The sequence below is a fragment of the Streptomyces sp. NPDC048275 genome, assembly GCF_040652275.1.
Lineage (GTDB): Bacteria > Actinomycetota > Actinomycetes > Streptomycetales > Streptomycetaceae > Streptomyces.
The window spans coordinates 1-50,250 of record NZ_JBEZLR010000072.1 but is presented as its reverse complement, the minus strand read 5'-3'; the positions used below and the strand labels follow the sequence as shown (position 1 = coordinate 50,250).

Annotated in this window: 38 protein-coding genes, 1 tRNA gene and 2 pseudogenes; 17 read left to right on the top strand and 24 right to left on the bottom strand. The window is 70.1% G+C overall.

The window, feature by feature from the left end; all coding sequences use genetic code 11:
- Positions 1 to 91: 91 nt before the first annotated feature.
- Together AB0D57_RS32985 and AB0D57_RS32980 are read right to left on the bottom strand one after the other, a co-directional pair.
- Entirely contained in the window at positions 92 to 757 is a 666-nt protein-coding gene (locus tag AB0D57_RS32985; protein WP_362081466.1) for a YdcF family protein, read from the bottom strand.
- Positions 754 to 1,548 (bottom strand): GntR family transcriptional regulator, encoded by a 795-nt coding sequence (locus AB0D57_RS32980; protein ID WP_362081463.1) that lies wholly within the window; start codon positions 1,546 to 1,548, stop codon positions 754 to 756. The genes AB0D57_RS32985 and AB0D57_RS32980 overlap by 4 nt, the downstream gene beginning before the upstream one ends.
- Positions 1,549 to 2,019: 471 nt before the next feature.
- Between AB0D57_RS32980 and AB0D57_RS32975 the strand changes: the two genes are divergently transcribed.
- The 12 genes from AB0D57_RS32975 (at position 2,020) to AB0D57_RS32920 (ending at position 12,221) form a co-directional block, all read left to right on the top strand.
- Positions 2,020 to 2,289 (top strand): DUF6284 family protein, encoded by a 270-nt coding sequence (locus tag AB0D57_RS32975; protein WP_362081459.1) that lies wholly within the window; start codon positions 2,020 to 2,022, stop codon positions 2,287 to 2,289.
- Positions 2,286 to 2,732 carry a Pycsar system effector family protein gene (locus AB0D57_RS32970; RefSeq protein WP_362081456.1) on the top strand — a complete coding sequence of 149 codons (447 nt, stop codon included), beginning with the start codon at positions 2,286 to 2,288 and terminating at the stop codon, positions 2,730 to 2,732. The genes AB0D57_RS32975 and AB0D57_RS32970 overlap by 4 nt, the downstream gene beginning before the upstream one ends.
- Complete coding sequence (locus AB0D57_RS32965) at positions 2,729 to 3,649, top strand: DUF2637 domain-containing protein (protein ID WP_362081453.1); 921 nt, start codon at positions 2,729 to 2,731, stop codon at positions 3,647 to 3,649. The genes AB0D57_RS32970 and AB0D57_RS32965 overlap by 4 nt, the downstream gene beginning before the upstream one ends.
- Entirely contained in the window at positions 3,649 to 4,032 is a 384-nt protein-coding gene (locus tag AB0D57_RS32960; protein WP_362081449.1) for an RRQRL motif-containing zinc-binding protein, read from the top strand. The genes AB0D57_RS32965 and AB0D57_RS32960 overlap by 1 nt, the downstream gene beginning before the upstream one ends.
- Position 4,033: 1 nt before the next feature.
- Positions 4,034 to 4,369: a hypothetical protein gene (locus tag AB0D57_RS32955; protein WP_362081446.1), complete on the top strand. Its 336-nt coding sequence runs from the start codon at positions 4,034 to 4,036 to the stop codon at positions 4,367 to 4,369.
- The gene (locus AB0D57_RS32950) at positions 4,360 to 4,677 is read left to right on the top strand and encodes a hypothetical protein (protein WP_362081443.1); all 318 of its coding nucleotides are present in this window, start codon (positions 4,360 to 4,362) and stop codon (positions 4,675 to 4,677) included. Before AB0D57_RS32955 ends, AB0D57_RS32950 begins: the two co-directional genes overlap by 10 nt.
- Positions 4,678 to 4,749: 72 nt before the next feature.
- A complete protein-coding gene (locus AB0D57_RS32945; RefSeq protein ID WP_362081440.1) occupies positions 4,750 to 6,939 on the top strand; it encodes an FtsK/SpoIIIE domain-containing protein in 2,190 nt (729 codons plus the stop codon).
- 237 nt (positions 6,940 to 7,176) lie between these two features.
- A complete protein-coding gene (locus tag AB0D57_RS32940) occupies positions 7,177 to 7,653 on the top strand; it encodes a hypothetical protein (RefSeq protein ID WP_362081437.1) in 477 nt (158 codons plus the stop codon).
- A gap of 88 nt (positions 7,654 to 7,741) precedes the next feature.
- Entirely contained in the window at positions 7,742 to 8,605 is an 864-nt protein-coding gene (locus AB0D57_RS32935) for a DNA primase (protein ID WP_362081434.1), read from the top strand.
- 2 nt (positions 8,606 to 8,607) lie between these two features.
- Complete coding sequence (locus AB0D57_RS32930) at positions 8,608 to 10,083, top strand: ATP-binding protein (RefSeq protein WP_362081472.1); 1,476 nt, start codon at positions 8,608 to 8,610, stop codon at positions 10,081 to 10,083.
- 471 nt (positions 10,084 to 10,554) lie between these two features.
- Positions 10,555 to 10,758, top strand: a complete 204-nt coding sequence (locus AB0D57_RS32925; RefSeq protein WP_362081431.1) for a helix-turn-helix domain-containing protein — start codon at positions 10,555 to 10,557, stop codon at positions 10,756 to 10,758.
- Positions 10,759 to 10,823: 65 nt separating this feature from the next.
- Positions 10,824 to 12,221 (top strand): tyrosine-type recombinase/integrase, encoded by a 1,398-nt coding sequence (locus AB0D57_RS32920; protein WP_362081428.1) that lies wholly within the window; start codon positions 10,824 to 10,826, stop codon positions 12,219 to 12,221.
- A gap of 47 nt (positions 12,222 to 12,268) precedes the next feature.
- Here the strand turns inward: AB0D57_RS32920 and AB0D57_RS32915 are convergent.
- The 12 genes from AB0D57_RS32915 to bldG all read right to left on the bottom strand — a co-directional run bounded on the left by AB0D57_RS32915 (position 12,269) and on the right by bldG (position 31,185).
- A tRNA-Thr gene (locus AB0D57_RS32915) sits at positions 12,269 to 12,342 on the bottom strand.
- Positions 12,343 to 12,461: 119 nt separating this feature from the next.
- The gene (locus AB0D57_RS32910) at positions 12,462 to 14,093 is read right to left on the bottom strand and encodes an alpha/beta hydrolase (protein ID WP_362081425.1); all 1,632 of its coding nucleotides are present in this window, start codon (positions 14,091 to 14,093) and stop codon (positions 12,462 to 12,464) included.
- Between the two features lie 244 nt (positions 14,094 to 14,337).
- Positions 14,338 to 15,543, bottom strand: a complete 1,206-nt coding sequence (locus AB0D57_RS32905; protein WP_362081422.1) for a DNA polymerase III subunit delta' — start codon at positions 15,541 to 15,543, stop codon at positions 14,338 to 14,340.
- A 156-nt stretch (positions 15,544 to 15,699) separates the two neighbouring features.
- Positions 15,700 to 18,987 carry a dTMP kinase gene (gene tmk / locus AB0D57_RS32900; RefSeq protein WP_362081419.1) on the bottom strand — a complete coding sequence of 1,096 codons (3,288 nt, stop codon included), beginning with the start codon at positions 18,985 to 18,987 and terminating at the stop codon, positions 15,700 to 15,702.
- A gap of 226 nt (positions 18,988 to 19,213) precedes the next feature.
- Positions 19,214 to 22,030, bottom strand: coding sequence for a type I DNA topoisomerase (gene topA, locus AB0D57_RS32895; protein WP_362081417.1), 2,817 nt, complete (start codon positions 22,028 to 22,030; stop codon positions 19,214 to 19,216).
- 236 nt (positions 22,031 to 22,266) lie between these two features.
- Entirely contained in the window at positions 22,267 to 22,464 is a 198-nt protein-coding gene (locus tag AB0D57_RS32890) for a hypothetical protein (protein ID WP_362081414.1), read from the bottom strand.
- A 108-nt stretch (positions 22,465 to 22,572) separates the two neighbouring features.
- Positions 22,573 to 24,804: a protein kinase gene (locus AB0D57_RS32885; protein ID WP_362081411.1), complete on the bottom strand. Its 2,232-nt coding sequence runs from the start codon at positions 24,802 to 24,804 to the stop codon at positions 22,573 to 22,575.
- Between the two features lie 237 nt (positions 24,805 to 25,041).
- Positions 25,042 to 26,571: a class I SAM-dependent methyltransferase gene (locus AB0D57_RS32880; RefSeq protein WP_362081408.1), complete on the bottom strand. Its 1,530-nt coding sequence runs from the start codon at positions 26,569 to 26,571 to the stop codon at positions 25,042 to 25,044.
- Between the two features lie 180 nt (positions 26,572 to 26,751).
- Positions 26,752 to 27,345, bottom strand: coding sequence for a small secreted protein (locus tag AB0D57_RS32875; protein ID WP_362081405.1), 594 nt, complete (start codon positions 27,343 to 27,345; stop codon positions 26,752 to 26,754).
- A gap of 192 nt (positions 27,346 to 27,537) precedes the next feature.
- Positions 27,538 to 29,943, bottom strand: a complete 2,406-nt coding sequence (locus tag AB0D57_RS32870) for a sodium-translocating pyrophosphatase (RefSeq protein ID WP_362081402.1) — start codon at positions 29,941 to 29,943, stop codon at positions 27,538 to 27,540.
- 345 nt (positions 29,944 to 30,288) lie between these two features.
- A complete protein-coding gene (locus AB0D57_RS32865) occupies positions 30,289 to 30,726 on the bottom strand; it encodes an ATP-binding protein (protein WP_362081399.1) in 438 nt (145 codons plus the stop codon).
- A 117-nt stretch (positions 30,727 to 30,843) separates the two neighbouring features.
- Positions 30,844 to 31,185 carry an anti-sigma factor antagonist BldG gene (bldG, locus tag AB0D57_RS32860; protein WP_003975386.1) on the bottom strand — a complete coding sequence of 114 codons (342 nt, stop codon included), beginning with the start codon at positions 31,183 to 31,185 and terminating at the stop codon, positions 30,844 to 30,846.
- 80 nt (positions 31,186 to 31,265) lie between these two features.
- Between bldG and AB0D57_RS32855 the strand changes: the two genes are divergently transcribed.
- Entirely contained in the window at positions 31,266 to 33,719 is a 2,454-nt protein-coding gene (locus AB0D57_RS32855; RefSeq protein WP_362081395.1) for a DEAD/DEAH box helicase, read from the top strand.
- Positions 33,720 to 33,782: 63 nt separating this feature from the next.
- Here AB0D57_RS32855 and AB0D57_RS32850 read toward each other — a convergent pair.
- From AB0D57_RS32850 to ssd, 7 genes and pseudogenes are all read right to left on the bottom strand, one after another.
- Positions 33,783 to 34,184, bottom strand: a pseudogene (locus AB0D57_RS32850) (Rv3654c family TadE-like protein); the annotation flags it as partial.
- 116 nt (positions 34,185 to 34,300) lie between these two features.
- Entirely contained in the window at positions 34,301 to 34,672 is a 372-nt protein-coding gene (locus AB0D57_RS32845; protein ID WP_362081392.1) for a TadE family type IV pilus minor pilin, read from the bottom strand.
- A 76-nt stretch (positions 34,673 to 34,748) separates the two neighbouring features.
- Positions 34,749 to 34,955, bottom strand: coding sequence for a DUF4244 domain-containing protein (locus AB0D57_RS32840; protein WP_362081389.1), 207 nt, complete (start codon positions 34,953 to 34,955; stop codon positions 34,749 to 34,751).
- Between the two features lie 73 nt (positions 34,956 to 35,028).
- Entirely contained in the window at positions 35,029 to 35,811 is a 783-nt protein-coding gene (locus AB0D57_RS32835; protein WP_362081387.1) for a type II secretion system F family protein, read from the bottom strand.
- The gene (locus AB0D57_RS32830) at positions 35,808 to 36,641 is read right to left on the bottom strand and encodes a type II secretion system F family protein (RefSeq protein WP_362081469.1); all 834 of its coding nucleotides are present in this window, start codon (positions 36,639 to 36,641) and stop codon (positions 35,808 to 35,810) included. The genes AB0D57_RS32835 and AB0D57_RS32830 overlap by 4 nt, the downstream gene beginning before the upstream one ends.
- A 32-nt stretch (positions 36,642 to 36,673) precedes the next feature.
- Positions 36,674 to 37,996, bottom strand: a complete 1,323-nt coding sequence (locus tag AB0D57_RS32825; protein ID WP_362081384.1) for a TadA family conjugal transfer-associated ATPase — start codon at positions 37,994 to 37,996, stop codon at positions 36,674 to 36,676.
- Entirely contained in the window at positions 37,993 to 39,087 is a 1,095-nt protein-coding gene (ssd, locus tag AB0D57_RS32820) for a septum site-determining protein Ssd (RefSeq protein ID WP_362081381.1), read from the bottom strand. The genes AB0D57_RS32825 and ssd overlap by 4 nt, the downstream gene beginning before the upstream one ends.
- Before the next feature lie 588 nt (positions 39,088 to 39,675).
- Here ssd and AB0D57_RS32815 point away from each other — a divergent pair.
- Positions 39,676 to 40,509: an HAD-IB family hydrolase gene (locus AB0D57_RS32815; protein ID WP_362081378.1), complete on the top strand. Its 834-nt coding sequence runs from the start codon at positions 39,676 to 39,678 to the stop codon at positions 40,507 to 40,509.
- A gap of 358 nt (positions 40,510 to 40,867) precedes the next feature.
- On the opposite strand, the gene AB0D57_RS32810 is transcribed toward AB0D57_RS32815, so the two are convergent.
- Complete coding sequence (locus AB0D57_RS32810) at positions 40,868 to 41,692, bottom strand: oxidoreductase (RefSeq protein WP_362081375.1); 825 nt, start codon at positions 41,690 to 41,692, stop codon at positions 40,868 to 40,870.
- A 101-nt stretch (positions 41,693 to 41,793) separates the two neighbouring features.
- Between AB0D57_RS32810 and AB0D57_RS32805 the strand changes: the two genes are divergently transcribed.
- On the top strand, positions 41,794 to 42,774 hold the full coding sequence (locus AB0D57_RS32805; RefSeq protein WP_362081372.1) for an ATP-binding protein: 981 nt from the start codon (positions 41,794 to 41,796) through the stop codon (positions 42,772 to 42,774).
- 183 nt (positions 42,775 to 42,957) lie between these two features.
- On the opposite strand, the gene AB0D57_RS32800 is transcribed toward AB0D57_RS32805, so the two are convergent.
- Positions 42,958 to 44,229, bottom strand: a complete 1,272-nt coding sequence (locus AB0D57_RS32800) for a hypothetical protein (protein WP_362081369.1) — start codon at positions 44,227 to 44,229, stop codon at positions 42,958 to 42,960.
- Positions 44,230 to 44,563: 334 nt separating this feature from the next.
- Between AB0D57_RS32800 and AB0D57_RS32795 the strand changes: the two genes are divergently transcribed.
- Positions 44,564 to 47,035, top strand: coding sequence for a bifunctional SulP family inorganic anion transporter/carbonic anhydrase (locus AB0D57_RS32795; RefSeq protein WP_362081366.1), 2,472 nt, complete (start codon positions 44,564 to 44,566; stop codon positions 47,033 to 47,035).
- 526 nt (positions 47,036 to 47,561) lie between these two features.
- Here AB0D57_RS32795 and AB0D57_RS32790 read toward each other — a convergent pair.
- Positions 47,562 to 47,990 (bottom strand): annotated as a pseudogene (locus tag AB0D57_RS32790) (RNA polymerase sigma factor); the annotation flags it as partial.
- Positions 47,991 to 48,196: 206 nt separating this feature from the next.
- On the opposite strand from AB0D57_RS32790, the gene acs reads away from it, so the two are divergent.
- Entirely contained in the window at positions 48,197 to 50,197 is a 2,001-nt protein-coding gene (gene acs / locus AB0D57_RS32785) for an acetate--CoA ligase (RefSeq protein ID WP_362081363.1), read from the top strand.
- Positions 50,198 to 50,250: the final 53 nt, after the last annotated feature.

Genomic DNA, 50,250 nt, shown 5'->3' with positions numbered 1-50,250 from the left:
CCCGTGCCGGTCCCTGGATCTGGGGCAGAACCCCACCACCAACCCGTTCCCTACGACGCCGATATGTGTACCTCCTTTGAGGAATCCAGCACTAGGTACGTTGCGCCGCGTCCGGGATGAGTCGACTCGTGAATCCCTGGTCGCGTAGACGCTCGTACGCGGCCACGACGGTATCCGGCACGGCCTGCTCGATGGCCAGACCCCAGTTGGGAAAGACGAGCACTCGTTGCAGGGCTCCGACGATCATGTCGATCACCATGCGGACGTCCCCGATGGAGTCGGCGTACTCCTCCAAGCCCATCGGCGTGGACGCGGATACGACCTCAACCTCGGGCCAGAGCTTCCGCATCATGGCGTACGAGCGCCGTTCTTCATACGGCTTGCTCACGAGCAGGACAGACGAGACCGGGACGCCGGCCTCTGCCAGCACCGCTTTGCTGAACTCGATGTTCTCGCCGGTGTTCGTGGCGCGCGGTTCCAGGAGTACGGCGGACTCCGGCACCCCGAGTTGCAACGCCCGCTCTCGGTAGTGGACAGCCTCTCCGCGCGGCATGCGTGCTCGGGTCGTTGGGCTGGTAGCCCCTGTGAACACGATCACCGGCGCCATGCCCTGGTGATACAGCTCCGCAGTCACGTCAGCCACACCTAGGTCGTGACTGCCCAGACCGACAGCCACGGAGCAGGGCCGTGGGGTGTGATGCATGCGGTGGTAGTCCCACAGAAGTCGGGCATCCGCCCATGCCTGTGCAGGGATCACTTGCTCTCACCCTCTGTCTTCGCTGAGTCGGGCACTTTGAAGTCGTACGACCATGCGAACCGCGTCGCCGCATGCACGCCGATGGCGAACTCAACTACGGTCCCATCGGCCGTGTACGTGGTGCGGTGCAGTTCCACCACCCACTCACCCGGCGAGAGCTGGAGTAGCTGAGCCTCTTCCCCCGTGGGCACCCGCGCGAAGAGTTCCTCGGTCATGTGGTCGATCTCGTATCCGGCGTCGTACAGGACACGGAACCCGCCGCCTCGCCCGGCAGGGCCCGGGGTCGGGTCGACGATGCGGGTTCCTTCGACGTGTTCGGGCCGGTAGTAGCTGGTCAGGGTGTGAGTCGGCTGCGTGCCCTCTTTCACTACGCGCGCCCGCGCGTAGACGTCGGCCCCCTCGGGCAAACCGTGAGCTGCGGCCACGGCTGCCGGCGCTTTGACCCGGCTGACCGTCTGGGTCTGTTCGTTCCGGCGGTACGAGCGACCGGATGCCACGCGGTCGGCGATGAACGCGACTTCATCACCGTCGCGCCATTTCGCCTTGTCGTACCGCGCGATACCGAGCCGCTTGAGCGGCTGTTGCTGGCGCACCACGGTGCCGTGGCCCCGCGAAGAAGTCACCAGCCCCTGGGCTTCCAGTTCCTTGTACGCCTTGTGAACGGTGTCCTTTGACCCCTCGCCGGCCGCGACCAGGTCTCTGATCTGGGGCAACTGGGCGCCCGGCTTGATCTCGCCGCTCCTGATCTGCTCCGCGAACCTGTCCGCCAGTTCGCGCCACTTCGGTGCCACGCAGACCTCCTTTCGACGGGTCCCAGTGAAGCACAGTCCCAGGACTGCGGTGCATTCTCTTCTCAGGCCGCTCGCAGTCCTAGGACAGCGAACGGAAGAGCCCCAGCAGTTCGAAGCAGCCCAAAGAAAAACACTCTGTTGAGTTCTCAAAGAACAGATCCTCCCCAGCAAGCGCGGTAACCCCTGGTCAGAGGGGTTCTCGTCCTCACGAGACCCGCCGGGCGCTCTGCGGTAGACCCGCCCCACCTCCGCAAGCAAGCGGGCGGGCGCGCACGGGTTCTGTCCCGTGCGCGGTACAGCGCAACCCGACCTTTCCGCAGCTCATCCGCTGCGGCCGGTTGCCTCCGCTGCTCGTCTCGTACGAGCGGCGTTGAGGGGAGCCGGAAACCCGACTTCAACGGCGCGCGGCCCCGGGTGGCTAGACCCGGGGCCGCTGTTCGGACCGTTCCACGCTGAGAGGAACACGACCCAATGAACCACATCGTCACTGTTCAGGCGGCTGTTACCGCGTTCGCCGACTGGATCGAGCCCACGAACGCGGAACTGGATGCGATCGAGCGGGAGATGCCCGTCATCACGGCGGACATCGACCTGCTCGACGCGCAGATCATCACCCTGGACCGCACCCCCAGTGAGTTGGACTCCCAGCGCATCCGGCGGGCCCGGCGCCGCCTGCTCACCGCCTGCCGCGAGCACGCCAACCGCACCCCCGCCGGATCGCTGCCGGAGGTGGGCGCGTGAGCATCACCGGCCAGAATCTGATCGCTGCGCACGCTGAGGTGAAGGCGGAGATCGCGCGGACCGACAACAAGACCGCGCTGTTGCTGGCGTTCGTCGGCGCAGTACTCGCCGGCGCCTGGACCATCGGCAGTTCCCTCCCGCTCACCGCGCCCGCCGTGGTAGTCGGTGCTCTCGGTATGGGGCTGCTGGTCGGAGCGGCGGGGCTGCTGCTGCGCTCCACGCGTCCCAACCTGCGTGGCCGGCACGGCTTCCCGCTGTGGGCCACCCTCACCCCCGAGCAGATCACCGCCGCGGTGTCCGGTGACCTTGCTGCCGACATCGCGGTTCTGTCCCGCCTGGCGGTCGCCAAGTTCACCTGCCTGCGCCGCGCGGTCGACCTGACCCTCACCGGCGGCACCCTGCTCATCCTCGCGGTGCTGATCGCGGCGGGAGGTGCGCGGTGAGCCTCAACCGCAAGGGGCGCGCCGCCCTCGTCCTGGCGCTGGCCGGTGTGGTCGGCATGGCGTTCCGCGTGTCGTGGAACGCGCTCAGGGACATCGCCAACGCGATCGGCGCGGACCACACCGCCGCCACCCTCTACCCATTCGTGGTCGACGGCCTGATGGCCCTCGCCCTGGTCGCCACCCTCGTACTGGTCGGCGACGACCGGAAGTTCGCGCTGCGGGTGCTGGGCACCTACACCGCCGCCTCCCTGGTCCTCAACTACGTGCACGGCCTCGTTCCCGCGCTGCACGGCGCCACGGTCGACTGGGGACGGTTGGCCGACTGGGACCCCGCCAACTGGGCTCTGGTCCTGCTGGCCACGTCGCTTCCGGTCGGGTCGATCTACTTCGGTTCCGATCTCGTCGCGAAGGTGCTCCATCACCAGTCCGCCCCGATTCCGACTCCGGTCGCGAATGCGGAGGAATCGGCCGAGACCCCAATGAAACGGTCTATGGCTGACCTGCCGGAATCGACCCCGGAACCGATCATCCCGCCCATCGTGGTGAACCCGATCCGGCTGGCCGACCCGGTGCCGGTCGGGTTCCTGAAGTCGGCTCTCCCCCTGAAGCCCGTACCCGCGATCGGGTCGGCCCCGGTCACGCCGATCGAGTCGACTCCGAAGCGCACGGTGGCGGCCACGTCAACCCGCCCGCGCGGGGCGACCGGCCGGCTCCCGGACGCGGCACGCTCACCCCGGCCCAAGCGCACGCCGGCCGAACTGCTCGATGAGGCCCGTAACGCGATGGCCGGTCTGCCGGACGCAAAGGTGACCGCAGAGGGCATCCGCCGCGAGGTCCACACCTCGCCGGCCAACGCCCGCGTGCTGCGCGACACCCTGCTTGCCGAGCGCGCCGGTACGGCTGTTGGGACGCCGTGATGTCCGCCGCCTACGGCAAGTGCTTCGACCCGACCGGCGCCCGCTACGGCATCCCTACCTTCCCCTGGAAGTACGCCCCCAGTGACGAGGAGTTCGCCACGCGCCGCCAGTTGAGGGCGCGTGGCCTGCGTCCGGGGGGTCAGCCGATAGCGGCGCAGGTCATGCGCATCAACCGCCGCGCCGGCACGGTCCGGGTCGCCTACCTCTACCGCATCGACCGCGCCCTGCCGGTACGCCCGATGACCTCGCGGAAGTGGGGCGCGCTCGCTCTCGCGATGCTCGCCCGCCGCACCTGCCCGATCTGCCAGATCACCTACAGCTACTGCATGCCGCGTTCGCTCGGCTGCTGCGTGCTGTGCGCCTACCCGGAAGGAACTGCCTGACATGGGCAACAACGCAGAGATCCGCCGTGTGGACCGCGAGATCGTCACGGCCACCGCCAAGCTGGAAGCGGTCAAGCGCGGTGAGTGGTGGCCGCTGACCGGCTCGGAGAAGCGCAAGATGTTCGGCGCGCTCGCCGGCGGCTCCCGCAGTGTCGTGCGGGGCAACAGTCCCTCCCGCGCGGAGAGCAAGCTGGACCGGCTCTCGGAGCAGATCGAGAGTCGGCTTGAGACCGAGCTGAGCGCGCTGCGGACCGTGCGGGAGACCCTCGTTCGTGAGGACGCCAAGGCCAAGGCCAAGAACGTGGCGGCGGGCAAGAAGTCCTCGTCATGGTGGTGACCACGGACCGCCACCGCTGCCCGGCCGCGCACCCCGACGACCCGACCCCCTGTGTGGGGCCGCCCGTGGTGACCGTGCTGGACGCGGTCGACGCCGGCGCGGACGGGTGCGAGCACCACGGCGCCCGGCTGCTGGCCTCCCTGGACGGGGGCCGCGTCTACGCCTTGCCCGACGCCCCGCAGGGTGCCGCAATCCGGGTCTTCAAGGCCGCTGACGGCATCCGCCCGTTCTGCTGGTACGAGGACGCGCCGCGTACCGAGCCGTCCCAGCTCAGCCGTGCCGAGAACCGCGCCCGGCACCAGCACTGACCTCCCCGAACCTTCCGCCTTTTGCTGTGCCTCCGGACCGCTGGTCCGGGGGCAGTCAGGAGTACCTGCGTCATGTCCGAACCCGCCACCGAAACCCCTGAGAACACCGTGATGGGCACTGTCCACCGCCTCGACGACCACCGCACCGGCACCACGGCCCTGGTCGTCGACCTCGCCAAGCCCACCCCCGACACCGCCCCCGACGCTCCGGCCGTAGAACCGGCTCCGGTGGGGGAGGCGGTCGACCGGCCCGGCAACCCGCTCGCCGACTGGCTGACCGTCCCCGACGCGCCCGTGCTGCCCGCGTGGGCCCGCTCACGGGACTCCGTCATCGCCAACGTCCAGGCACTCGGACGCCTCACCTGGTGGCACACCCGCTACCACGGCTTCCGCACCCCGAAATACCTGGTCAAGACCATACTGTTGGCCGCGCGCGGGTTCTTCCGCGCGGTGGCCGGTCTGTGGCCGACGCTGTCCGCGCAGGACCACAGCGCCGCAGTGAAGGCACTGCGGGCGCAGGTCAAAGCCCGGCCCGAGGACGTCGACCTCGCCGCCCGCTTGCAGATGGCCCACTACGCCCGCACCCAAACCCGACGTTGGCGCTTCGGTGCCGCCGCCGCAGCGGTCGCCACCGCCGCGCTCGGCATCGCGCTCGCGCCCCCACTCTTCCAAGCCGGGATCGCCGCCGCCGTGGTCACGCCGCTCGCCTACCTGGGACGCGGCAAGGAAACCCACCTCCTGGACCAGGCAGCGCCGCCGCTGAAGGTGGACATGTCCGCGCAGCAGCTCAACGACGCTCTGCGCGCCGCCGGCCTCCTCAAAAGCGGCAGCGGCAAGGACGAAAAAGACCTTCCGAAGGTGTCGTGCACGATGGGCCCCGTCCGCGACGGCCGCGGCTGGGCCGTGATCTTCGACCTGCCGCGCGGCGGCGGCAAGACCGCCTCCGACGTGCTGGCCAAGCGGGAGGTCATCGCGCAGGAACTCGGGGTCGACGAGATCCAGGTCATCATGTCCCGGGTCCGCGCGGCCAAGGGCGGCAACGCCGGCCGCGTCTCCATGTGGGTGGCCGACGACGACCCCTACCTCGGACCGCTCAACCCCTCCCCGTTGGAGAAGGCGGAGAAGTTCTCCATCTGGGACGCGGTCCCCTTCGGGCAGGACGCCCGGGGCAACCGCATCGACGTGCCCGTCATGTGGCAGTCCATGTTCTTCGGTGGCCTGCCCCGCCGGGGCAAGACGTTCTCCCAGCGCCTGCTGACAGCGGCCGGTCTGCTGGACGCCTACGTGCGTCACTACGTCGCGGACGGGAAGGGCGGCGCCGACTGGATGCCCATGAAGGGTGTGGCGCACCGCCTCGTCATGGGGGCCGAAGACGATGCGATCGACGCCCTCAAGGCCATGCTGCGCGAGTTGTTGGCGGAGATGGAACGGCGGTTCGCGCTGCTGCGGGACCTGCCGACGTCGGTGTGCCCGGAGGGAAAGCTGACCCCGGACATCATGGTCAAGTACAACCTGCCGGTCATCTTCGTGACGATCGACGAGTTGCAGGAGTACTTCACCGCGATGGAGCGCGAGGACCGCGAGCAGGTCATCAATGACCTGTGCCGCGTCGCCCGGCGCGGTCCGGCCGCCGGGTTCATCTCCAACTTCGCCTCCCAGCGCCCCGACGCGGAATCGGTGCCGGCGAAGCTGCGGGAGATCATCACCATCCGCTACTCCACCCAGGTCGTCGACCGCACCAGCTCCGACATGGTGCTCGGCAAGGGCAAGGCCGCGCAGGGCGCCGACGCCTCGGTGCTGTCCGAGGACCACAAGGGTGTGGGTGTCCTGGTCACCGGCCCCGCCTCCTACGTCACCGTGCGGGCCGACTACCTCGACGGGACCGGGTTCGCCGCTCTGTGCCGCAAGGGCCGCACCCTGCGCGAAGCGGCCGGACAGCTCACCGGAGACGCTGCGGGTGACGTGACCGCCGCTGCCGACGCGGCGGGCCTGAGCGTGCCCGCGATCGTCTCGGATGCCCTGGAGGTCATGCGGCACTCGCCGCGCATGTTCACCACCGACCTGCTCGCCGGTCTCGTCAACCTCGACGAGGACGTCTACGGCGACTTCAACGCCGAACGACTCGCCTCCGAACTGGAGAGCGCGGGCGTCAAGCGCACCAGCAAGCAGGTCAAGATCAGCGGCGCGAACGGGGCTGGCTACCAGCGCCGCGACATCGAAGCGGCCGTGCCCGCCGAGGTACTGCTGAGCGTCGGCAGGTAAAGACCCCCCGCCCTACCCCAACCCCCTCCAGAGACCCCTTCACCCGGCGGCGCGCGCTCTTCCGTGACCGCCGCCGGGTAGAGGGGACTCCTTACCCCGGTAGAGGGCCAGGTAAAGGCCCCTGACCTGCAAGGTAAGGCCGGTAAAGGGGGCTACGCGGCCCCCTGATCAACCCCTCACAACCGCCCCGTGCAGGGGCGCCCCGCCTCCCCAAACCATGCCCGGAAGGGACCCCGCATGTACCCCGAGACCACCCCCGGCCAGACCCGTCCCGACGTCGGCATGACCGACGAGCAAGCCGCGAGCGAGGCTCGCAGGATCATCGCCGACGCCTACCAGCCCACCGCCTACCGCGACGACACCCCCGTGCCCGCCCGGGGCGACGCCCCGCCTGTCGCGCAGCCGGGGCGGCCCCCGATGAGTCAGGGCGCCACCGACGCGAGCGTGCTCATGCTCGCCGGCGCCACCGCCACCACCATGGTCGGCGGCACGGCGGCCGTGCTCATGTACGTCTCCCAGTTCGCCGACCCGCTCGTGTGCGGCCTCGTCTTCGGGGCGCCCACCGCCCTCGTGCTCGCGCTCGCCCGGCTCCTCAAGGGCGCCAAGCCCGCCCCCGACGTCCACCACCACTACGAGGGCCCCGTCTACCAGGACCTGCGCAACATCCACAGCCGGACCGCCGGCGTGTGGGCCAGGACCGACAACCAGCAGTGACGCCAAGAGCGGCCCCCCAATTCCGCCAAGAACCCGGGGCCGCTCTTGTCCAACCCGTCCTCAACAGACCTGTTGGAGGTCACCCAGCATGACCCAACCCACTGACATTCGGCGAGTAGCCCCGCTGCACACCGCGCTGACGCTCGCCGCGAACGGGGTCCCGCCCCTGCCACTGCGGGCGGGGAAGGTGCCGTTCGGCAACTGCCGCACCTGCGCGAAGAACGCGTGCGGTGGCCGGCCGAACATGAAGACCCCGGGCCCCTGCATGTGCCCCGGCGTCTGCCACGCGTGGGCCGCCGCCACCACCGACCCGCACGTCCTCAACTCCCCCCAGTGGGCGGCGGCATGGCGACAGGCGGCGGCAGTTGGCTACCACCCCGGCGGCGCCGGGCTGACCGTGATCGGCCTCGACAACGCGGCGGCGGTCGCGTGGGCCCGCGCGACGCTGCCCGCGACCCGGACCGTGCCGACGACCCGGGGTGAGCACTGGATCTATCAGGGCGTCATGCAGTCTGCGAACGCGGTACGGCCCGGCGTGGACATCAAGTCGCTTATGTCCTACACCCGTTGGCTGGGATCTGGCTCCGGCACCATGGCCGCTCTCCCGGACGCTGCGCGCGCCCTGGCAGTAAAGGAACCGTCCCCGGCCCGCAGGGCGCCACAGACCGTCTCGGCGCCCTTGGGAGGCCAGGACGGGGAGTGCCGCCATCGCGCGCCCGTCTTCCTGGATCGTGGGATCGCGATGGCGGAGCAGCAGATCACCGGCGCCCGTGAGGCGGTGCACGCGACCGTCTACCGGACGTTCCTGGCCGTGCTGTCCACGCACGGCCGGTGCGGCTGCCTCACCGACACGCACGTCGCCAAGCTGTTCACCGCCGCGCAGGCCAAGGGCGAATCACCCCGGCACTGCATGGACGCGTGGACCAACGCCCGCACCACGTTGGGACTGTGACCATGGCCGACGACGAGAAGAACCCCGCCCGCGAGATCATCACCGACTACGCGCAGGCCCACTTCCGGTACTTCCGTACGCCGGACGGGACCGTGTACGCGCAGAAGAACGGCCACCCCATCGCCCGCCCGATCCGCTCCCAGGGCACCACCGGCAGCCACCGCCAAGAACTAATGGTCGGCCTGTTCAAGGACGGGCGCGGCGTGTTCAACGGCACCGCCCTCAAAGAGGCGTTGGACCTGATCGAAGCGCTCGCGCTGTCCGAGGACGTACAGCCCGTGCACATCCGCGTCGCCCCCGGATTCGACGGGGCGACGTGGCTGGACTTGGGCCGCGACGACGGACAGTCCGTCCGTATTCACCCCACCGGCTGGGACATCCTCACCCCCGACCCGCAGGAAGTGTGCTGGCGGCGCACCCAGCTCACCGGTGAACTCCCCCTGCCCGCCAAGGACACGAACGGCAAGGGCATCGACCTGTTGATGCGGCTGTGCAACTTCGCCGGCGCGGAAACCGAGTGCCTGGCAATTGCGTGGCTGATCGGCTGCCTCGGTCCGTCCGTGCCCGTCCCCGCCCCTTTCCTCACCGGCCCCCAGGGCGCCGGGAAGTCCACCGGCGGACGCATGCTCGTACGGATCATCGAGGGCATGAGCGGTGACCTGCGCCGGGCCCCGAAGGACGAGGAGAACCTGATCGCGGCGGTCGCGGCCGGATGGGTTACCGCCCTGGACAACCTTTCGCACATGACGCCGGACCTGTCCGACGCGATGTGCTGCATCGTCACCGGAGCCGAGAGCGTCAAGCGCGCCCTGTTCACCGACGGGGACGTGTTCCGCGTCGGCTACCGCCGGCCACTGCTACTCACCGGTATCGACGTCGGCGTCATCCGGCCCGACCTCGCCGAACGCCTCCTCCCGCTCCGGCTGGAACGACCCCGCATCCGGCGTACCGAGGCCGAACTGTGGGCGGAGTACGCGGAAGTTCTGCCCATCGTGCTCGGGTCCCTGCTCGACCTCACGGTCAAGGTCCGCGCGGTGGAAGCGGAGACCCCCACCGACCTGCGGATGGCGGACTTCGCCCATCTGTGCGCGCAGCTCGACGCGGCAATCGGCCTCGGAGCGCTCTCCGCGTACCGGGCCAGGCTGGACGATCTGAACGACGACGTGATCGAGGGCGACCTGCTGGCACAGACCGTCCTCAGGCACGCCGACACCATCGAGCCGGGTATGGCGCAGCGCATGACGTCCACGGAGTGGCTGCATTGCCTCAGCCGCCTCTACAGCGGCGACGACTGCCGACCGCTGCCCAAGGGGTGGCCGACCACGGGCAAGGTGCTCTCCGACCGTCTCAAGCGTCTTCAACCGACCCTGGCCGCCCGGGGTGTCCTCATCGACTCGGGCCGTACCAGTGAGGGCCGCTACCTCGAAATGACCCGCCCCGCCCCGGCGCTCCCGCACGGGCAGCAGCGGATGCTCTGACCCGCGATCCACACGCTCACCCGAACAGCAAGAGGAGCACCACCCCGCCGGGGCGTGCTCCTCTTGCTGTTCGGCGCTCGCGCCGCCCTAAGGACGTGCCGCGCAGCGGCTCCTTCTTCACGCTCTGAGCGGCACCGCACTACACCAGACACCCCTCTCTTTTTCCTAAGAGGGAAGACGCTGCGTCATCTGCGTCATGCGAGCCGGAAAATGGCCCCTGACCTGCGGCTACCGCCATGACGCAGACGGCCGCGCCTGCGTCATCCTGCGTCATCTGCGTCATGGGCCGCGTCACGGATGACGCAGCCCATGACGCAGGCCTCGCCGCCTGCGTCACTCAAAACCGCAGGCCAGAAGCCTGAATGACGCTGATGACGCAATGACGCAGAAATCCGCACCTCGGACAGGCGCGAGCCGAGGCCCGAGCCCAACTCCCCGAAGGCGAAGACGAATTGCCCAGGAGGCACCCGGATGAGCACCGCGATCGCCGCCCCCGTCGACCGACTCCTGTACAAGCCCGAGGAAGCCGCCGAGGCACTCGCCCTTGGCCGGTCCACGGTCTACGAGCTGATGGCCGAGGGAGCCCTGAAGTACATCAAGTTGGGTCGCACGCGCCGGATTCGGCGCACTGATCTCGAAGCCTTCGTAGCCGCCCTCGCTCTGCTGCCCAACTGACCTGAGCACACCCTGAGGCGCCCCGAGCACTCCGCTCGGGGCGCCTCCCGCGTGGAGGAACACACATGAGCCCCCGGAAGTCGAATCTGGAATCGACCATCTACTTCGGTGACGATGGCTGGTGGCACGGTCGCGTGACCATGGGCGTGCTGGCCGATGGCAGCCCCGACCGCCGCCACCGCATGGCTCGCACCGAACCCGCAGTGCGCCGCAAGGTCCGCGAGCTGGAGAAGCTCCGGGACAAGGGACGCGCCCCGGTGGCTGGCCGCAAACCGACCGTAGAGCAGTGGATGACCACGTACCTGACCGATATCGCGCGCCTGAAGCTCAAGCCGCGTTCGCTCGATGACTACTGGTCCAAGACCCGCAACGACATCGTTCCTGGCGTCGGGAAGCACCGCATCGACAAGCTCGCCCCCGAGCACCTTGAGCAGATGTACCGGGCTATGCTCGACGCCGGTCACGCCCCGTCCCACATCGTCAAGGTGCATCGCATCCTGTCGCGGGCCCTGAAGATTGCCCACCGCCGCCGGATGATCGGCGAGAACGTCGCCACCCTGGTCGACCCGCCCTCGATCGACGAGACCGAGGCGAATCCGTTCACCCAGGAAGAGGCCAAGGCGTTCCTGGAAGCGGCGGCCAAGCGGCCCACGTTCATGCGGTGGATCGTCGGCGTGGGCATGGGGTTCCGGCAGGGTGAGACCTTGGGGCTGCGGTGGCCGTACGTCGACCTACAGGCCGAACTGTTCCACCCCAAGTGGCAGCTACAGCGCCTCACCTGGCGGCACGGCTGCGGCGACGCTCACGCCTGCGGGGCGCGTCTGCACCGCTTCGAGCTCTGCCCGCCGAACTGCGCCACGCACAAGAACTACAAGCGCGGCTGCCCGAAGCCGTGCACCGCGACGTGCGTCAAGCACGCGAGCATCTGCCCCGACCGGAAGGGCGGAGGACTCGCCTTCACCCGCCCCAAGACCAAGAAGAGCACGAACCCCGTACCGATCCCGCCCGCCTTCGTCCCCTACCTGATCGCGCACAAGGCGCAGCAGGACGAACTACGGGAGGCGGCCGGCGAACTCTGGCAGGAGCACCATGCCGTGTTCACCCGACCTGATGGCCGCCCAATCGACCCCCGCGCCGACTGGGAGGAATTCAAGGAACTGCTCGACGAGGCGGGCATCACAGACCGTCGCCTGTACGACGGGAGCCGCCACACCGCCGGCACGATCCTGAACGAACTCGGGGTCGACATGCCCACGATCATGGAGATCCTCCGGCACACCCAGATCAGCCAGACTCGCCGCTACGTCAAGGGCCGCTCGCATCTCTCGAAGGACGCCATGCGCCGCATGGGAGACACGTTCCTGCCCGCCCCGGAACCTGCCCCTGCGCCCGCAACTGAGACTAGAACTGAGACTGGAGACCGCCGCGCGGCCCGCTCCCGCGCCCGCCGCCGCGTCCGGTAAAAGCAAAAGCCCCAGGTCACGGCGAGTGAGTCCCAGGGCTTCTACAGAGCCGCCTTCGGGATTCGAACCCGAGACCTACGCATTACGAGTGCGTTGCTCTGGCCATCTGAGCTAAGGCGGCGCGCTGTCCGCACCATGGTGCGATCAGCAACGTCGGTAAGTCTACACAGTTTCCAGGGGTGCTCCGTACACACCCCCGGAGGGCCCGCAGAGGGCCCGTTCCGGGGTGGGCGGGAGGGGCTATGAGCAGCGCTTTCCCTTCGGTGGAGGGGGGCCCTGGAGGAGGTAGCGGTTGATCGCGGAGTCGATGCAGGTGCTGCCACGGCCGTAGGCGGTGTGGCCGTCGCCGACGTAGGTGAGGAGGGTGGCGGAGGAGAGCTGGGAGGCGAGGGACCGGGCCCAGGAGTACGGGGTGGCCGGGTCTCGGGTGGTGCCGACCACGAGGATCGGAGCCGCACCCTTCGCGTCGATACGGTGAGGTTCACCGGTGGGCCTCACCGGCCAGTACGCACAGTTCAGGGAGGCCCAGGCCAGGCCGGCGCCGAAGACGGGGGACGCCTTCTCAAAGGCGGCGAGGCCCTTGTCCACCTGCCCCGGAGTGGAGAACGCGGCCGGGAGGTCGAGGCAGTTCACGGCCGCGTTGGCGAACATCAGGTTCGCGTACTTGCCATCAGGATCACGCTCGTAGTAGCTGTCGGAGAGGGCGAGCAGGGCGGCGCCGTCCTTGTCCTTCATCATCGCCGACGCGAGGGCCTCACGCAGTTGGGGCCAGGCCCCCTCGTCGTACATCGCCGCGATCACGCCCATCGTCGCCAGTGACTCGCCGAGCTCGCGGCCGTCCGCGTCGCCGGCCGGGATCGGCGCCGCGTCGAGCCGCTTGAAGAAGGCGCTGAGGTTTTTGCCCACCTGGTCGGGGCTCGTTCCCGGACCGCCCAGCGGGCAGTCGCTCTGGCGTACGCAGTCCTTCGCGAAGGACTGGAAGGCCGTCTCGAAGCCGGCTGTCTGATCCTCGTTGAGTTTGCGGGCGGGCAGGGACGGGTCCAACGCGCCGTCCAGGACCATGCGGCCCACCCGCTCCGGGAACAGCCCGGCGTATGTCGCCCCGAGGAACGTCCCGTACGACGCCCCGACGTAGTTCAGCTTCTGGTCGCCCAGAACCGCGCGCAGGATGTCCATGTCACGGGCCGCCTCGACCGTGGAGACGTGCCGGAGCAGATCGGGCGAGCGTCGCCCGCAGCCCTCGGCGAACTTCTTGTAGGCGTCGACCAGTTCACCCGTCTCCCTCGTGTTGTCGGGGGTGATGTCCGTCTGCGTGTACGCGTCCATCTCGCGGCCGGTGAGACATTGGACCGGCTCGCTGCGGGCCACCCCGCGAGGATCGACCGCGACCATGTCGTAGCGGGCGCGCACCTGGGCCGGGTAACCGATCCCCGCGTACGACTGCAGGTAGTCGATCGCCGATCCGCCGGGGCCGCCCGGGTTGACCATCAGTGATCCGAGGCGTTTGCCAGGACCCGTGGCCTTCTTTCGGGCTACGGCCAGTCTGATGTTGCCCGAGGACGGCTTGGCGTAGTCGAGCGGCGCCTTCACCGTGGCGCACTCGAAGCCGGGGACACCGCAGCTGCGCCAGGTCAGCTTCTGCCCGTAGTACGACGACAGCGCCGACGGCGTGGAACTGGGAAGCGCGGCGAGCACCGCGTCCGCCGACGCCGATGCCCTCGCTGTTGTGGTCGAACTCCCCGAGGAGCAGGCGGAGACGAGCAGCGCGGTGGCGGCCAGCAGCACACCGCCCATACGGATCGACCGCACGGCGGGAAGGGACGGAATCGGCCGGCGGGACCCGGTCGGCCGAGGAGTGCGCCTGAAGTACATCTCGCGAGCGTAACCCTCCGCGACGCATTGATCACCATCAGTCGTGGGTGTGATTCGTACGAGTGATGCCGACAACCCGTGGCGCGGTCCTCACGCACCCCACCCGCGCTGCCGGTCCACCGGTCACGTCGGTCGCGTCAGCCATGCCCGGCGCGTCGGTCATGCCCGGCGCGTCAGGCATCCAGTCGCACCCGTCACGAGTCGTACCCGTCACGCCGCCCGCTCCCGGACACGGCGGGCGCGCTCAACCCGCCCGCAGCGCCATCGTCATCGCCTCTACCGCGAGCAGCGGGGAGACATTGCGGTCGAGGGCCTCACGGCACGCGGCGATCGCGTCGATACGGCGCAGGGTCGCTTCCGGAGAACTGCCGCGGGCCAGGCGCTCCAGCACGTCCTCGGCCTCCGTGTTGGCGAGGGCCACACGGGAACCGAGCTGGAGAGCGAGGACGTCGCGGTAGAAGCCGGTGAGGTCGATGAGGGCCAGGTCCAGGCTGTCGCGCTGCGTACGCGTTCTTCGGCGCTTCTGCCGGTCCTCCAGCTCCTTCATGACACCCGCGGTGCCGCGCGGCATACGGCCGCCCTGCGACGCGCCCATGGCCGCCTTCAGATCCTCGGTCTCCTTCACATCGACCTCCTCGGCGAGTTGCTTCGCGTCTTCGGAGGCCGTGTCGATCAGCTCCTGGGCCGCCCTGAGGCAGGCTCCGACGTCGTCGACCCGGAGCGGCAGCTTGAGTACGGCCGCCCGGCGCTCGCGGGCGCGCGGATCCGTGGCGAGGCGGCGGGCCCGCCCGATGTGTCCCTGCGTCGCGCGCGCTGCGGCGGCCGCGACGTCGGGCTCGATGCCGTCACGGCGTACGAGGATGTCGGCGACCGCGTCCACCGGCGGAGTGCGCAGGGTGAGCAGGCGGCAGCGGGAGCGGATGGTGGGCAGGACGTCCTCGATGGACGGGGCGCACAGGAGCCAGACCGTGCGGGGGGCCGGTTCCTCGACGGCCTTCAGAAGTACGTTGCCCGCGCCTTCCGTGAGGCGGTCCGCGTCCTCCAGGACGATGACCTGCCAGCGGCCGGTCGCCGGCGACATCTGGGCGCGGCGGACCAGCTCGCGGGTCTCCTTCACACCGATGGAGAGGAGGTCGGTGCGGACGATCTCCACATCGGCGTGCGTCCCGATCAGGCTGGTGTGACAGCCGTCGCAGAAACCGCAGCCGGGGACTCCGCCCAGCGCGCGGTCGGGACTCACGCACTGGAGCGCCGCCGCGAAGGCCCGCGCCGCGGTGGAACGCCCCGAACCGGGCGGGCCGGTGAACAGCCAGGCGTGCGTCATCTTGGACGCCTCGGGGAGCGGGGTGGCCGAGGCGACCGCCGTGACGAGGGCGTCGGCGTCACGCGCGGCGGCGGCGAGCTGCTCGCTCACCTTGTCCTGGCCCACCAGGTCGTCCCATACGGGCATGGGGGCACCGCCCTTTCGTCGCACTTTGCCTTGCCGCGTCCATTGTGCGGGTCGCCACTGACAACGAGGCCCAGGACCGGAAGGAGTGAGGGACGGCGACCGCCTCGAACGCAACAGCGGTGACCGCCCGAACCTCACCCGCAGCGACCGCCGGTCTCAGCGGCGGCGCCGACCGTCCCGCCCCTCGTCCGGGTCGTCGTCCTCACGCGGGCCCAGCAGCTCGTCCGCCAGGGTCGGGAGATGGTCCAGTGGGGTCTCCTCCGCCCAGTCGGAGCGGGGACGACGGCGCGGGGCTCCGTCGGCGTCGACCTGGGGCAGCTCGCGCGTACGGTCGCTGGTGCCGTCGGGCCCCGGTGCCGGCCGCTCGTCCCGGAAGAACCCCGCGGGCACCCGGTCCGCGGGATCACCCGCTGGAGCACCCGTGGGGGAGCCCGCGGAGGCGCCGGCGCCTCCTTCCCGTACGGGAGGAAGCACCGCCGTCTCATCGGCCGCGCCCGGCGCTACCGGTGGCAGCACGGCCGTCTCGTCCGCGGCCCTCGGGACCACCGGCGGCAGTACCGCCGTCTGATCGGCCGCCCCCTCGGGCGCGGGCGGCTTCGGCAGCGTGGCCGTCTTCTCCAAGTCGATCCGGGAACCCGACGAGTCGGACCCGGAACCAGCATCGGACACGGATCCAGAATCGGACCGGGAACCACCGCGGCCGTCGCCCGACCTCACCGGCCGCAACACCGTCGTCTCGTCCACCGCCCCGCCCGCCGCGGCCGGCGGCGCCACAACCGGCGTAGGCACCGTCGTCTCGTTGTCGGGGACGGCACCCGCAGCCGAAGCCGACGCGGAAGTCGAAGCCGCAGTCGCGGCGGCTGCCGCAGTCTCCGCAGCCGCCCGCCGCGCCTCCTCCGCCCGCAGCAAGGCCTCCTCGGCCTTCCGCTGCTTCTCCAGGCGGCGCTCCTCCGCCTCGGCCCGCAGCCGCGCTTCCTCCGCGGCCTGCTTGCGCAGCCGCTCCTGTTCGGCGGCCCGAGCCTGCTCCTCGGCCAGCAGACGGGCCCGCTCCTCCTCGGCGCGGCGGCGGGCCTCCTCGGCGCGCTGCCGGGCCTCCTCCGCCTGACGCTCGGCCTCGCGTCGCTGGGCCTCCTCCAGCTCGCGCTGCTTGCGCTCCTCCTCCTCCGCGCGCAACCGGGCGAGCTGTTCCTGGCGCTCACGCTCCAGGCGCTCCTCCTCGGCCTTGCGGGCGGCCTCTTCCTCGGCCTTGCGCCGGGCTTCCTCCTCGGCCGCCTTGCGAGCCTCTTCCTGGGCCTTCACCTCGGCCGCAGAGAGGGGCAGCATCACGTCGAGCCGGTGCCGGACGACGGTGGTGACCGCCTCGGGCTCCTGCGCGGCGTCGACGACCAGGTACCGGCCCGGGTCGGCGGCCGCCAGTGTCAGAAACCCGGACCGCACGCGCGTGTGGAACTCGACGGGCTCCGACTCCAGCCGGTCCGGCGCCTCCGTGAACCGCTCGCGCGCCGCCTCCGGGGACACGTCGAGCAGCACCGTCAGATGGGGCACCAGCCCGTCCGTCGCCCACCGGTTGATGCGGGCGATCTCCGTCGGGGACAGATCACGGCCCGCGCCCTGGTAGGCCACCGAGGAGTCGATGTACCGGTCCGAGATGACGACGGCGCCCCGCTCCAGAGCGGGCCGTACCACGGTGTCGACGTGCTCCGCGCGGTCGGCGGCGTACAGCAGTGCCTCCGCGCGGTGCGAAAGGCCCGCCGACGACACGTCCAGCAGGATCGACCGCAGCCGCTTGCCGACCGGCGTGGCGCCCGGCTCCCGGGTCACCACGACCTCGTGGCCCTTGGCGCGGATCCACTCCGCGAGCGCCTCCGCCTGGGTCGACTTACCCGCGCCGTCGCCGCCCTCCAGGGCGATGAAGAAACCGTTCGCGGTGGGTGCCTGCACCGGGTCGTCGCCGCCGCGCAGCGCGTCCATGAGGTCGTGCCGCAGCGGCACCCCGGAGCGGTCGTCGACCTTGGCGAGCACCAGGGCCGCGACGGGCAGCAGCAGCGCGCCGACCAGCATCAGCGTGAAGGCGGCGCCGCCGTGCGCGAAGACGAACTTGCCGTTCTCCAGCCGGTGCGGGCCGATCGCCGCGGCCACCAGGGGCGCCACCAGGGCGCCGAGTGCCACGCAGACCCGTACGACCGCGTGCAGATGTTCGGTCGTACGCGCCCGCCGGTACTCCTCGGTCTCCTGGTCGAGCAACGCGTGCCCGGTGTTTGCGGCGACGCCCGCGCAAACGCCCGCGAAGGCGAGGATCAGCAGCACGCTGGTGACGTCCGGGACCAGCCCGGCGGCCAGCAGCGCGATCCCGGTGAAGGCGATCGCCAGCGAGAGCAGCCTGCGCCGCGACAGCGACGGGAGCACCGAAGAGGCCGTACGGATGCCGACGACGACACCCCCGGTCAGCGCCAGCACCAGCAGCCCGTACGTCACCGGTCCGCCGCCCAGGTCCTTGGCCTGCAGCACGGAGACGGCGACCACGGCCGCGACCACCGCCGCTACAGCCGCGCAGGCGAACACCAGGAGCGGGATCGCGCCGGTACGGCCCTTGTCGACGCTCGTGCCCGTCTTGGGGCGGCGCAGGCCCTCCAGGGGGGAGCGCGCGCGGGGGGTGCGCGTGTCGGGCAGTTCGAGGAACGTGAGGACCGAGAGCGACGCGGCGAACAATCCGGCGGCGACGTACGACGCCAGCGCCCCCTGGTGCTGGTCGAACCAGACGATCCCGGCACCCAGCAGATTGTTGACGAGCGACACCGCTACGAGCGTCGCGGCCGCGATCGGCACCGCCACGAATCCCGTACGCAGTGACAGGCGCCGCAGTGCGTCCAGGTGGTCCGGCAGCGGGCGGACCGTGGCGCCCTCAAGCGGCGGCGCGGGCAGCAGCGCGGGCGCCGCACCCTCCCGGCACACCGTCCAGAAGCGCTCGGCGACGCCGGTCACGAAAGCGATGACGAGGAGGACGGCGAGGGCGTTGTCCGGGGTCCAGTCGATCCACAGGGGCGCGAGGATCAGGAGCACGGCGCGCAGACCGTCGGCGCCGACCATGGTCCAGCGCCGGTCGAGCGGCCCCTCTTGGGACGTCAGCGAGGTGAGCGGTCCGAGGAGTACGGCTCCGAAGAGCAGCGTGGCCAGCACGCGTGCCCCGAAGACGGCCGTCACGGCCAGCGCGACCCCGCGGTAGCCACCGCCGAAGGAGCCCTCGGCGACCGCCGCCTGGAAGGCGAGGACGACCAGGACGAGGAGGGTCAGGGCGTCGGCGACACCTCCCACGAGGTGGGCACTCCAGAGCCGCTTCAGCTGCGGTTGGCGCAGCAGCGCGCGGACGGCGCGCTCGCGGGAATCCGCGACCAGGGCGTCGTCGGGGGCCGGGGTGTGGGCCGTTGGCTGCTCGGCTCGCGTCATCCTGCAAGCCTATCCGGCCGTACTGACTCCCCGGAGGGGTGCCCGAACATGTGGACGCCCCCACACCAGAAGATGCGGGGGCGCACACAAGCCGGTCACAGCGGGCGCGGCTTCAGCCACTGCCCCCAGCCACCGGTATCAGCCTGCGGAAGCCGCTCTCAAGCCCCCGGAAGCCACCGGTATCAGCCTGCGGAAGCCGCTCTCAAGCCTCCGAGAGCCGCCGTCCTCAGCCCTCCGAAGCCGCCGGCTTCTTCGCGGCGGCCTTCTTGGCGGGCGCCTTCTTGGCAGCCGTCTTCGAAGTCGTCGTCTTCTTTGCGGCCGTCTTCTTGGCAGGGGCCTTCTTTGTCGCCGTCGTCTTCTTGGCGGGGGCCTTCTTCGCGGTCTTCTTGACCGGGCCCTTGGCGCGCTTCTCGGCGAGCAACTCGAAGCCGCGCTCCGGGCTGATCTCCTCGACGCTGTCACCGGACCGCAGGGTCGCGTTGGTCTCGCCGTCGGTCACGTACGGTCCGAAACGACCGTCCTTGACGACGACCGGCTTTCCGCTGACCGGGTCCGCGCCCAGCTCCTTCAGCGGCGGCTTGGCGGCCGCACGGCCACGCTGCTTGGGCTGGGAGTAGATCTCCAGCGCCTCTTCCAGCGTGATGGTGAAGAGCTGGTCCTCGGACTGCAGGGAGCGCGAGTCCGTGCCCTTCTTCAGGTACGGGCCGTAGCGCCCGTTCTGCGCGGTGATCTCCACACCCTCGGCGTCCTTGCCCACGACGCGCGGCAGGGACATCAGCTTGAGGGCGTCGTCGAGGGTCACCGTGTCGAGCGACATCGACTTGAAGAGCGAGGCGGTGCGCGGCTTGACGGCGTTCTTGCCCGTCTTCGGGGTGCCCTCGGGGAGCACCTCGGTGACGTACGGGCCGTAGCGGCCGTCCCTGGCGATGATCTGGTGGCCGGAGACCGGGTCGGTACCGAGCTCGAAGTCACCGCTCGGCTTGGCGAGCAGTTCCTCCGCGAGTTCGACCGTCAGTTCGTCCGGGGCCAGATCCTCGGGCACATCCGCGCGCTGGTGGTTCTCGGAGTCCTTCTCGCCGCGCTCGATGTACGGGCCGTAGCGCCCGACGCGCAGCACGATGTCGTTGCCGACGGGGAAGGACGACACCTCGCGGGCGTCGATGGCGCCGAGGTCGGTGACGAGCTCCTTGAGGCCGCCGAGGTGGTCCCCGTCGCCGTTCCCGGCCTCGGCCGCGCCCCTCGCTTCGCCCTCGCCGAAGTAGAACCGCTTCAGCCACGGCACGGCCTGCGCCTCACCCCGTGCGATGCGGTCGAGGTCGTCCTCCATCTTGGCCGTGAAGTCGTAGTCGACGAGCCGCCCGAAGTGCTTCTCCAGGAGGTTGACCACCGCGAAGCTCAAGAAGGAAGGCACAAGCGCCGTGCCCTTCTTGAACACGTAACCGCGGTCGAGGATCGTGCCGATGATCGACGCGTACGTGGACGGGCGGCCGATCTCGCGCTCTTCGAGCTCCTTGACCAGGCTGGCCTCGGTGTAGCGGGCCGGGGGCTTGGTGGCGTGGCCGTCGACCGTGATCTCGTCGGCGGACAGCGGGTCGCCCTCGCTGACCTGCGGGAGGCGGCGCTCGCGGTCGTCCAGCTCGGCGTTCGGGTCGTCCGCGCCCTCGACGTACGCCTTGAGGAAACCGTGGAAGGTGATCGTCTTGCCGGACGCGGTGAACTCGGCGTCGCGGCCGTCGGCGGCCGTGCCGGCGATCTTCACGGTGACGGAGTTTCCGACCGCGTCCTTCATCTGGGAGGCGACGGTCCGCTTCCAGATCAGTTCGTACAGCCTGAACTGATCGCCGGTCAGACCCGTCTCGGCCGGGGTACGGAAACGATCTCCCGAGGGGCGGATCGCCTCGTGCGCCTCCTGCGCGTTCTTGACCTTTCCGGCGTACGTACGCGGCTGCGCCGGCAGGTAGTCGGCGCCGTACAGCTGCGTGACCTGGGCGCGGGCGGCGGCGACCGCCGTGTCCGACAGGGTCGTGGAGTCCGTACGCATGTACGTGATGAAGCCGTTCTCGTACAGCTTCTGGGCGACCTGCATGGTCGCCTTCGCACCGAAGCCGAGCTTGCGCGAGGCCTCCTGCTGCAGCGTCGTCGTGCGGAACGGCGCGTACGGCGAGCGCCGGTAAGGCTTGGACTCGACCGAGCGGACCGAGAAGTTCGTGTTCTCCAGGGCGGCGGCCAGTGCGCGGGCGTTCGCCTCGTCCAGGTGCAGCGTGTTCGCGCTCTTGAGCTGACCCAGGGAGTCGAAGTCGCGGCCCTGGGCGACACGCTTGCCGTCCACCGTCGCCAGGCGGGCGACGAGGGAGGACGGGTCGCTCCGGTCGCCGGCGCGACCGGTGCCGAAGGTGCCCGTCAGGTCCCAGTACTCGGCGGAGCGGAAGGCGATGCGCTCGCGCTCCCGCTCGACGACGAGGCGGGTCGCCACGGACTGGACACGGCCCGCCGACAGGCGCGGCATGACCTTCTTCCACAGGACCGGCGAGACCTCGTAACCGTAGAGACGGTCGAGGATGCGGCGGGTCTCCTGTGCGTCGACCATGCGCTGGTTGAGCTCGCGCGGGTTGGCGACGGCCTCCCGGATCGCGTCCTTGGTGATCTCGTGGAAGACCATCCGCTTGACCGGGACCTTGGGCTTCAGGACCTCGAGGAGGTGCCACGCGATGGCCTCGCCCTCGCGGTCCTCATCGGTGGCGAGGAAGAGTTCGTCGGAGTCCTTCAGCAGGTCCTTGAGCTTCTTGACCTGGGCCTTCTTATCGGCGTTGACCACATAGATGGGCTGGAAGTCGTGTTCGACGTCCACCCCGAGGCGGCGCACCTCGCCGGTGTACTTCTCCGGCACCTCCGCGGCGCCGTTGGGGAGGTCGCGGATGTGCCCGACGCTCGCTTCGACGACATAACCGGGGCCGAGATAGCCCTTGATCGTCTTCGCCTTGGCAGGCGACTCGACGATGACGAGTCGGCGGCCGCCGTGTGCGGTGTCGCTGGTCGGGGACAACTTCGCTCTTCTCTCCGGTCGACGCAGGGGGTCTCCCCAGGCCTTGGTCCCGGGGGTCGGGTCATGCTGACGCTGCGGAGTGTGACGGTACATCCCGCCCCCGTGTCAAACGGGAAAAGCCCGCAACGGCCACTCGAACGGTAACCCGACTACCGCCATTCCTGCCGCCCGGAGTGCCCACCAGCCCTTTCGACCCTATCCGGAGCGTGATCTCTCAGTTACTCGGATCACCGCTCTCACGCGCGCATGAAACACCACATCCCGAGTGCCAGCGCACCCGCTCCGGCGCCACTCGCGAGCGTCGCCGATGCGACGCGGTTCACACCCTCGGCAATGGGCTCACTCTGACGCAGCCGCAGCGCGGTCCATGTCAGCAACCCGCCTCCGAACAGGGCGAACACCGTTCCCACGAAGATCGCAGGTCCGCTTTCCATTGGTATGTCCTTCCGCGTCGAGCCCCCGGGGTCGGGAGGTTTCCACGCGCCGGAAGCGGACAGGGGAACCTGCGGTGAACGCCGGGCAGACGGCACCCCATGGGCCGCTCAGACCGTGCCGGGCGCGGGTATCTTCCCGGTCGTCTTCTTGTTGTCGGAGTGGCCCACCGTGCACACGAGTGTGGTGAATCCGTCGTTCCAGTCCTCCTCGTCGCCCAGCCAGCCGTAGGTCTTGAGGTCCGAACCGGGCGCCCAAGTCGACTCGAACTTGTTGCTGCAGAGTTTTCCTCCGTTGTCGATCCCCTTCTCGTAGCCCATGGTCCTGGGCGCGGCGGCGAACCCGACGACCTGGTCGGTGTGCGGCTCGGCGCAGTCGGTCAGCAGGGACTGGAACCCGTCGTCCCCCTTGTCGACGTAGGTCCAGCAGTCACCCACGGCCATCTGAGCGGCGTACAGGTCCATGCCCGCGTCCCGGAAACGTGCCACCGCACCCCCGATGGCGACATGCCGCCCGAGTACGAGACATGCCGTACCGCCTTCGGCCGCCGTGAAGCCCTCCTTCGTCGGCACGAGGGCGTACGCGCCCGCGTCGGGGAGGGCGGTGGCCAACGACTCGGCCTGCCGCGCGCACCGCTGCCCGCCCTGGGCGCGGGCGTCGGCGTAGTCCGTCGCCGTGTCGACGGCCACGACCTGGCCGTCCGGCCAGTCGTCGACGCAGTCCACCACGCCGAGGTTCGGCGCCGACTTGAACGGCGTCCCCGACCAGACGGCCTTCACGCATTCACCCGCCTGCAACGGCTCGGTGAGTCCGACCGGTTCGCCGTACGGAAACACCGGGCCCGTCGGCTCCGGCGACGGCGTGCTCGCCGCGGGGGACTTCTTCGCCGCCGTGTCCTTCTTGTCGCCGTCGCCGCCGGCCAGCGAGACGGCGGCCCAGGTGCCACCGGCGACCACCAGGAGGACCCCCACCACAAGGGCGACGACGGCGGCCAGGGGCCTTTTGCGGCGCAAAGGCGGGAGGCGCGGGCCGACCACGGGCGGCACCGGGGCGCCGGTCCCCGCGTGCGGCGAGGGCCGGTCCCCCGTCGACCACGGCGGAGCGCTCTGCGACGCGGAGGGGCCGCCACCGTACGGCGGGGGCGCACCGGTCCCGGCGTAGGGATTCCACGAGTCGTAGGCACCGCTGGGAGTGGACGGACGCCAGGGGCCGTACGGCGACGGACTACTGGAGGCCGGTCCGGGCGAGCCGGCGGGCGCGACCGGGCCACCCACCCCCGGTGAGACCGGACCGCCCGGTGGAGTGTGCGGCGCCTGCGGGGTGTTGGGAGTCGGGGGCACACCCGGAATCTGCGGCGTGCCCGGAATCTGCGGGGTGCCCGGCGTCTGCGGCGCGCCCGGGGGCGAGCTCGCGACGTACCCGGCCGGCGCCCCCGCGACATACCCCGGCGGCGGCCCGAACACTCCGCCCGCCGCACCCTGCACCACTCGCTCCAGCCCTCGTGCGACCGCCTCCGGCGCAAACCGCCGCACGGGGTCCTTGACCAGCAAGCCGTGCAGCACAGGGGCGAGTTCACCGGCGCGGACGGGCGGGGCAGGCTCCTCGCCGAGCAGGGCCGTCAGGGTCGCGTACTCGCCCTGGCGGTCGAAGGGACCGCGGCCTTCAACAGCGGCGTACAGCGTGGCGCCGAGGGAGAAGAGGTCGGCGGCCGGGGTGGGCGGCTCACCGCGGGCACGCTCGGGCGCGAGATAGCCCGGCGTGCCGAGGATGCCGTCGGTGGCGGTGAGCCGGGGTTCGCGGGACTCCGGCTGGAGCGCGATCCCGTAGTCGGTGAGCAGCACGCGCGCGTAGGGGTCGCCCGAAGCGTCCGGCGCCAGAAGGATGTTGGCCGGTTTCACATCCCTGTGGAGGATTCCGATCCGGTGACCGGCGCAGAGCGCGTCCAGGACCGCGAGCCCGATCCGGGCGACCTGGACGGGGGACAGCGGCCCCGACTGCCGTACGACCGCCTGCAGATCGACCGCATCCGGCACGTACTCCATGACGATCCACGGCAGTCCCTCGTGCACCACCACGTCGTGCACGGTGGCCACATGCGGATGGCCGCGCAACCGCGCCGCGTGCCGAGCCTCGCTGCGGGCTCGCGCGACACGCTGCGTCGGCTCGTTCACGTCCATCGGCATGTCCGGCAGCGCGACCTCCTTCATGGAGACCTCGCAGGCCAGCTCCGCGTCGTAGGCGAGCCACACCCTTCCCATGCCGCCCGCGCCGAGCGTCCGCAGCAGCCGATACCGGCCGCTGATGATCCTGCCCTCGCCCTGATCCGGCGTCTCCCGCGCCATGGCGCCTCCCCCGAGACAGCGCGCCTCCCCCGAGGACGCATGGAGCTTGTCTCTTGAAGGTAGCTTCGCACGCACCACTGACAGGAGCCCTTTTACCGGCGAATCATCACCACTCCCGCCAGAAGGGACACATGCGACTCGGCGGTACGGATGCGCCTCAGACGCTTCGCAGCCAGGACGCCCGTGTCCCTCGCTCCGCGGAGCGGCATCCAGGGCACTCCGCGGTGCTCGCCCAGCTCACTCCGCGGGTTCGAGGAACCCCTGCTCCACCAGGAGACGAATCTGCGCGGGCGTCCGGTCGCGCAGCAACACCGGATCTTCGCCGACCAGTTGGGCGATGGCGTCCAGAATCCGTCCCGCGCTCAGCGTGCCGTCGCACACGCCCGCGAAGCCCGCGCCGACCGTGTCCACCTTGGTGGCCCGGCGCATCCCGCGGTGCTGGCGCAGCACCACGTGCTCCGGGTCCTCGGCGCCGGGCAGCCCGACCTGCTCCTGAACCACCTCGGCCACGAGCTTGAAGTGCCCGCCGAGCAGCGCCGCGTCGTCGCTCGCCCGCAGGTAGTCGACGCGGGCGAAGTGCGCGCGCACCGTCTCGCCGAGCGGCTGCTCGACCGGGTGCGGCCACTCCTCGACGGTGATCGAGGGCTCGGCTGCCGCCGTCCTGCGCAGCGTGATCCACCCGAAGCCGACGGCCTTCACCTTGCGCGCCTCGAACTCGTCCAGCCAGGCGTCGTACCGCGCCTGGTACTCGGCCGGGTCGCTGCGGTGGTCGCCCGCGTCGCGCAGCCACAACTCCGCGTACTGCGTGATGTCCTGGACCTCGCGCTGCACTACCCAGGCGTCACAGCCTCGCGGCACCCAGGAACGCAGCCGGTCCTGCCAGTCCTCGCCCTCCACGTGCTGCCAGTTGGCCAGGAACTGCGCATACCCCCCTTCATTCAGGCGATCGCCTGCCTGTTGAACGAGCGTGCGGCACAGATCGTCCCCGCCCATCCCGCCGTCGCGGTAGGTGAGCCGGGCACCGGGCGAGATCACGAAGGGCGGGTTCGAGACGATCAGGTCGTACGTCTCGTCCGCTTCGACCGGCTCGAAGAGGGAGCCCTCGCGCAGGTCGGCGGCCGGGGCTCCGGAGAGCGCGAGGGTGAGCGAGGTGATGTGCAGCGCGCGGGGGTTGAGGTCGGTCGCGGTCACGCGTGTGGCGTGCTGCGCGGCGTGCAGTGCCTGGATTCCGGAGCCGGTGCCGAGGTCGAGCGCGGCGGAGACGGGCGTACGCACGGTGATGCCGGCGAGGGTCGTGGACGCCCCACCCACGCCCAGGACGACGTCCTCCTCGCGGCTGCCGATGCCGCCCGCGCCGCCGACGGCGCATCCGAGGTCGGACACGATGAACCAGTCCTCGCCGCCGGGCCCGCCGTACGGCCGGATGTCCACCGTCGCGGCGATCTCGCCCCCGCCAACCCGGGCCAGCCAGCCGCTCTCCAGGCAGTCCTCGACCGGCAGCACGTCCACCACGCGCGCGTGCGGCACGGGCTGCTGCAGCAGGAAGAGCCGTACGAGCGTCTCCAGCGGCGTGTCGCCGCGGGTGGCCCTCAGCGCGGGCACGGTCTCGCTGCGCGCCAGCGCCGCGTACGCGGGGGCGCCGAGCAGCTCGAGCAGTCCGTCGGCGGTGAAGGCGGCGCCGAGCAGGGCGTCCCGCAGCCGAGCTGCGACATCGGCGCGGTCGGACGAGGGCAACGGTGACAGGCTGGTGTGACTCACGTCCCCCATTGTGTCCGCTCCCGCCGAAAGAGACGCACACCTGTGCACAGCGCGTGTGCCTGTGGACACGCGAGTGCGCCTGTGGACACAACGCGCATGCCTAGGGGCAGCGCGCGCCGAGGGCCCGGTACGCGCGCGTACCGGGCCCTCTTTGGCTTGACCGACGATCGCCTTCCCGGGACCCGGGTATCAGCCCTGGGTCGCCGAAGCCGAGGCCGACGTGGACTTGCAGCTCGCCTGCTCGGCCATCGCCTTGCCGACGTCTCCGGCTTCGAGCTCCTTCAGGGCGTCGGTACCGGTCTGGCTCAGCTTCCCGAGCTGCTCGGCGACACCGTCGAGGCCCTCAGCGAACTTCGCCTGGTCCTTCGTGTCGAGCGCGTCCGACTGCTTGCCCAGATCGGCGTAGGACGCGGAGAGGGCGTTGAGCTCCTTGACCGCGTTCGTCAGCTTCGTCTTGCCGTTCTCCACATCCGGGGGCCCGGCCTTCTCGATGGCGGTCGCCATCGCCTTGTAGGCATCCGAGATGTCCTGGAAGCCCTTGGAGTCGGCCTTCTGCACGTCCTCCGGCGCGCTTTCGTCCGTGGTCTCCTTCTGGATCTCGGCGTTGGCCGCCGCGATCTTCCGGACCTGGGGCTGCACCGCGTCACAGACCTGCTTGGCCCAGGGGCCCAGCTTGTCGCTGTTGTCGTCGCTACTGCTGCATCCCGACAGCGCCAGTACCAGTACCGCACCGCCGGACAGTGCGGCCGCGAGCTTCTTGTTCACCGGGTTGGTCCCTTCCATGGCCCTCGGCCCCGGAACTTACACGCCATGCGAGCGACATCCACACGCTCGACGTCCGCTTTAGCGGTTATTGCAGCCATTTGCCCCACGCGAGAGAAGGCTCACGACAAGGGCGTGAACGCACACAGGGCGGGCGGACGGCGCGTCGATACGCGCCGCCCGCCCGCCGGGACCAGGCAAAAGACCTGAGGTCTACGAAACCACCGCGGCGTCAGCCGACTTGGCCACCCCTTCTGCGTTGTCTTCGTCACCTACGGCGATCCCACGCCGCTTGGAGATGTACACCGAGCCCACGATCACGAGGATCGCGAGGACGGCGATGAGCACCCGTACACCCACGTTCTTGTCGTCGCCGTACGAGAACTTGACGACCGCGGGCGCGATGAGCAGCGCCACCAGGTTCATCACCTTCAGCAGCGGGTTGATCGCGGGACCGGCGGTGTCCTTGAACGGATCGCCGACGGTGTCGCCGATCACCGTGGCAGCGTGGGCCTCACTGCCCTTGCCGCCGTGGTGACCGTCCTCGACCAGTTTCTTCGCGTTGTCCCACGCGCCACCGGAGTTGGCGAGGAAGACCGCCATCAGCGTGCCGGTGCCGATCGCACCGGCGAGGAACGAGCCGAGCGCGCCGACCCCGAGCGTGAACCCGATCGCGATCGGGGTGAGCACGGCGAGCAGCCCGGGCGTGGCGAGTTCGCGCAGCGCATCCTTGGTGCAGATGTCGACGACGCGCCCGTACTCGGGCTTCTCGGTGTAGTTCATGATCCCGGGATGCTCGCGGAACTGCCGCCGCACCTCGTAGACCACGGCCCCGGCGGAGCGCGACACCGCGTTGATCGCCAGGCCCGAGAAGAGGAAGACGACCGCGGCGCCCGCGATGAGGCCCACCAGGTTGTTGGGCTGCGAGATGTCCATCATCAGGTTCATCGGCGCGCCCTCGCCGGAGACCTTCTCGCCCACTTCGTTCGCGGCCGTGAGGATCGCGTCCCGGTACGAGCCGAAGAGCGCCGAGGCCGCGAGGACGGCGGTGGCGATGGCGATGCCCTTGGTGATGGCCTTGGTGGTGTTGCCCACGGCGTCCAGGTCGGTGAGCACCTGGGCGCCCGCGCCCGTGACGTCGCCGGACATCTCGGCGATGCCCTGCGCGTTGTCGGAGACCGGACCGAAGGTGTCCATGGCGACGATGACACCGACCGTGGTGAGCAGTCCGGTACCGGCCAGGGCCACCGCGAACAGCGCCAGCATGATGGACGTACCGCCGAGCAGAAACGCCCCGTACACGCCGAGGCCGATCAGCAGGGCGGTGTAGACGGCTGATTCGAGACCGATGGAGATACCGGCGAGGACGACGGTGGCCGCGCCGGTGAGCGAACTCTTGCCGATGTCCCGCACGGGACGACGGGTGGTCTCGGTGAAGTAGCCGGTCAGCTGCTGGATCAGCGCGGCGAGCACGATGCCGATCGCGACGGCGACGAGCGCGAGAATCCGCGGGTCGCCGCCCTTGGTCTGGATCGCCGCGTCCGTGACTCCGTCGAGGTCGGCGTACTTCCCCGGCAGATAGACGAATACGGCGACGGCCACCAGCACCAGCGAGATCACCGCGGAGATGAAGAAACCGCGGTTGATCGCGGACATGCCACTGCGGTCGGAGCGCCGGGGCGCCACCGCGAAGATGCCGACCATGGCGGTGAGTACGCCGATCGCGGGCACGATCAGCGGGAACGCGAGCCCGGCGTCTCCGAACGCCGCCTTGCCGAGGATCAGCGCGGCGACGAGTGTCACGGCGTACGACTCGAAGAGGTCGGCCGCCATGCCCGCGCAGTCGCCGACGTTGTCGCCCACGTTGTCGGCAATGGTCGCGGCATTGCGCGGATCGTCCTCCGGAATGCCCTTCTCGACCTTGCCGACCAGGTCGGCGCCGACGTCGGCGGCCTTGGTGAAGATGCCGCCGCCGACACGCATGAACATCGCGATCAGCGCCGCGCCGAGACCGAAGCCCTCCAGGACCTTCGGCGCGTCGGCCGCGTACACCAGCACCACACAGGAGGCGCCCAGCAGACCGAGCCCCACCGTGAACATGCCGACAACGCCGCCCGTACGGAAAGCGATCTTCATGGCTTTGTGCGAGACGGCGGTGAGATCCTTTTCGGGTTCGCCCTGGGCCGGAGTCGCTTCCCTTGCCGCGGCGGCCACGCGGACATTGCTCCGTACGGCGAGCCACATACCGATATAGCCGGTGGTCGCCGAGAACACCGCGCCGATCAGGAAGAAGATCGACCGTCCGGCACGCTGATTCCAGTCGTCCGCGGGCAGCAGCATGAGCAGGAAGAACACCAGGACGGCGAATACCGCGAGGGTACGCATCTGTCGGCCCAGGTAGGCATTCGCGCCTTCTTGGACCGCCGCCGCGATCTTCTTCATGCTGTCGGTGCCCTCGCCGGCCGCGAGCACTTGTCGTACCAGAACCCCGGCGACCGCCAGGGCCGCCAGGGCGACGACGCCGATGACCATCACGATCATGCGGTTGTCGTCGGTCAGCACTGCGGCTGCGAAGGTTGTGGGATGGTCAAACTGATGAGGGGTAGAAAGCCCCGCCATTCGTCCTCCTTGACGCTTGGGCTGAGCTCAAGATGTGGACGGATTGTAGGTACCGGAACCTGATCAAAACAGTGCCCGGTAAACGGAATTAGCCTTCACATCGCCTTCAGCAAATGATCCACCGGCATCCATGGAACCCAAAAGAGGTAATGCCCCAAAAGCGTTGACGCTTGATCAAATAATCGCGTGATTGATCGTGAATCAATTCACGAAATGGCCGGACCCAAGGGCGGGAAGGCTGGACAGGAGGGGCGGGCAGGGCGGCGGGCAGAGGGCGGGCAGGGGGCGGCACAAGAAAAGGGCCCTGCGAGGCAGGGCCCTTCGGGTTTTGCTACGAGAGGGATGTCAGGGAACGAGCGCGGCCGGCGGCGTGGTCGGCCAGCTCATCCTGATCAGTCCACCGTTCTCCCCGGCGGTGACCTCGACGTCGTCGACGAGGCCGCTGATGACCGCGAGGCCCATCTCGTCCTCGTCGCTCTCCGTGTCCGGATCACCAAGGGAGGCACCGGGCACCGTCTCACCGGGCGCCGAACGCGGCGCCTCGTCGCCGACCTCGATGGAGAACTGCTTCTCCTCCTCGATCAGCGTCACCCGCACCGGCGCCGAGATGCCGCTGCTCTGGTGCAGCCCGACGGCCCGGGTACAGGCCTCGCCGACGGCGAGTCTGACCTCGTCGAGTACGGCCTCGTCCACTCCGGCCCTGCGCGCCACCGCTGCCGCCACCAGTCGGGCGGTCCTGACGTGCTCGGGCAGCGCGCTGAAGCGGAGTTCAACGGTGGCCATGCATCCCCCTCAAACTACGGGCGTGCTGTCGGGGGCCGGGCCGCCGAGGCCCGGTCCCCCTCCATTGCTTCAGCCGTCTCGGACGCCACGCCTCTCGTGCGGCGCCCTGGGACGGGGTCAGTCGGTGGCCGCTACCGCTTCCTCGACCGAGGTGTGGATCGGGAACACCTTGGTGAGACCGGTGATGCGGAAGATCTTCAGAATGCGCTCCTGGTTGCAGACCAGTCGCAGCGAGCCTTCGTGGGCGCGCACCCGCTTCAGGCCACCCACCAGCACGCCGAGCCCGGTGGAGTCGAGGAAGTCCACGCCCTCCATGTCGACGACAAGGTGAAAACTGCCGTCGTTCACCAGCTCGACCAGCTGCTCACGCAGCTTGGGCGCGGTATATACATCAATTTCGCCACCGACCTCGACGACCGTACGATCGCCGACGGTACGGGTCGACAGGGACAGGTCCACGGATCCTCCAGCACCTTGCTATCGAGCGGTCGCCCGAAGGGACATCTCGGCAGAGCCCCCGGGACGGTTCGCCAGCCGCGATGGCATTCAATCACTTACCGGCAGGCGTGCACGACGCCTTGAGCCCATTGTCCGTCACGCCAGTGACACACTCGTTGCCGATGGCCAACAATCACCGATCCGATCGATCCTCGGCGGACACCGCTTCCCGCCCCTCTCCGGGCACGGTCCTGGACCGTCTCGCCTCGGGGCCGAGCCGGGCTTCGCGCATCACTCATACGGAGCACTTGCCCCCGCGGGAGGGTCGCCATGCCGTGTGGCCCGACCGGATCCGCTCGGAGGTCATCGCCGCGGTCCAGGCCGCGGGGGTCGAGCACCCCTGGGCCCACCAGGCCCTGGCCGCCGAACACGCCCTGGACGGCGACTCCGTGATCGTCGCCACAGGCACCGCCTCCGGCAAGTCCCTGGCGTACCTCGCACCGGTCCTGACGGCCCTTCTGGACGGCTCCGAGGCTCCGAACGGCCGCGGCGCCACCGCGCTGTACCTGGCCCCGACAAAGGCCCTGGCCGCCGATCAGTGCCGATCTGTGAAGGAACTTTCACAATCTCTGGGCAATGCCGTACGCCCAGCCGTGTACGACGGGGACACCCCGTTCGAAGAACGCGAATGGGTACGTCAGTACGCAAACTACGTTCTGACCAACCCCGACATGCTGCACCGAGGGATACTGCCCTCCCACCCCCGCTGGTCCTCCTTCCTCCGTGCCCTGCGCTACGTCGTCATCGACGAGTGCCACACCTACCGCGGCGTCTTCGGCTCCCACGTCGCCCAGGTGCTGCGCCGCCTGCGTCGCCTGTGCGCCCGCTACGGCGCGTCGCCCGTCTTCCTGCTGGCCTCGGCGACCGCCGCCGAGCCGTCGGTGGCCGCCCGCCGCCTGACCGGCCTCCCGGTGGTCGAGGTCGCCGACGACGCCTCTCCCCGCGGCGAACTGGTCTTCGCCCTCTGGGAACCCCCGCTCACCGAGCTGCACGGCGAGAAGGGCGCACCCGTACGGCGTACCGCAACCGCCGAGACGGCCGACCTTCTGACCGACCTGACCGTGCAGGGCGTGCGCTCGGTCGCCTTCGTACGATCCCGGCGTGGCGCCGAGCTCATCGCGGTGATCGCCCAGGAACGCCTCGCCGAGGTCGACCGCTCCCTGGCCCGCCGCGTGGCCGCGTACCGCGGCGGCTACCTCCCCGAGGAACGCCGCGCCCTCGAACGCGCCCTCCACTCCGGCGAGCTCCTCGGCCTCGCTGCCACCACCGCCCTCGAACTCGGCATCGACGTCTCCGGACTGGACGCCGTCGTCATCGCGGGCTACCCGGGCACCCGGGCCTCGCTGTGGCAGCAGGCGGGCCGCGCCGGACGCTCCGGGCAGGGCGCACTCGCCATCCTGGTCGCTCGCGACGACCCCCTGGACACGTTCCTCGTGCATCACCCCGAAGCCCTGTTCGACCAGCCGGTGGAGTCCACCGTCCTCGACCCCGACAACCCGTACGTCCTCGCCCCGCACCTGTGCGCCGCAGCCGCCGAAATCCCCCTCACGGACGAGGACCTGGAACTCTTCGGACCGGCCGCCCCGGATCTGCTGCCGCAGCTGGAAGCCGCGAAACTGCTGCGCCGCCGGACGAAGGCATGGCACTGGACCCGTCGGGAGCGCGCCGCCGACCTGACCGACATCCGGGGAGGAGGCGGCAGTCCGGTGCAGATCGTCGAGGCCGGAACCGGGCGGCTGCTGGGCACGGTCGACGCCGGTGCCGCTCACACGACGGTCCACGAGGGCGCGGTCCACCTGCACCAGGGCCGTACGTACCTGGTGCGGCAGCTGGATCTGGAAGACTCCGTCGCGCTGGTCGAGGAAGCCAACCCTCCCTATTCGACGGTCGCCCGCGACACGACCTCCATCTCCGTCCTGGAGACGGACACCGAAATCCCTTGGGGTGAGGGCCGGTTGTGCTACGGCTCCGTCGAAGTCACCAACCAGGTCGTCTCCTTCCTGCGTCGTCGTGTCATCACCGGTGAAGTGCTCGGCGAGACGAAGCTCGACCTCCCTCCCCGTACGCTCCGTACCCGCGCCGTGTGGTGGATGGTCACCGAGGATCAGCTCGACGCCGCCCGGATCAACCCGGAGATCCTCGGCGGTGCCCTGCACGCCGCCGAGCACGCGTCGATCGGCATGCTCCCGCTGTTCGCCACCTGCGACCGCTGGGACATCGGCGGCGTGTCCATCCCGCTGCACCCCGACACCTTGTTGCCCACGGTCTTCGTGTACGACGGTCACCCGGGCGGCGCGGGCTTCGCGGAGCGCGCCTTCCACACCGCCCACGCCTGGCTCACCGCCACCCGCCAGGCCATCGCCTCCTGCGAGTGCGACGCCGGCTGCCCGTCCTGCGTCCAGTCCCCCAAGTGCGGCAATGGGAACGATCCCCTGCACAAGCGGGGCGCCGTGCGGCTGCTCACGGAGCTGCTGCGAGGGGCGCCGAAGGGCTAGCGTCGCTGACGCCGACCCGCGTGTCACGTCCCTCCGGACGCTGGTCGGTCAGATCTCACGACCTCACCGAGGCGGGTGCCCGACGTCTCCCGAGGCTTCCGGCGCCGCCCCGGGTGAGTCGGCGGACGGGCCAGGGGCGACCGGCCCCGCAGGTCCCGCCCTCGACCTGACCTCCACACCGAAAGGCGCCCGGCCCGACGCGGCAGTGACGTCCGAGATCTCGCCCTCGACCGCGCACCGCACGAGTCGTGCGTGCTGGGCGCGTGCCACCCGGTCCGCCTCAGCGCAGGCCGCCGGTCCACCGTCCATCCAGTGGTCCGCCGCGGCGAGCGCCGCCAAATCGGCCGCCCCCGCCGCACGATGGCGGACCACGACAGCCTGCCCCATGGCCAGGATCGCCCCGAAGACCACACACAGCACGGCGATCACCCCGACCGTCCACACGGTCGCCGACCCTCTGTCCGAGGAAGGAGCCCCCCTGGCGCAGAACGGGTCCCACCTGTCCCAGGAAGGAGTCCGCCTGGCGCAGGAGCGGACCCACCTGCCCCGCGAAAACGTGCGCGCGGCCCCACCACATCTCCTCATCCCGCCACCACCCCGACCGTCTCCTCCGCCAAAGCCACAGCCGCGTCGCTCAGCTCCACGGACAGCGCGTCGGGGCCCGGCGTACTCGCCGTGACCGTCACCCGGACCAGGTCACCCTCTCGGCTCACCGTGACCCTGGCGCCGTCCGGTGCCGCGCGCCGCGTTGTCGCCAGGACCGTGTCCGGCGGGTCCTGGCGGGCTGCTGCGCGAGCGCCCGCCCTCGCCGCGTCCACGCACTGGATCTGCGCGGACGCGGCGAGCAGGGCCCAGACCAGAGCCATTCCGACGAGCACCAGTGACGGCAGCACCACGGCGGCCTCGGCGGTCACGAATCCCCGGTCCCGACACCGGGACGACCCACTCCCCACCCACCCGGACCCGACGGACGTGCCGCGGGGCTCGCTTTCCCATCCGGACCAGACCGCCGAACCGTCAACCACCCGCTCACATCGGGACATTGAGCGCCCGCCCCACGATGCCCTGCAACTCCGCGCCGACCTGCCCGCTCGTCACCACCTTGTAGAGCGCGGCCGCGAAAGCCACCGCCGCGATGATCCCCACCGCGTACTCGGAGGTGACCATTCCCGCGTCCCTCCGCGACGCCCGACCGAGCAGCCACGCCCGCACCCGCACTCGTACCGACCTGCACATCTCAACCCCCGTAAGGTTCGACTCCGTTTCCCACTTGCCACTGCCACTCACCGCACGCCGTCGCCATAAGTCGTCATCCGCCCCCCCCTCCCAGCACCCCGTCCGCCAGCCCGATCACGACGGGCAACACGCCGATCGCGAGGAACGCGGGCAGAAAGCACAGCCCCACGGGCGCGGTGACCATGACAGCCGCCCGGCGCGCCCGCGCCGTCGCGCTGCGCCCCCACTCTGCGCGGGCCTCCGCGGCGAGCCGTCCGACCGGCACGGCCGCCGGTACGCCCGACTCCCCCGCCCGCTCCAGGAGTCTCGCCAGCGCCCCGGCACCCGGCATCGACGCCAACCCGCGCCACGCCTTGTCCGGTTCACCCCCGAGCCGCACCTCCGCCGCACCCCGCGCCAGCCGATCCCCGACGGGTCCGCCCAAGGCCTCACCCACGGCCTGAGCCGCCACTACGGGGCCCGCCCCGGCCGCGATGCAGGCGGCCACCAGGTCGGCCGCGAGTGGGAGTTGCCGGGTGGCCTGCGCCGCGTCGTACTCCTCCGCCGGCCCCGGCTTGCGCCGCTGCCGCCACTGCCAGACCCCGAAACCGGCCACCACCCCCACCAGTAGCCCGGCAAAGCCGCCGACCAGCACCCAGCCGGCGCACACGACACCTGCCGGCGGCAGCCAACGCCGCCCCACGCCCCGGAACTCGAAGCACCGCTGTGAACGCGCCTGCTCCAAGGCCAGCAGCTCGGCCAGCCTCTTGCGCACCCGCCGCTCGCGTCGGGCCGCACCGAGCGACCACACCAGCCACCCGAGCGCCGGCGCCCCGCACAGGACCGCCCCCAGCCTGTGGACAACCTCCGTGCTCATGCCGCCTCCGCTCCCCTCACGATGCGCAGGGCCCACCAGAGCCCCACGCTCTCCAGCACCCCGCCGACCAACAGACAGCCCAGGCCCGCACCGGTGTGCAGCAGCACGTGCAGCGGATCCGCGCCCAGTGCGGTACCGATCAGCAGCCCCAGAACCGGCAGCCCCGCGAGCATCACTGCCGTCGATTGCGATCCGGCCAACTGGGCTCGCATATCCGCTCGTTGGTCCCGCTCCACACGCAGTGCCCCTTCCAGGCGGTCGAGCCCCGCCGCCAGGCCCGCACCCCGGTCCACAGCCACCCGCCAGCACGCAGCGAGTCCCACCAACCCGTCGGCCCCCGCTTGCCGTGCCGCATCGGTGAGCGCGCCCGGCACGTCCCCGCCGAACCGTGCCGCCGCCAGCACCACCGCCTGTGCCTCGCCAAGTCCACCCGAGTCACGCGCGGCCCTGAGCAGCGCCTCACCCGGCTGCCGCCCGGCCCGCACCTCCCCGGCGAGCGCCCCACACAGGGCGATCACGGCATCGCCCCGGCGCTCCCGCTCGCGCCGCGCCTTCCCGGCCCGCCGCAGCCGCCCGAGCAGCGGCACCAGCGCCGCCCCGAGAAGCAGCGGCACCACGGACGCACCCAGAAGCGCGATCACCGCCCCGGCGACCAGCGACCACCCTCCGGCCCGCAGCCGCCCGCGCAGTCGCCGCCACTCGGCGAGTGCCCTTTCCCGCGACGGCGGACCGGTCGCCACCACCCCGCCACCCACGCACAGCAACCGAGCCCTGCGTGCCCCCGAATCCCACCCGCTCATCAACCAGGCCGCCGCCCCGGCACACGCCATGGCCGCCCCCACCGACACCCCACCGCCCCCTGTCACGACAACCCACTCCCCTCAGCCCCATCAGCCCTGCCAGACACACCAGTCCCACCAGCCCGGCTAGTCCCGTCAGTCCTGCTAGCCCCTCTCATCCCTCCAGTCCCATCCCGCAGCAACTCCCGCAGCCGCTCCCACCCCCGCTCGTACGCGAACACCTCCGCGCCCCACCGCAGTGCGGGTACCGTCACCACCAGCCCCGACGGATCGCGCTCCAGGACATGCACCTCGGCGATCCGCCGCCGCCCGACCGGGTCGCGTACGAGATGCAGGACCACGGACAACGCCGCCGCCAACTGGCTGTGCAACGCGGCCCGATCGAGCCCCGCTGCCGTGCCCAGCGCCTCCAGCCGGGCCGGCACCTGCGCGGCGGCGTTCGCGTGAACCGTTCCGCACCCGCCCTCGTGGCCCGTGTTGAGCGCCGCCAGGAGCGACACGACCTCCGGCCCGCGCACCTCGCCGACGACCAGCCGGTCCGGTCTCATGCGCAGGGCCTGACGGACCAGGTCCTGCAGTGCGACGAGCCCTACGCCCTCCTGGTTGGCGGGCCGCCCCTCCAGACGCACCACATGGGGATGGTCAGGGCGCAGCTCCGCCGAGTCCTCGGCGAGCACGATCCGCTCCCCGGGGCCGACCAGCCCCAGCAGCGCACTCAGCAAGGTCGTCTTGCCGCTTCCGGTCCCTCCGCTGATCAGGAACGACAGCCGGGCGTCCAGCAGGGCTCTGAGCACCCGGTCCCCGCCGGGTGGCACGGTCCCCGCCGCCACCAACTCGTCGAGCGTGAACGCGCGCGGCCGGACGACCCGCAGGGACAGGCACGTGGAGCCGACGGCGACCGGCGGCAGCACCGCGTGCAGCCGGGTGCCGTCCGGAAGCCGGGCGTCGACCCAGGGCCGCGCGTCGTCGAGCCTTCTGCCGGCCACGGCTGCGAGGCGCTGCGCGAGGCGTCGTACGGCGGCCGCGTCCGGGAAGGAGACAGCCGTCAGCTCCAGGCCTCCGCCGCGGTCCACCCAGACCCGGTCGGGCGCGGAGACCAGTACGTCGGTCACCGACGGGTCGGCGAGCAGCGACTCGAGGGGTCCGCTGCCGACCAGTTCGGAACGTAACTGCTCCGCCGTGCCGAGGACTTCCGCGTCGCCCAGCACGCGTCCCTGCGCACGCAGGGCCTGTGCCACACGCGCGGGTGTGGGCTCGGACCCGCTCTCGGCGAGCCACTGCCGTACGCCGTCCAGAAGCCCTGTTCGCCCGGCCTGTCCGGCCGACTCCGCAGGCTCGCCGAGGCTCGCTCCGCGGTGCCTCCCGGTATCGGCGTCCCAGTTCATACGCCCCCTCCCGGCACCGGAACGCGCTCCCAGAAGGCCGTGCAGAACCGGGCGAGCGGTCCCCGCACCGATCCTCCGGGTGGCAGGTCGGCGTCCGGCCGCGGTGATTCGGCGGGCACCTCGCCGACCAGAGGAAGTCCGAGCAGCCTGGCTACCTCGCGGTCGTCGAGGCCCGGCGCGTAGGGACCTCGGACCACGGCACGTAGATCACGCAGAACCATGCCGACCGCGGACGCCACCCGTCCGGCCGCCGCGATGGCGCGCAGGTCTGCGGGGACCACCAGCAGTCCGAGGTCGAGTTGGGCGAGTGCTTCCGCGACGCCTTCGTCAATGCGGCGGGGCAGGTCGACGACCACCGTGCCGCCGCGCCGTCTGGCGGCGGCCAGGACCGCGCGGACGGCCTGCGGCGGGATGGCCACGGAGTCACCGCGATCCCAACTGAGGACACGCAGCGCGTGCAGTTCGGGCAGGGACTCCTCCAGGGCGCCGCCGCCGACCCGGCCGCGGGAGGCGGCGAACGCCGGCCAGCGCAGGCCTTCGGCCGCCTCTCCACCCAGGAGTACGTCGAGACCGCCACCCAGGGGATCCGCGTCCACGAGCAGGGTGCGTCGTCCGGCACGCGCCGAGGTGACGGCGAGCGCGCAGGCCAGCGTGGAGGCTCCGGCCCCACCACGGCCACCGATCACGCCTACGGTGAGCGCGGGCCGGCCGACTCCCTCGGCCACGTCGGCGATGCGGTCGACGAGCCACTGCTCGCCGTCGGGCAGCATCAGGACATGGTCGGCGCCGATCTCCACGGCCCGGCGCCAGACACCGGAGTCGTCCTGATCCCGCCCGACCAGCACCACTCCGCGTCTGCGCGCGGCCCCGCGCACCCGCCGTGCGGCGTCGTCGCCGACAATCACGAGAGGTGCCGCCTCCCAGCTACCCCTGCGCTCCGGCACCCCGTGATGGACTTCCGGCCTCGCGCCCGCCGCCGCGCACAGGCGCAGCAGGTCGTCGAGAAGGTCGACGTCCTCCGTGACGATCAATGGCCCGCCCTGCCGCCCTTCGGCGGCGGGCGGCCGGTCATGTGTGATGGCTCCCGCCACGATCCCCAGCCCCCTTCGCTGCTTCTTGCGCGGCGCCCCCTACGGCCCCGCGATTCCCGCTCGTGTGAAGTACCGACAACCGGCCTCCATATGAACGGCCGATACGAACCGGCCATACGCGTCCCGCAAACGGAACCGGCCATGAACTTGCCGCGAGGAACTCGCCGCGAGCAGGACGCGCTGGAATCACGGTGCAGCGATCCCGAAAATCGTGTGGATCTTGGTCGATAACTGTGGACAACTCGATGGTTGTGAATATCGCCTTCACCCATACCGGCGACCCACGCGCGGCTTCCACAGAGCAGTCCAGCGACTACGCACAGTGACGGATTATGGGTACGCGAAAAGGGCCGCCACAACGGCGATCAGAGGGCCCCGGGGCCGCGCAAGAGAGGGGAAAACCCCATCCGGACATGCGACGACCCCCGCCGGGGGGGAGAGCGGGGGTCGTCCCCACGGTCCGACTCGGGGGGGGAGGAGCCAGACCGGGTTAGCACGGTCGCGAACGATCCGTGACTTCCATGGTGTACCCGAGAGCCGTCTCAGGCAAACCCACGCGCCCCACACTAGCCCGAATGGTGGGCGCATATGCTCAGGCTTGTGGAAAACCACTCCTCGCCCCGCACAGCGGCCTTCTTTGACCTGGACAAGACGGTCATTGCGAAGTCGAGCACGCTGACGTTCAGCAAGTCGTTCTACCAAGGCGGACTGATCAACCGCAGGGCCGTGTTGCGTAGCGCGTATGCCCAGTTCGTGTTCATGGCAGGCGGCGCCGATCATGACCAGATCGAGCGGATGCGCGCTTACCTGTCCACGCTGTGCCGCGGCTGGAACGTCCAGCAGGTCAAGGAGATCGTCGCCGAGACACTGCACGACCTGATCGACCCGATCATTTACGACGAGGCCGCCTCCCTCATCGAGGAACACCACACCGCCGGTCGTGATGTCGTGATCGTCTCCACGTCCGGAGCGGAGGTGGTCGAGCCGATCGGCGAACTGCTCGGCGCGGACCGCGTGGTGGCCACCCGCATGGTCGTCGGCGAGGACGGCCGCTTCACCGGAGAGGTCGAGTACTACGCCTACGGGCCGGCGAAGGCCGAGGCGATCAGGGAACTGGCAAAGTCCGAGGGATACGACCTCGCGCGCTGCTATGCGTACAGCGACTCCGCGACCGACCTGCCGATGCTGGAGTCCGTCGGCCATCCCCATGCGGTGAATCCGGGCCGCGCGCTGCGGCGCGAGGCGCTCGCCCGCTCCTGGCCGATTCTGGACTTCCACCGTCCGGTCCGGCTCAAGCAGCGACTGCCCGCGCTCTCGGTGCCGCCGCGTCCGGCGCTCGTCGCGGCGGCCGCGATAGGAGCGGCGGCGGCCACGGCGGGGCTCGTCTGGTACGCGAGCCGACGGCGCGCGGCCGCGGCGTGAGCGCGTCACGTCCGCGCAAGCGGCACAGCCACGCCCGATTCACGCCCGTTTGAACCTAAAAGTAAAGAAGTACAGCCAGGACTACCGCTTCCTGTGAACCTGGAGTACAAAGGGGTTAACGGCCCGCGAGACCAAGGACATCCGAAAGGATCACCTTTAAACGCAATCAAGGCCCCACGGACCGAGCATGAACATCGAGCACCCACGCGACGTCGACCCGTCGATTACGGGCCAGCCGCACCAGGTGACGGGCAGCAGTTCCCGACCTGATGGGCAACATATCGAGGACGCTTGGTAACCCGGTGAACATGCCAGCGGCGGTACGAGAATTCGTACCGCCGCAACCCTGATGTGGGTCCTATGCCGCGCCGCGCTGAAGCGCCTCACAGACGGCCGTCGATTCCCTGGCTCCCAGCTCAACGGCCTTGCCACAGTGGGCGATCCACGCCGCCATGCCCTCCGGGGTGCCGGAGGCATAGCCGTCCAGCGCCGCCAGATAGGCCTCGCGGCCGAGTTCGGCGTGGCCGACCTCGGCCGGACAGACGGACTTCGGGTCGAGGCCGCTGCCGACCAGGACGATGCGCTCGGCCGCGCGAGCGACCAGGCCGTTGTGGGTACCGAAGGGGCGCAGGGCGAGCAGCTCGCCCTGCACGACGGCCGCCGTCACCAGCGCCGGGGCCGAACCACCGGCGATGATCAACTGTGAGAGCCCCTCGAGCCGTCCCGCGACCTCGGTCGCGTCCGGCAGCGGCAGCTCGACGAGCGGCTCGTCGACCGGTTCACCGTCATGACGCGGCCGGCCGACCCCGTCCCCCTTGTCCGCGGCCGCGACGAGGTGCAGCCGGGCCAGCACCCGCAGGGGGGACTGCCTCCAGATGGAGAGGAGTTGGCCCGCCTCGGCGGTCAGCCGGAGAGCCGCGCCGACCCTGCGGGCCTGGTCGTCACCGCTGAAGTCGGTGCGGCGGCGCACCTCTTCGAGGGCCCAGTCGGCACCGGACAGCGCCGCGGAGCCCCGGGCACCACGCAGCGCGGCCTCGGAAGTGATCTCGTTGCTGCGACGCCGCATGATCCGGTGCCCGTAGACCCGGTCCACCGCCTTACGGACGGACTCCACGGATTCGGCCACGCCGGGCAGCGAGCCCAGGGCCGCGAGCGGGTCGGCGGTCGCGCCTGTCGTACTCATGAGTACGACATTACGCACCCCGGCGGCCCACCCCACGAAGGAGTGGTTTTCTTCACGTCGACAGGGCACCCAGCGCAATCATCCCGCTACTCTTGGTGAACATGAAAATGGCTTTCGTTGGGAAGGGTGGCAGCGGCAAGACCACCCTGTCCTCTCTCTTCATCCGTCATCTCGCCGCCACGGGATCACCGGTCGTCGCGGTGGACGCCGACATCAACCAGCACCTGGGGGCCGCGCTCGGCCTCGACGAGGCCGAGGCCTCCAGGCTGCCCGCCATGGGCATGCGGCTGCCGCTGATCAAGGACTATCTGCGGGGTTCCAATCCGCGCATCGCGTCCACCGAGACGATGGTCAAGACGACACCGCCCGGTGAGGGGTCGCGGCTGCTGCGGGTGCGCGAGGACAATCCGGTGTACGACGCCTGCGCCCGGCCGGTGGAACTCGACGGCGGCGTCGTCCGTTTGATGGTCACCGGCCCGTTCACCGAGGCCGATTTGGGAGTGGCCTGCTACCACTCCAAGACCGGTGCAGTGGAGCTCTGCCTGAACCATCTCGTCGACGGCCGGAGCGAGTACGTCGTCGTCGATATGACGGCAGGCTCAGATTCCTTCGCGTCCGGCTTGTTCACCCGCTTCGACATCACGTTCCTCGTCGCCGAGCCGACCCGGAAGGGAGTCTCCGTCTATCGCCAGTACAAGGAGTACGCCCGCGACTTCGGGGTCATCCTGAAGGTCGTCGGCAACAAGGTGCAAGGCCAGGACGACATCGACTTCCTCCGCGCCGAAGTCGGTGACGACCTGCTGGTGACCGTCGGCCACTCGGACTGGGTGCGCGCCATGGAGAAGGGCCGCCCACCCCGGTTCGAGCACCTGGAGGACGCCAACCGGCGTGCCCTGCGCACCTTGCAGGGCGCCGCGGATGCCACGTACGAGCTGCGGGACTGGGAGCGCTACACCCGCCAGATGGTGCACTTCCACCTGAAGAACGCGAGCAATTGGGGCAACGAGAGGACCGGGGCGGACCTGGCGGCGCAGGTCGACCCCGGCTTCGTACTCGGCGAAGGGCTGGTGGCCACCGTCTGAGCGTCCGGCCGACCCGGGCGGGCCCCACCGCATGGGCGACCCGGCCCACCGGGACGGCCGCCACCGACCGAGCGGCGGGTCTGCGACCGGTTACCCCATGGGTGACCGGCCTGCGGGCACGGGCGCGCTACCGCGGGGGCAGTCATGCCCGCGAGGAACGGGCACTACGGCCAGGAACGGGCACTACGGCTTGGCTGCCGGCGCCCCGGGGACGCCCTTCGGGGCCGGAGCGGGGCGGGCCGAGAGGAAGGATGTCCAGCCCTGCTTCGGGGCCTCGCCGACCTTGAGGCCACGGAGCTTCTCCAGCGTGACCGGATCCTGGGCGTCGAGCCAGTCCGCCAACTGGCGGAAGGAAACACAGCGGACGTCGGATTTGGTGCAGACACGCTCGATGACCTCGTCGACGGCACGCATGTAGTTGCCGCCGTTCCAGGATTCGAAGTGGTTGCCGATGATCAGCGGCGCGCGGTTGCCGCCGTAGGCGCGGTCGAAGCCCTTGAGCAGGCTGTCACGCATCTGGTCGCCCCAGTACACCTGCTTGTCCGGGTCGCCCTGGGTCGCGGTACCCGACTGGTTGACCATGAAGTTGTAGTCCATGGTGAGCTGCTCGTAGGGGTGCCCGATGAAGGGCACGAGCTGCATCGACAGGTCCCAAAGGCCCTCCCTTCTCTTGGGCCAGACCTGATCGTTGACGCCACTGGTGTCATAGCGGAAGCCCAGTTGGGAAGCCGCCTTCATGAAGTTCTTCTGGCCCTCCAGGCAGGGGGTGCGAGCGCCGATGAGCTCCTTGTCATAGTCGAAGGGCAGTGGAGGAGCCTTCGTCATGCCCGTGTTGGTCTTCCACGACTTGACGAACGACTTCGCCTGGCCGATCTCGCTCTTCCACTGCGCGACCGACCACTCGCCGACCCCGCCTTCGCTGCCGCAGAAGTGGCCATTGAAGTGCGTGCCGATCTCGTTGCCCTCCAGCCACGCGCCGCGCAGCTGCTTGGCGGTCTCCTTGATGCCCTGCTCGTCGTTGAAGCCGATGTCTGAACTGCCTGGTGAGTGCTCCGGCGGCTCGTACAGATAGCGCTTGTCCTCCGGCAGCATGTACACGCCGCTCAGGAAGTACGTCATCGTCGCGTTGTTGGCCTTGGCGACCTTCCGGAAGTGCGAAAAGAGTTTCTGACTGTCCTCGCCGGCGCCGTCCCAGGAGAAAACCACGAACTGCGGGGGCTTCTGACCGGGCTTCAGCCGCTCCGGCCTGGGCAGATACGGCTGCGCACCGGTGTAGGCGGTGGAGCCGTCGCCGATCAGGCGGGCCACACGGTTGGGCGCCGGGGCCCCGGCCGCCTTCTTCGCACCATGCGCGCCTTCCTGGGAACCGGTGGTATCGCTCGCACAACCGGCGAGCGCCGTGGAGCAGGCCGCGACGAGTGCGACGCCCGCGGCAATCCTCTGGGTGGCGGCCATCTCCGCCCACCTTCTTCCTTCAGTCAGGGCAACGCTGATTAGGGCGATCTGGGGTGACGTACAGCGAAATGCCGATAGCGCCGCCAAGGTCGCACGAGGCCGAGACTGAATAAATACGACAAGCCGATAAAAAGCTTGGATCACCCGGAAGAGTGATTTATTGCATCATTTGCTACCAAATTGAGCGGGAAATCTTTACTCTGCATTACGATCCGTTTACCGAACGTTGAAAATCCCGCCGCTGCACGCCGTGACCCACGGCCGCGATCCGCCCCCGTCCTCCCTGGACGGGGACCACCTATTCCGCGACCGCGCTGCCCCGGAGGAGACGGGAATGTCTGCTTGCGTCCCCACCCGCCCCCAAGTGCTCGACCCCGCTCGCGCAGCGGGGAACCCCATCGCCGAATCGACTCGGCCTAAGCGCATCCACCAGCCCCACAGCCCCCCACCGGTTCCGCCCCACCGATTCCAGATGACGAGCGCCGATCTGTCCGCCTCGATCGCCGTCTTCCTGATCGCCCTGCCCCTGTCCCTCGGCATCGCCCTCGCCACCGGCGCGCCACTCCAGGCGGGCCTCGTCGCCGCCGCTGTGGGCGGACTGGTCGCGGGACGGCTCGGCGGCTCAGCACTCCAGGTGAGCGGGCCCGCCGCCGGGCTCACGGTCGTCACCGCAGAGCTCATCCACCGCTATGGATGGCGTACGACCTGCGCCATCACCGCCCTCGCCGGACTCACCCAACTGGGCCTGGGCTGCCTGCGCGTGGCCCGTACGGCGCTGGCTGTGAGCCCCGCCGTCGTGCACGGCATGCTCGCCGGCATCGGCGTGACCATCGCCGTCGCCCAGCTGCACATCGTGCTGGGCGGCACCCCGCAGAGCTCCGTCCTGAACAACCTCCGTGCGCTGCCCGACCAGTTGACACACGTCCACCCGGCGGCGGTGTCGATGAGCGTGCTGACGCTGGCCCTCCTGCTCGCCTGGCCACGCCTTCCCGGACGAGCCGGGCAGGTACTGCGCACAGTCCCGGCCGCACTCGTCGCCGTCACCGGGGCCACCTTGACCGCCTCGCTCGCCGGGCTGACCCTGTCCAAGGTCGACCTGCCGTCCTGGAGCAGCCATGCCCTGGCCGGGCTGCCCGAGGGGCCGGTGCTCGGAATCGTCGCCGCCGTCCTCACCGTCACGCTCGTGTGCAGTGTTCAGTCATTGCTCGGCGCCGTGGCTGTGGACAAGCTGGTGGCGAGACGACCCGAGTCGCAGCCGCAGGTGGGCCGTTCCGACCTGGATCGGGAGCTGCTCGGACAGGGCGCGGCCAACGTCGTCTCCGGCGCCCTCGGTGGGCTGCCCGTCGCCGGGGTCGCGGTCCGTAGTTCCGCGAATGTGCAAGCCGGTGCTGTGAGCCGGAACTCCACGATGTTGCACGGCGTTTTCGTAGTAGTTGCCGCGCTGCTGATGGTCCCGATCCTGGAGCTGATCCCCCTCGCATCGCTCGCCGCCCTGGTGATGGCCGTCGGCATCCAGATGGTGTCCCTGCACCACATCCGCACGGTCACCCGCCACCGCGAGGTGCTGGTGTACGCCGTCACCACGATCGGCGTCGTATTCCTCGGCGTCCTCGAGGGAGTGGCGCTGGGGGTCTCCGTGGCCGTCGCCGTCGCCCTGCACCGCCTCGCCCGCACCCACATCACGCACGAAGAGAGAGGAGGAGTCCATCACGTACATGTACGAGGGCAGTTGACGTTCCTCGCGGTGCCTCGGCTCAGCCGTGCCCTGCACCAGGTGCCTCAAGGGGCCGATGTCGTCGTGGAATTGGACGGTTCATTCATGGACCACGCGGCGTTCGAGTCCCTGCACGACTGGCAGAAATCGCACTTCGCGCAGGGCGGCGCGGTCGAACTGACCGGGCGGGACCACACCCGTATCGCCGAGCCCACAAGCGCCTCCCATTGCCGCTGCCGACCCTGGACGCCTTGGCGCAACCACTACTGCGAGCCGTCCGCGAGCCCGCAGGCCACATCCCCGAGCGACCTGTCGGACGGGGAAGACGGTCCGGGCGGGGCCGACGTGGCAGTCGGCTCCTCCGAAGGAAGCGAGCCGAGCACACAGAGTGCGCCGAGCGGGCAGAGTGGTCAGAGCGGGCATCAACTGGCGCGCGGCATCAGCGCGTTCCAGCGCAACACCGCACCCCTGGTGCGGGGTGAGCTGGCGCGGCTGGCGCGGGAAGGACAGCGGCCGCAGCAGCTGTTCCTGACCTGCGCCGACTCACGGCTCGTCACGTCGATGATCACCTCCAGTGGTCCGGGTGACCTCTTCGTCGTACGCAATGTCGGCAACCTCGTGCCGAGGCCCGGGGAGGAGAGCGGAGACGACTCGGTGGCCGCGGCGATCGAGTACGCGGTGGACGTGCTGCATGTTCGGTCCATCACGGTGTGCGGGCACTCCGGGTGCGGGGCGATGCAGGCCCTGTTGAACGCGGAGCACGGCGAGGCGCAGACGCCGCTCAAGCGGTGGCTGCGACACGGGCTGCCGAGCCTGGAGCGGATGGCCGCCAAGGATCAACCGTGGGCCCGGCTCGCCGGACGGGCGCCGGCCGATGCGGTGGAGCAACTGTGTCTGACCAACGTGGTGCAGCAGTTGGAGCATCTGCGAGCGCATGAATCCGTGGCGCGGGCCATGCGGGAGAGCGAGCTCGAACTGCACGGGATGTACTTCCACGTCGGCGAGGCGCAGGCGTATCTGCTGGTCGACCGCGACGGCACCGAGCTGTTCGATCACGTGGGAGCGACGGAGGATCTGCGCCATCCCGCGTGAACTCGTCCGCCGTCCCGGGTGACCTGGGCGTGGTGCGCGGCCCCGGTCGGCGGGGCCGCGCACCACGTACCGGTTACCGTCGCCTGGCGGATGAGAGGGCGGCCGGCGCTACCTCGCCGGGGTGGGTGCCCTTCACCGGCACACAGGACTTGATGCTGCCCTTCACCCCGTAGAAGGCCATGGCCCGCATCTCGGGGTTGCCGGTCGTGAGGAACGGGACGTTCTCGAGGGCCAGGGTGCCACCGGAATGGAGTGTGACCGTCCAGGGACGGTGCGCCGCGAGAGCGCGGGCCACAGGATCCGGCTTCTCGAGGGCCTTCCGCGTCCTTCCGCACCCTGATTTCCCTTGGTCTGCTCGGGCGCGACGTCGAAGTGCCCCGGGATGGACTCGCCGCGCGGCTGCCGGCAAAAGTGACCGGCGTCGAGGTTCTGGGATGTCGACGTGGATCCCGTCCGCGCGGAGCCGCTCGACGAGTTCGCGCTGGGCTTCGGACTCCATGGTCAGATCCTTGACCTGACTTACAGTTTGGCCGACGGTGATCAGCTCCAGAAGGGCCCGTTCGCCCTCCGGAAGCCGGTCGAGTGCCGCCAGTGCGCGTCGTCCCGGGCTCTCGGCGTCGAGCTTGCCCTCAAGGCGGGCGATGCCGTCGGCGTCGAGGAAGCGGCGGCCCGATATCCGCTGATCGCGGAGGGCATCGCGGGCGACCCGACGGCGCTCGGAGGAGACGACGTTGCGGGCGATGCCGTACAGCCAGGCGGTTTCGCTGCCGCGGCCCGGGCGGTAGGTGTGAGCGGTGTCCAGGACCGCGAGGAAGATCTCGGCGGTCAGGCCGGCGGCGGTGTGGGGGTCGTCGACACGCCGGGCCACGAAACGTGTCACCGCGTCGACATGGCACCGGTAGAACTGTTCGAAGAGCTGTGGATCACGTGCCACGGCGAGGGGATCGCCCCGTATCCGTTCCGCTCGGTGTCTCCTTCGCTTCGGCACTTCGCCTGTACTTGGGCCGAGCCGAGGGAAGCGTTACGAGTGAACCCGAGCACTGGTCCGTACGTGGCCTGGAGTGCGTAGTCCTGAAGGGCCCCGACCCCCTCAGCGGCCGCGAAAGGTCTAAACCAATCAGGGATCGGCCCTTGTCAGCGAGCCCCCGGGTCTGATGAGCTGTGGCCTGGGACACAACGGACACCCTGGGAAAGGGAGATGTCGTGAGCAACGAAAGCCTGGCCAACCTGTTGCGCGAAGAGCGCAGGTTCGCGCCACCCGCCGACCTGGCCGCGAACGCCAACGTCACCGCGGAGGCGTATGAACAGGCCAAGGCTGACAGGCTCGGCTTCTGGGCCGAGCAGGCCCGCCGGCTGACCTGGGCCACCGAGCCGACCGAAATCCTGGACTGGTCGAACCCTCCGTTCGCGAAGTGGTTCGCCGACGGGAAGCTGAATGTCGCGTACAACTGCGTGGATCGGCATGTGGAGGCGGGGCACGGTGACCGCATCGCCATCCACTTCGAGGGTGAGCCGGGGGACAGCCGGGCCATCACCTACGCGGAGCTCAAGGACGAGGTGTCGAAGGCCGCCAACGCCCTGATCGAGCTGGGCGTCGAGCAGGGCGACCGGGTCGCCGTGTATCTGCCGATGATCCCCGAGGCGGTCGTCGCGATGCTGGCCTGCGCCAGGATCGGCGCCGCGCACTCGGTCGTCTTCGGCGGGTTCTCCGCGGACGCCATCGCGACCCGCATCCAGGACGCCGACGCCAAACTGGTCATCACCTCCGACGGCGGTTACCGGCGCGGTAAGCCGACCGCGCTCAAGCCCGCCGTCGACGACGCGGTGCGCCGGGTCGACGGGGTCGACAAGGTCCTGGTGGTGCGGCGTACCGGGCAGGAGGTCGACTGGACCGAGGGCCGCGACGTGTGGTGGCACGAGATCGTCGAACGGCAGTCCGCCGAGCACACGCCGGAGGCGTTCGACGCGGAGCAGCCACTGTTCATCCTCTACACCTCCGGGACCACCGGGAAGCCGAAGGGCATCCTGCACACCTCGGGCGGCTACCTCACGCAGACCTCGTACACCCACCACGCCGTCTTCGACCTCAAGCCGGAGACCGACGTGTACTGGTGCACGGCCGACATCGGGTGGGTCACCGGGCACTCGTACATCACGTACGGGCCGCTTTCGAACGGTGCGACGCAGGTGATGTACGAGGGCACGCCGGACACCCCGCACCAGGGGCGGTTCTGGGAGATCGTGCAGAAGTACGGGGTGACGATTCTTTACACGGCGCCCACGGCCATTCGTACGTTCATGAAGTGGGGGGACGACATCCCCGCGAAGTTCGATCTGTCGTCGCTGCGGGTGCTGGGGTCCGTCGGTGAGCCGATCAATCCCGAGGCGTGGATCTGGTACCGCAAGCACATCGGGGCCGACCGGACGCCGATCGTGGACACCTGGTGGCAGACCGAGACCGGGGCAATGATGATCTCGCCGCTGCCGGGGGTCACCGAGGCCAAGCCGGGGTCGGCGCAGCGGCCGTTGCCGGGGATCGCGGCGACGGTTGTGGATGATGAGGCGAGGGAGGTTCCCAACGGGGGTGGTGGGTACCTCGTGCTCACCGAGCCGTGGCCCTCGATGCTGCGGACCATCTGGGGGGACGATCAGCGGTTCCTCGACACGTACTGGTCGCGGTTCGAGGGGAAGTACTTCGCCGGGGACGGGGCCAAGAAGGACGAGGACGGGGACATCTGGCTTCTCGGGCGGGTCGATGACGTGATGCTCGTGTCCGGGCACAACATCTCGACGACGGAGGTGGAGTCGGCGCTCGTGTCGCATCCGGCGGTGGCCGAGGCGGCGGTGGTCGGGGCGGCGGACGAGACGACCGGGCAGGCGATTGTCGCGTTCGTGATCCTGCGAGGGACGGCTTCCGCCGAGGACGAGGGGCTGGTGGCCGAGCTGCGCAATCACGTGGGGACGACGCTTGGGCCGATCGCCAAGCCGAAGCGGGTGTTGCCGGTGGCGGAGCTGCCGAAGACTCGGTCCGGGAAGATCATGCGCCGTCTGCTGCGGGATGTCGCGGAGAACCGGGAGCTCGGTGACGTCACCACGCTGACGGACTCGACGGTGATGGATCTGATCCAGGCGAAGCTGCCGGCGGCGCCTAGCGAGGACTGAGGGTTTTCCCCGCCCACCCGCCCCTTTTCAGGTGTGGGGGCACCGCGTGCCCC

Bases quoted from the DNA above. Each gene is read 5' to 3' on its own strand.
- AB0D57_RS32920 (WP_362081428.1), top strand. From the start codon at position 10,824: ATGAGCCCCCGGAAGTCGAATCTGGAATCGACCATCTACTTCGGTGAC.
- AB0D57_RS32810 (WP_362081375.1), bottom strand. From the start codon at position 41,692: ATGAGTACGACAGGCGCGACCGCCGACCCGCTCGCGGCCCTGGGCTCG.
- AB0D57_RS32865 (WP_362081399.1), bottom strand. From the start codon at position 30,726: ATGGCCACCGTTGAACTCCGCTTCAGCGCGCTGCCCGAGCACGTCAGG.
- AB0D57_RS32905 (WP_362081422.1), bottom strand. From the start codon at position 15,543: ATGCCCGTATGGGACGACCTGGTGGGCCAGGACAAGGTGAGCGAGCAG.
- AB0D57_RS32885 (WP_362081411.1), bottom strand. From the start codon at position 24,804: ATGGCGCGGGAGACGCCGGATCAGGGCGAGGGCAGGATCATCAGCGGC.
- AB0D57_RS32910 (WP_362081425.1), bottom strand. From the start codon at position 14,093: ATGTACTTCAGGCGCACTCCTCGGCCGACCGGGTCCCGCCGGCCGATT.
- AB0D57_RS32935 (WP_362081434.1), top strand. From the start codon at position 7,742: ATGACCCAACCCACTGACATTCGGCGAGTAGCCCCGCTGCACACCGCG.
- AB0D57_RS32950 (WP_362081443.1), top strand. From the start codon at position 4,360: ATGGTGGTGACCACGGACCGCCACCGCTGCCCGGCCGCGCACCCCGAC.
- AB0D57_RS32825 (WP_362081384.1), bottom strand. From the start codon at position 37,996: ATGAACTGGGACGCCGATACCGGGAGGCACCGCGGAGCGAGCCTCGGC.
- AB0D57_RS32945 (WP_362081440.1), top strand. From the start codon at position 4,750: ATGTCCGAACCCGCCACCGAAACCCCTGAGAACACCGTGATGGGCACT.
- AB0D57_RS32940 (WP_362081437.1), top strand. From the start codon at position 7,177: ATGTACCCCGAGACCACCCCCGGCCAGACCCGTCCCGACGTCGGCATG.
- AB0D57_RS32855 (WP_362081395.1), top strand. From the start codon at position 31,266: ATGGCATTCAATCACTTACCGGCAGGCGTGCACGACGCCTTGAGCCCA.
- AB0D57_RS32925 (WP_362081431.1), top strand. From the start codon at position 10,555: ATGAGCACCGCGATCGCCGCCCCCGTCGACCGACTCCTGTACAAGCCC.
- AB0D57_RS32815 (WP_362081378.1), top strand. From the start codon at position 39,676: ATGCTCAGGCTTGTGGAAAACCACTCCTCGCCCCGCACAGCGGCCTTC.
- AB0D57_RS32890 (WP_362081414.1), bottom strand. From the start codon at position 22,464: ATGGAAAGCGGACCTGCGATCTTCGTGGGAACGGTGTTCGCCCTGTTC.
- AB0D57_RS32875 (WP_362081405.1), bottom strand. From the start codon at position 27,345: ATGGAAGGGACCAACCCGGTGAACAAGAAGCTCGCGGCCGCACTGTCC.
- AB0D57_RS32830 (WP_362081469.1), bottom strand. From the start codon at position 36,641: ATGGCGTGTGCCGGGGCGGCGGCCTGGTTGATGAGCGGGTGGGATTCG.
- AB0D57_RS32805 (WP_362081372.1), top strand. From the start codon at position 41,794: ATGAAAATGGCTTTCGTTGGGAAGGGTGGCAGCGGCAAGACCACCCTG.
- AB0D57_RS32795 (WP_362081366.1), top strand. From the start codon at position 44,564: ATGTCTGCTTGCGTCCCCACCCGCCCCCAAGTGCTCGACCCCGCTCGC.
- AB0D57_RS32880 (WP_362081408.1), bottom strand. From the start codon at position 26,571: ATGGGGGACGTGAGTCACACCAGCCTGTCACCGTTGCCCTCGTCCGAC.
- AB0D57_RS32975 (WP_362081459.1), top strand. From the start codon at position 2,020: ATGAACCACATCGTCACTGTTCAGGCGGCTGTTACCGCGTTCGCCGAC.
- AB0D57_RS32840 (WP_362081389.1), bottom strand. From the start codon at position 34,955: ATGTGCAGGTCGGTACGAGTGCGGGTGCGGGCGTGGCTGCTCGGTCGG.
- AB0D57_RS32800 (WP_362081369.1), bottom strand. From the start codon at position 44,229: ATGGCCGCCACCCAGAGGATTGCCGCGGGCGTCGCACTCGTCGCGGCC.
- AB0D57_RS32960 (WP_362081449.1), top strand. From the start codon at position 3,649: ATGTCCGCCGCCTACGGCAAGTGCTTCGACCCGACCGGCGCCCGCTAC.
- AB0D57_RS32870 (WP_362081402.1), bottom strand. From the start codon at position 29,943: ATGGCGGGGCTTTCTACCCCTCATCAGTTTGACCATCCCACAACCTTC.
- AB0D57_RS32835 (WP_362081387.1), bottom strand. From the start codon at position 35,811: ATGAGCACGGAGGTTGTCCACAGGCTGGGGGCGGTCCTGTGCGGGGCG.
- AB0D57_RS32930 (WP_362081472.1), top strand. From the start codon at position 8,608: ATGGCCGACGACGAGAAGAACCCCGCCCGCGAGATCATCACCGACTAC.
- AB0D57_RS32955 (WP_362081446.1), top strand. From the start codon at position 4,034: ATGGGCAACAACGCAGAGATCCGCCGTGTGGACCGCGAGATCGTCACG.
- tmk (WP_362081419.1), bottom strand. From the start codon at position 18,987: ATGACGCGAGCCGAGCAGCCAACGGCCCACACCCCGGCCCCCGACGAC.